This window comes from Leptolyngbya sp. Heron Island J, from assembly GCF_000482245.1.
GTDB lineage: Bacteria > Cyanobacteriota > Cyanobacteriia > Phormidesmidales > Phormidesmidaceae > Leptothoe.
Genome location: NZ_AWNH01000092.1, coordinates 1 through 44,854 on the forward strand (window position 1 = coordinate 1; position 44,854 = coordinate 44,854).

General features: G+C 45.0%; 32 protein-coding genes and 1 pseudogene. 22 read left to right on the plus strand and 11 right to left on the minus strand.

Annotation, left to right across the window (positions count from 1 at the left end; translation table 11 throughout):
- Window positions 1-104: 104 nt before the first annotated feature.
- Both N836_RS63995 and N836_RS64000 read left to right on the plus strand, forming a co-directional pair.
- Window positions 105-1,493 (plus strand): ISKra4 family transposase, encoded by a 1,389-nt coding sequence (locus N836_RS63995; protein ID WP_023071473.1) that lies wholly within the window; start codon window positions 105-107, stop codon window positions 1,491-1,493.
- A 76-nt stretch (window positions 1,494-1,569) separates the two neighbouring features.
- Window positions 1,570-2,763, plus strand: a complete 1,194-nt coding sequence (locus tag N836_RS64000) for a stalk domain-containing protein (protein WP_023075322.1) — start codon at window positions 1,570-1,572, stop codon at window positions 2,761-2,763.
- 266 nt (window positions 2,764-3,029) lie between these two features.
- On the opposite strand, the gene N836_RS73760 is transcribed toward N836_RS64000, so the two are convergent.
- Both N836_RS73760 and N836_RS64005 read right to left on the minus strand, forming a co-directional pair.
- Complete coding sequence (locus N836_RS73760) at window positions 3,030-5,561, minus strand: CBS domain-containing protein (RefSeq protein ID WP_023075323.1); 2,532 nt, start codon at window positions 5,559-5,561, stop codon at window positions 3,030-3,032.
- A gap of 802 nt (window positions 5,562-6,363) precedes the next feature.
- A complete protein-coding gene (locus N836_RS64005; protein ID WP_023075324.1) occupies window positions 6,364-7,326 on the minus strand; it encodes an aldo/keto reductase in 963 nt (320 codons plus the stop codon).
- A gap of 442 nt (window positions 7,327-7,768) precedes the next feature.
- Between N836_RS64005 and N836_RS64010 the strand changes: the two genes are divergently transcribed.
- The 3 genes from N836_RS64010 to N836_RS64020 are packed head-to-tail and all read left to right on the plus strand — an operon-like array spanning window position 7,769 to window position 10,236.
- Window positions 7,769-8,590 carry a hypothetical protein gene (locus tag N836_RS64010; RefSeq protein ID WP_031293818.1) on the plus strand — a complete coding sequence of 274 codons (822 nt, stop codon included), beginning with the start codon at window positions 7,769-7,771 and terminating at the stop codon, window positions 8,588-8,590.
- 34 nt (window positions 8,591-8,624) lie between these two features.
- Complete coding sequence (locus N836_RS64015; RefSeq protein WP_023075326.1) at window positions 8,625-9,158, plus strand: GNAT family N-acetyltransferase; 534 nt, start codon at window positions 8,625-8,627, stop codon at window positions 9,156-9,158.
- Between the two features lie 28 nt (window positions 9,159-9,186).
- Window positions 9,187-10,236: an AI-2E family transporter gene (locus N836_RS64020; RefSeq protein WP_023075327.1), complete on the plus strand. Its 1,050-nt coding sequence runs from the start codon at window positions 9,187-9,189 to the stop codon at window positions 10,234-10,236.
- A 44-nt stretch (window positions 10,237-10,280) separates the two neighbouring features.
- Here N836_RS64020 and N836_RS64025 read toward each other — a convergent pair whose 3' ends face one another.
- The gene (locus N836_RS64025) at window positions 10,281-10,517 is read right to left on the minus strand and encodes a hypothetical protein (RefSeq protein ID WP_023075328.1); all 237 of its coding nucleotides are present in this window, start codon (window positions 10,515-10,517) and stop codon (window positions 10,281-10,283) included.
- Window positions 10,518-10,557: 40 nt separating this feature from the next.
- Between N836_RS64025 and N836_RS64030 the strand changes: the two genes are divergently transcribed.
- Entirely contained in the window at window positions 10,558-11,610 is a 1,053-nt protein-coding gene (locus N836_RS64030; protein WP_235071155.1) for an Acg family FMN-binding oxidoreductase, read from the plus strand.
- 173 nt (window positions 11,611-11,783) lie between these two features.
- Here the strand turns inward: N836_RS64030 and N836_RS64035 are convergent, their stop codons facing one another.
- Complete coding sequence (locus N836_RS64035) at window positions 11,784-12,239, minus strand: pyridoxamine 5'-phosphate oxidase family protein (RefSeq protein ID WP_023075330.1); 456 nt, start codon at window positions 12,237-12,239, stop codon at window positions 11,784-11,786.
- A 306-nt stretch (window positions 12,240-12,545) separates the two neighbouring features.
- Here N836_RS64035 and N836_RS64040 point away from each other — a divergent pair, with 306 nt between their 5' ends.
- On the plus strand, window positions 12,546-13,511 hold the full coding sequence (locus N836_RS64040) for an NAD(P)-dependent alcohol dehydrogenase (RefSeq protein WP_023075331.1): 966 nt from the start codon (window positions 12,546-12,548) through the stop codon (window positions 13,509-13,511).
- Window positions 13,512-13,527: 16 nt separating this feature from the next.
- Window positions 13,528-14,514, plus strand: a complete 987-nt coding sequence (locus N836_RS64045) for an NAD(P)-dependent alcohol dehydrogenase (protein ID WP_023075332.1) — start codon at window positions 13,528-13,530, stop codon at window positions 14,512-14,514.
- Between the two features lie 255 nt (window positions 14,515-14,769).
- Here the strand turns inward: N836_RS64045 and N836_RS73765 are convergent, their stop codons facing one another.
- Window positions 14,770-17,010 carry a serine/threonine-protein kinase gene (locus tag N836_RS73765; protein ID WP_023075333.1) on the minus strand — a complete coding sequence of 747 codons (2,241 nt, stop codon included), beginning with the start codon at window positions 17,008-17,010 and terminating at the stop codon, window positions 14,770-14,772.
- Between the two features lie 686 nt (window positions 17,011-17,696).
- Between N836_RS73765 and N836_RS76100 the strand changes: the two genes are divergently transcribed.
- From N836_RS76100 to N836_RS64085, 10 genes are all read left to right on the plus strand, one after another.
- A complete protein-coding gene (locus N836_RS76100; RefSeq protein ID WP_152532247.1) occupies window positions 17,697-17,930 on the plus strand; it encodes a hypothetical protein in 234 nt (77 codons plus the stop codon).
- 103 nt (window positions 17,931-18,033) lie between these two features.
- On the plus strand, window positions 18,034-18,456 hold the full coding sequence (locus tag N836_RS0139150) for a GFA family protein (RefSeq protein ID WP_031293821.1): 423 nt from the start codon (window positions 18,034-18,036) through the stop codon (window positions 18,454-18,456).
- A gap of 178 nt (window positions 18,457-18,634) precedes the next feature.
- On the plus strand, window positions 18,635-19,303 hold the full coding sequence (locus N836_RS64050; protein WP_023075335.1) for a hypothetical protein: 669 nt from the start codon (window positions 18,635-18,637) through the stop codon (window positions 19,301-19,303).
- Between the two features lie 315 nt (window positions 19,304-19,618).
- Complete coding sequence (locus N836_RS64055) at window positions 19,619-20,323, plus strand: DUF4336 domain-containing protein (protein ID WP_023075336.1); 705 nt, start codon at window positions 19,619-19,621, stop codon at window positions 20,321-20,323.
- A gap of 307 nt (window positions 20,324-20,630) precedes the next feature.
- A complete protein-coding gene (locus N836_RS64060) occupies window positions 20,631-20,900 on the plus strand; it encodes a methyltransferase (protein WP_023075337.1) in 270 nt (89 codons plus the stop codon).
- Window positions 20,901-21,136: 236 nt separating this feature from the next.
- A complete protein-coding gene (gene bchD / locus N836_RS64065; RefSeq protein WP_023075338.1) occupies window positions 21,137-23,161 on the plus strand; it encodes a magnesium chelatase ATPase subunit D in 2,025 nt (674 codons plus the stop codon).
- Window positions 23,162-23,798: 637 nt separating this feature from the next.
- A complete protein-coding gene (gene psbU, locus N836_RS64070; RefSeq protein ID WP_023075339.1) occupies window positions 23,799-24,233 on the plus strand; it encodes a photosystem II complex extrinsic protein PsbU in 435 nt (144 codons plus the stop codon).
- Between the two features lie 213 nt (window positions 24,234-24,446).
- Complete coding sequence (locus N836_RS64075) at window positions 24,447-24,899, plus strand: DUF6335 family protein (protein WP_023075340.1); 453 nt, start codon at window positions 24,447-24,449, stop codon at window positions 24,897-24,899.
- 40 nt (window positions 24,900-24,939) lie between these two features.
- A complete protein-coding gene (locus tag N836_RS64080; RefSeq protein ID WP_023075341.1) occupies window positions 24,940-25,608 on the plus strand; it encodes a methyltransferase family protein in 669 nt (222 codons plus the stop codon).
- A 104-nt stretch (window positions 25,609-25,712) separates the two neighbouring features.
- Complete coding sequence (locus N836_RS64085; protein WP_023075342.1) at window positions 25,713-26,060, plus strand: hypothetical protein; 348 nt, start codon at window positions 25,713-25,715, stop codon at window positions 26,058-26,060.
- An 80-nt stretch (window positions 26,061-26,140) separates the two neighbouring features.
- On the opposite strand, the gene N836_RS64090 is transcribed toward N836_RS64085, so the two are convergent.
- From N836_RS64090 to N836_RS77955, 3 genes are all read right to left on the minus strand, one after another.
- Complete coding sequence (locus N836_RS64090) at window positions 26,141-28,204, minus strand: ShlB/FhaC/HecB family hemolysin secretion/activation protein (RefSeq protein ID WP_023075343.1); 2,064 nt, start codon at window positions 28,202-28,204, stop codon at window positions 26,141-26,143.
- Window positions 28,205-28,283: 79 nt separating this feature from the next.
- The gene (locus tag N836_RS0139155) at window positions 28,284-30,119 is read right to left on the minus strand and encodes a CHAT domain-containing protein (RefSeq protein ID WP_081716964.1); all 1,836 of its coding nucleotides are present in this window, start codon (window positions 30,117-30,119) and stop codon (window positions 28,284-28,286) included.
- A gap of 394 nt (window positions 30,120-30,513) precedes the next feature.
- Window positions 30,514-30,636 (minus strand): hypothetical protein, encoded by a 123-nt coding sequence (locus tag N836_RS77955; protein ID WP_268744330.1) that lies wholly within the window; start codon window positions 30,634-30,636, stop codon window positions 30,514-30,516.
- 136 nt (window positions 30,637-30,772) lie between these two features.
- Between N836_RS77955 and N836_RS64095 the strand changes: the two genes are divergently transcribed.
- From N836_RS64095 to N836_RS64105, 3 genes are all read left to right on the plus strand, one after another.
- On the plus strand, window positions 30,773-36,448 hold the full coding sequence (locus tag N836_RS64095; protein WP_152532248.1) for a hypothetical protein: 5,676 nt from the start codon (window positions 30,773-30,775) through the stop codon (window positions 36,446-36,448).
- Between the two features lie 52 nt (window positions 36,449-36,500).
- A complete protein-coding gene (locus N836_RS64100) occupies window positions 36,501-37,736 on the plus strand; it encodes a pentapeptide repeat-containing protein (protein WP_023075346.1) in 1,236 nt (411 codons plus the stop codon).
- Between the two features lie 572 nt (window positions 37,737-38,308).
- Entirely contained in the window at window positions 38,309-38,698 is a 390-nt protein-coding gene (locus N836_RS64105; RefSeq protein WP_023075347.1) for a hypothetical protein, read from the plus strand.
- 38 nt (window positions 38,699-38,736) lie between these two features.
- Here N836_RS64105 and N836_RS64110 read toward each other — a convergent pair whose 3' ends face one another.
- Together N836_RS64110 and N836_RS64115 are read right to left on the minus strand one after the other, a co-directional pair.
- The gene (locus tag N836_RS64110; RefSeq protein WP_023075348.1) at window positions 38,737-41,409 is read right to left on the minus strand and encodes a cation-translocating P-type ATPase; all 2,673 of its coding nucleotides are present in this window, start codon (window positions 41,407-41,409) and stop codon (window positions 38,737-38,739) included.
- Window positions 41,410-41,467: 58 nt separating this feature from the next.
- Complete coding sequence (locus N836_RS64115) at window positions 41,468-43,003, minus strand: phytoene desaturase family protein (RefSeq protein WP_031293828.1); 1,536 nt, start codon at window positions 43,001-43,003, stop codon at window positions 41,468-41,470.
- Between the two features lie 229 nt (window positions 43,004-43,232).
- On the opposite strand from N836_RS64115, the gene N836_RS64120 reads away from it, so the two are divergent.
- The gene (locus N836_RS64120) at window positions 43,233-43,646 is read left to right on the plus strand and encodes a hypothetical protein (protein WP_023075350.1); all 414 of its coding nucleotides are present in this window, start codon (window positions 43,233-43,235) and stop codon (window positions 43,644-43,646) included.
- A 195-nt stretch (window positions 43,647-43,841) separates the two neighbouring features.
- On the opposite strand, the pseudogene N836_RS78270 reads toward N836_RS64120, so the two are convergent.
- Window positions 43,842-44,770: pseudogene (locus tag N836_RS78270) on the minus strand (IS1595 family transposase).
- Between the last annotated feature and the right edge of the window lie 84 nt (window positions 44,771-44,854).

Below are 44,854 nucleotides of genomic sequence, written 5' to 3' on the forward strand. Positions count from 1 at the left end.
GGGCGCATCTGAAGGTTCGGGGAACCGGTAAACCCAATTTGCGAGAATAGAAGTAGAAAAAAGGCTGCCCGAACCTGGGCAAGCCCTCATAAAAACTCACTTCTATGTTAGCGTCTCCCTCAAAGGAGTGTCCTGACCCATTAGACTGGTCAGGTCTCTTCGACCGTCTTCAAAAGAGTCAAACCCTGGCCGCTATTGTCTTGTGTGCGTGGCACATCGGGCTATATGTTGCCCGTACCTTGGTAGAACAACAGCTGAACGACCGAGCTCAGGTCCCGACTGCGTGGGGAACCTGTTCTGTGTGTGGTCATCGCTTGCATAGTAAAGGCTTCGCCGCGCGTCAAATGTTAACGCTGGTTGGTCAAGTGCACTGGCGACGACGGGTGGGGCGATGCCCTCAAGGGTGCCGAGGCAGTCAATCGATTCCTTTCGATACGGCCTTGGGCATTGATGCGTATCAGCAAACATCCGTAGAGTTGGTGCGTCTGGGCTGCTTGCTAGCGGTCTTTGTTCCCTTTGAGTTAGCCACCTGGCTGTTATCCCAACTGAGTGGACTCCACGTCAGTGATGATAGTCTGTGGCAGTGGGTACAACACTATGGACAACAAGCCATGGGGCAGTGGACGCAGGAGGTTGAACGCTGGCAGCACGGTCACGCACCACCCCGTGAATCTTTGAGTGATGAGGTGGCGGCCATGCCGTTGTTAATTGCGGCAGATGGGGTCACTGTCCCCCTGCGACCACAGTCAGGAACACCCCGAGGAAAGACTCGCTGGCGTGAGGTCAAAGTCGCCCTGCTTGCTCGATTGAGTCATCGTCTCAATCGAAATGGTAAATCGGTCACTCGGTTGCAACAGCGGCGATTAGTAGCAGTGTTGGGAGATCTTGAGAGCCTCAAACCTCGCTTGCAATTAGAAGCTGTTCGACAAGGGATTGAAACTGCGCCTCACGTGGTTTGGTTGAGTGATGGGGCCAGGGGCTTTTGGCGATTGTTCGACACCTGCTTTGCTCACATGGCCACCGGCATTCTGGATTTTTATCATGCCGCTGCCCATCTCTGGCAAGCGGCTGAGGCTTATCATGATGGCAACCCAGCACGCACCCCACAGATGTGGTTCGAGCGACTGCGCCATCAGTTGCGCCATGGCTATGTACATCGCATTCTCGACGAGCTGCACTGGCTTATCCGCTCACCCAATACTGCCGCCTCAACAAAACCCATTCTGCAGAGAGTTCACAACTATTTCAAGACGCATCAAGCGCATGTTCAGTATCGTTTGTTTAAGCACCAGGGGCTACCGATAGGCTCTGGTATGGTTGAAAGTGCCTGTAAATGGCTGATTCAGCAACGGTTTAAAGGCGTGGGGATGCGCTGGAGTGAGCCGGGCCTCAATCATCTACTCGCGCTGAGAGTTGCTTGGGTCAATCAGCGATTTGACGCTCTCTTCGCTCAACACTCTTTGGCATTACCTTGCATCTCCCCGAACCGCTAGATGCGCCCTTGTTAATGATGAAGAGGTTGCAACTATTTCTTCTCGGCCAGATGAATTTGCAGGATATGTCCCAGTTATGCCTATTGTAGAGGCGTTGGGAGGAACATATATTTGGGATAAAGCGACTCAAACTGTTATTGTTGAACAACAAGATGAGATGGTCATAACGTTTAGAGTGGGGGATCTAAATGTTATCCGAAATGGATATCCACTTCGTATTCGTGAATCCCCCCAAATGATTGATGATCAGATTTGGGTGCCTGGATATAACTGGCTACCAGGGAGTGCTATATCTAGGATGTTTGATGTTGATTATGCCAACTGGGATCAGTCTGAGAAAGTATATCGAATCTATCGATTCCCTGAACCTGACCAGTTTCAGACCGATTTAGAAGATGCGGCTGTCGCAGCGGTGAAGCAGTATCTTCAGGCACAGCAAATTAAACTGACAAGATCTCCATCGGAATTGTCTCAATCACCACAGGACATTCTCATTGAGAGTGTACAGCAGCTTTCAGAGTCGGATACAGTTTACAATGGCTTGGTAAAGGTAGTTGTTAGCTTTTCAACAACCTATCAGCCTATACCTGAAGAGACTTGGTTGTTCAGCCAATCAGGAGAGAAACAATATGAGCATAGCTATTTCCTCCGATTTAGAGAAGGTGAGCCTCATCTTGAACTAATTTCAGAGCAATCAGATCGAACTGGACTCGGTGCTCCCATTCCGCTTTTAGATGAATCTGATTTTTCTCGAATTACCGACGATTGGGAAGAAGAGAATTTTTATTCCCTTCCCGCGCTATTGAAGATACTTGACCATATGGTTACAGAAGTAGACCGTCCAAGTTTTTCGGAACTATTGACTAGAGTCACTACACAGAACTTGTTTCATCTATCAGAATTGGATGACGAAGTGATATTTAGCTATTTTTCTGAGTCTGTTAAAAGTAGTCCAGAATGGGAGATATTTCTGGAGCTAGAGAACTCTAAAAATCCTACCTTTACAGTTCTGAGTGCATCTTCAATGGAAGACCAAATTACTGCAACTATTCTTGGCAACTGGACTGTAGATAGTGTAAACATGAGGCCTATTCTGTTTAATATTGAGTTATCTCAGAATAACAAGATTTGGAAAATTACTCACATGGAAAATATTCGTCAATATGAGAATATCTATAATCTAATGATGCTAGAGCCTCAGCTCTATGAAGAAATTGTTGAACAGTTTGTTTTTAGGAAAGAAACGGATATTTCTCCTTTCTACTTATAATCTCAGGCAATATGTGTCAGAGGCATGAGATTTATGGGGAGAGCGGGCTATACGCTCGGCAGCTAATCTAACTCGACAAGACGGGGAAGATTTTTTAGCACTTGCCCCGCAGGTACCGATTAAAACAGAAGTGCAGGCATTTCCATTAAAGCAAGCAATCGCAGCGAGCGGATATTAGATCTGCCTTTGGCTGTAATCACAAAACCTTGGATTGAAACAACATGACTCAAAGATATTCTCATTTTATCCGGAAGGTAGCTAGTTACTCATTCGGGAGTACGAAGTACCTTGTGTAAAGTGTTGAGCAAAGACTCGGTAGCATAGGGCTTGAGTAAAAACGACTCGACATCAGTGCTGAGGGTGTTGGCTAGATTACTATCCGAAGGCAAGCCACTAGTGGCAATAATCTTTACCTGAGGCTTCATTTTTTGTAAGGTTTTGATAGCAGTGGGGCCATTCATCTGGGGCATCATCATATCCATTAAGACCACTGCAATATCTTGTTGGTGTTCAGCAAAGGTAGCGATCGCATCAATCCCATCATAGGCTGTTAAGACTTCGTAATGATAGGTTTCTAACCATCGTTTAGTCACCTCACGAATAGGAGCTTCATCATCTACCACCAAGATTAACTCCCCTTGCCCCTGAGGTAAGTTCTCTTCAACAGTGGGTAACGTCTCAGACGCCTCAGACGCTGGCAGGTAAATCTGAAATCGACTACCTCGGTCAACTTCACTGTAAATCTTTAAAAATCCACCGTGGCTTTTAACAATGCTGATAGCGGTAGAGAGTCCCAATCCGGTACCTTGACCCAATTCTTTTGTTGTAAAAAAGGGATCAAAAATCTGATCGATGATGTTTGGTGAAATGCCGTCCCCGGTATCCTCTACGCTAATGATTAAGTAAGAGCCCACATTGGCCTCTAAGTTCACCCGAGCATAGTTGTCATCGGCATGAAAATTTTGGGCCACTACGGTCAGCTTTCCTCCATTGGGCATAGCATCCCGAGCGTTTACACAGAGGTTCATCAATACCTGATGAAGCTGGGTCGCATCTCCATAAATGGTCCAGAGGTTTGGCTCAAGTCGGCTATTAATGCTAATCGATTTAGGAAATGTTTGTTTGGCTATTTGTAGCACCTCTCGAATTAGATGCTTGATCTGTAGTGCGCCGCGTTCTCCTTCTAGACCCCGTGAGAACGAGAGCACCTGGCTGACCATATCAACCCCGCGCTGGGTACTCGATTGCAGCACCTCAATCAACTGCAGTGCCTGGGTATTATCTGGGCGAATGAGCATCGGTAATAGCTTGGCAACTCCTAAAATTGGTGTCAGGATGTTGTTTAAGTCGTGGGCGATGCCGCCTGCCAGGGTGCCAATGCTTTCTAGACGTTGGGCACGTAAGAACTGCCGCTCTAGCTGTTTTTTGTCGGTGATGTCTGTATTGACAACCAAGATTGACTGGGGATAGCCTGTATCCTCTTGCATGAGGGTCCAGCGGCTTGCGACTGTGATTTCTTGACCAGTTTTGGTCACCTGCTGGAGTTCTCCTTGCCACTGCCCTGTCTGCTTGAGTGTTGTTTGGATATCTTCAAATTCAGGCAGTGACTTACGATAGATTAGCTGATTAATGGTTTGTCCCAGGGCCTCGTCTACGGTCCACCCATATAAGCGTTCAGCGCCGCGATTCCAAAAGAGAATTTGTTGCTCAGGACCACGCACCATAATCGCATCAGTCGTTACATCCAGCAAAGCTGCTTGCGCCCGGATTGTTTGTTCGGCCTGTTGGCGCTCATGCTCCTTTGTGTCAAGTTCCTGTTCTAACTGGATAGTACAGTTCTGCAGCAGTCGGAGATTTTCTGTTTCTAACTCCGTCAGTTTATGTTGTAGCAGTTCTAAAATACCGTACATCTCCAATGGATCGAGTATCCTCAGAATATCTGTTTGAGTGATAACCCCCCGCAGCTCTCCCTGGTGGCTGGCTACTACCAAGCGTCGGACCAAGTGCGCCTGCATCTGCTGATGCACAGCCCAGAGTGAATCGTCTGGGTCCACCAGAAATAACGGGGTGCTCATGACTGCTTGCACCTCTAGTTGTTCTAGGTTGAATTCCATCATCCGAAACTGGACAATATCTCGCTCTGTAAGAATGCCAATCGGAAAGAGCTGCAAAGACTCTTTATCCTTATCCGAGGCCTGGCATGCTTCTGTAATCACAACGCAACTGGTCTGATGCTCGGCCATCAGCTGAGCTAGCTCCATCACAGAGCTGGTGGGTGGTGCATGAATGACTTGTGTGCTCATCACCTCCTGAACTGACCGGATTCTCAGCAAATCACTGGGTTCTAAGATTTCACGAATACTACGAAGCGTGACAATACCCAGGAGCTGGTCTTGTTCATCTAAAATCGGTAGATGACGAATCCGATGCTCACGAATCAGATTCAAGGCGACAAAAATGTCTTGATTGCCTGTTATTTTGAGCGAGATTACCGACTGGGTCATGACGTCGGCAATGGTTAGATCGTCCTGTATCCTCCCATTGGCGATTAGAGTGACCACATCTCGCTCGGTAAAGATACCTAATAATTGCCCATCCATCATGATGAGGACACAACTCGACTGTTTGGCCTTAGCCGCAGGAGGCTGCGTCTCCGTTGCCGGTTCACCAAAGTTGCAATGGTTAACCCAAGCCTGATTCATCAACCTGATGACCTCAGCAAGCGACGTAGATGGTTCGACAATCAGGGGCTCAGAATCAATTGCCTGTGACAGCATAAGGGGGGCGGGATTGCTCATTGGCTCAAGAAGAAGGTTTAAGAGGACTCGAGTCGATGGGGCTGAGCGGTTGAGTTAGCCTAGGGGCATCTCAGAGTTGCGTCATTGCAGATAAGGTCTACTCTGGTTAATGTCCTGCTTGGATCATAGGTAAGGGCATAGTAAGCTGAGGAAGCAGCACGTTTAGAGCATGTTTGGACGTTGAATCCTGGAGATGGATAACGTTTGCTCTAGCTAGAGTTTGTCTATATGCGTTGAAAAAATAAATTCACATGAATCCGGATTTACATAACTTATCTTAAGTAATCCTACATAGTTCAGAGGAAGAGTGTAAGGATATTAAGTTTTCTGAAAAATTAGATCCAATAAGGACAATTGAGTTCTAGTGAGTTGATTGGCAGAGTGAAATCACAACAGCTGCCTTCACCAAGGATGCTCTCGACTCAGATTTTGCCACCATGCTGCTCGATAATTTGGCAACAGATGGCAAGGCCCAGACCAGCTCCACCTTTTGGGCGAGTATCTGAGAAGTCTACGCTAATCGGTGCTAAGGATATAGCTGGTTTTAGCTTGATGCATTTGTGCGATCGCATCCTCAAGCGGTGTATCAGCCGTCACTGTTAGTGGTGCAGAGATAACAGTTCGGTCTGCTAATGGAGTTATATCTGGAGATAACGAAGCAGAGTACTACTCGCTATTTCCTAGGTTGTTGAAGATTAGATTGAGGGTGTTTCTTTTTTTGTATCGTTGGCTACTAGTGATTAAACCTAAGATGTTTAATCATGTCCTTGCTGATTCGAAACGGACTGACGAGGCTACTCTATTAGTTAGGTTCTTCATTCACACAATGCCCTGCGTTGTTGAGCTTTGCCAGCTGCTCGTCAGACAAGGTCAAGTCTAACGCTCCCAGATTCTCTTGCATATGTTCGGGGCGACCACCTGAGAAAACAGGTATCAGTGGTGGTTGACGATGCATCATCCAGGCCAGTACAACTTGATTTGCGGTGGCATTCAGTTCCTGGGTAACTTCCTGTAATGCCGTCATCCGGGCCTCCATGTCTGGCCCAGCATAGGTTTTGGGTATGGGGCGATCAGAGCGGACATAGGCTCCTCGTAGGAGTGGAGTATAGGGCAGCATACTTTTTCCCCGAGCATCACCATAACTCATCAGGTTTGCATTGATGAGGCGCTGATCGCCAAAGTCTGCACCGGGATTTGGGCGAAGGTAAGTAAATCGCTGTTCAATACAGGTAAATCCACTCCAACCTTGAGCAGATGCGATCGCATCTGCATCTGCCAAACGCCAAGCTCGATAATTGCTTGCTCCGACAAATCGAACCTTACCAGCTTTCACCAATGTGTGAAATGCCTCAAGCGTTTCCTCCAGAGGTGTGTGCGGGTCATCTTTGTGAGCATAGTAGAGATCCAGATGGTCGATGCCTAATCGCTTCAGACTATTGTCGCATTCAGAAATAATGGTTGATGCTGCTAGACCATCAGGCACTTCTCCATAACCAAATCCAACTTTACTGGCAATGAAGAGATCATTTCGGTTGCCTCGTTCTCGCAGCCAGCGCCCAACCACAATTTCGCTTTCGCCACCCTTACCCTGGGCACTCCATTGATTGTAACTGTTGCCCGTGTCAATAAACATGCCCCCAGCTTCCCGGTATAGATCCATCAGCTGGGCCGATTGTTCATAAGTGTTAAGGGTGCCAAATCGCAGCGTTCCCAAGCATAAACAACTAACTTCAATTTCTGTCTGGCTTAACTGAACTTTTTTCATGGTAATTCCCAAAACTACAGATTGATTACGGTGTAAGCAATGGAAACAAGATATTACTCTGAGAATTCTTGTCTCTGATACAGCCTGTTGTTCTGATAAGCTCCTAAGGATAAAAGATATAGATTAGAACAATGTTGTAGTGACCTTTACTGTTAAGTTGTTTTTTTATTTGTCTAAATCCTTTTAGCTGTGCAAAGACAACCAACTATAGGAGAGCCTCACTGAGCATAGTGGTGATTTCCATCTTTTAAGACTAGAGAATAACTATGAGGATTTTGTGAATTACCTGGAACACACCCTCACAAGTTTCTCAAATTATTGTCTTAGGTTTACTATGAAGGCGCATGGTTGAAATTGGTAAATTAACGTTGTTTAGTAAGCAAAATGCACAGGTCTCCAGGGTTGATTTGGGCATGATTGAACTAGATCCCTGTGATTATGCATGCAGAGTGCAAATATTTACCCTAACGTCATGCCGGATAACCTGAAATCTACCCCTCAATCTCGACGACGACAGGCAAAGCCGACATCACGCCCTCGTGCCCTAACTAGCGATGCCGTTGGGGCTTTAATCACGGGTTTGGTGTTAGCGCTTCCCCTAGGGGGCATTGGATTACTGCGAACCTTGTTTTACGGGTTTGTCATTATGGTTCATGAGTTGGGCCATGCGATCGCATATTGGCTGTTTGGCTACCCTGCCGTTCCCAGCGTGAATTTACTCTTTGGCGGCGGCATTACTCTGGCAATGGGGCGTATTTGGCTGCTTGTCTGGCTGATTTTGGCTGGGCTGACCTATTTAATCTATCGCTATCGGCATTCGTCCAATGCCCTGAGTTGGCTGCTGGGCCTCACAGCGAGCTACAGTCTGGTTGCGTTCTCGCCCTGGCATAGTCGAATAATCTCTTATATGGGTCATGGAGCCGAGAATCTGACGATTGTTTTATGTCTGTATTTTGCGATGGGCGGTTATTTTTGCAAACTGGGAGGGGAACGGGCTATCTACGCCATGCTGGGATTTTTTACCTGGTTTGTCGACCTCCAATTTGCCTGGCAGATTATGCATGATGCTGCGATGCGTGCAAACTACGTCAACGGCATTGGCGGCATGCTGGACAATGATTTTGTCACGCTGGCCAGTAGTTTAGGTATGGGTTTGGATGCGATCGCAACCTTTTTCTTATTCACTTCTCTAATTTGTCCTGTGGTTGCCTTTCTTCTCTACCGCTATGAACAACATTGGCAACAAGCCTTGAGAGGATTTTAGACAATAGCGAACTCCATAACCTTGAGGGGTAACGATGATGAATATACGAGAGGCGTTGGCCTCAGAATTAGCGGATGTATTGATGGTCGAACAACTGGCATTTGGTCAGGATGATGAGGCTAAGCTAGTGGAGGCATTACTCGAAGATCCCAGCGCCAAACCGATAGTATCCCTACTTGCTTTTAAGAAAAATCAAGCTGTAGGCCATATTTTGTTTACCAAAGTTTATATAGCAGAAAGCGAAAACGCAGCCTCACTTTTAGCACCGTTGGCCATTGTGCCGGAGGCGCAGAAACAAGGAATTGGTGGCCGACTGATTGACCATGGATTACAAAAACTATCGCAGGCAGGCGTTGAGCTAGTCTTTGTGCTGGGTTATCCCAAGTATTATTCACGATTTGGGTTTAAGCCAGCCGGTGCTCTCGGCTTTGAGGCTCCCTATCCAATCCCAGAGCAAAATGCCGATGCCTGGATGGTTCAAGCACTACAGCCAAATATAATTGGTTCTGTCAGGGGTAAGGTCGTTTGCGCAGAGGTGCTCAATCAGCCCGAATATTGGCGAGAATAGTGAAACCTTCCTTAGCTAGAATTATGCTGTGAAATTCCAAGATTTAGTTTCCTTTCTTTGTCTGGTGATTGCCCTCGTTATCCTGTGGCAGTTTCGCCAGATATTATTACTAATCTTTACGGCGGTTGTACTAGCGATTGTCCTGAACAGTCTAGTCAGACCTCTGGTGAGGAAGTTGAGCATTCCCAGAAGTTTGGCCGTGCTGATGGTGCTCGGACTGATGGTACTGGGTGGCACTTTGTTGATGGTTCTGGTTGTTCCTCAATTTGTTAATCAATTTGAGCAATTACTCCAAACTGTTCCTGAAGGCTTTGAAGAGTTGGGGATTTGGATTGAGACCCTTAGGGAAAATTTTCCAGACTGGCTGCCAAATCAAGAGCTGGAAATACCTGATGTTTCGAATCAGATTCAGCAAGTTATCGCGTTTGCACTTGCCTTTTTCTCTAATTCCTTTGTAATTCTCTTGCGGCTAATATTTGTCATTGCACTCACAGTGATGATGTTGGCTGAACCATTGTCCTACCGCAGGTTAGCCTTACGATTGTTTCCCTCCTTTTACAGACGACGAGCCGATGAAATTCTGGCAAGATGTGAAATTGTCCTACTCTGCTGGGTCGGTGGCGTATCCCTTAATTCGTTGTTCGTAGCGAGCCTATGCGGTCTTGGACTTTTTGTTTTAAAGATAGAATTTACCTTTACCCATGCGATTTTAGCTGGCATTTTTAACTTTGTGCCTAATATTGGACCGCTGCTGAGTGTCGTGTTTCCTCTATCGGTTGCCCTGCTCGATTCCGTTGGTAAAGCCGTTGCAGTAATTATTCTCTACGTTATTGTTCAGAATTTAGAAAGCTATTGGTTTAGCCCTGTGGTAATGATGCAGCAGGTTTCACTTTTACCTGCAGCCACTTTAATTGCTCAAATCTTCTTTGCCACCTTCTTTGGTCTGCTGGGGCTAATTTTGGCCCTTCCCCTGGCAGTGGTGACAAAAACTTGGCTAGAAGAAGCCTGGATTAAAGATATTTTGGACAAATCTGAGCATAAAACTAGAAGTGATGCTGATGCGAAGCATGGAGATTAGAATAGAGCACATGGGTGAGCCATAATTACATTAGATTCCCATGACTAAAGTTCTGCTGAATGAACGCTGGCAATATGGAGCGATCGCAATATTATCTTAGGGCATACTACAAACGCCGCAAAGTCAAACATATCGAGAAATTCCATTGGCTGTATTGACTTCTCCAAAAACACTCCTCTCACATTGTCTGCTCCATCGAATTTTATCTTTATAACTTCCTCATAAGCCATCTTTAGCATGTAAGCATAGCTGGCGAAATATGCTGTGGAGAAGTATTTCATGTTATGTCGACGGCAGTTTACCCAATTATCAGCAGCAGCAATGGCCAGTTCCGTTGTGGCATCGTCTTGCTCTACAGATAACAACAGCTATGGGGATGCTGTTAGCCAGATCTGGCGGCATACTAACATCCCTCCAGCCAATGAAATGGCATTACAGCGCGAACTAGTGCGCTATGCCACCCTTGCAGCTTCCGGTCACAATACTCAATGTTGGAAATTTCAACTTGAGGACCGGCTGATCTCAATCCTGCCAGACTTAGAACGACGCACTCCGGTCGTTGATCCAGACGATCATCATTTGTATGCCAGCCTTGGTTGTGCTACAGAGAATCTTGTGCAAGCGGCCAAGGCCAATGGATTAGAAAGCACTGTTGATCTAGGTGCAGGTGAATCAATCAAGATTCACCTGGAACCGGCCCAGGCGGTCTCCTCTCCTCTCTTTGAAGCCATTCCCAATCGTCAATCGACTCGCACAGACTATGACGGTCAACCACTGAGCAATGAGGAACTAAAGCAGCTAGAACAAACTGCTACTGGAACGGGTGTCAATCTCATGCTGCTGACCGATAAACAAGCGATGGAGAAGGTTTTAGCGTACGTGATTGAGGGCAATACTCTACAAATTAACGATCCTGCATTTGTGAAAGAGCTAAAAACCTGGGTGCGATTTAACGAGAAAGAAGCTGTGTGCAAAGGCGATGGACTTTTCACCAAAAGCTCTGGGAATCCCACCCTGCCTCAATGGTTAGGCAATCGGCTTTTTGGCATGCTTCTTTCTGCGGAAAGTGAAAATGAGAAATATACCCATCAACTTCGTAGTTCAGCTGGGATTGCTATCTTTGTCTCTGATCAAGAGACTCAAGCCCACTGGATAGAAGCAGGGCGCTGCTATCAGCGTTTTGCCTTGCAGGCAGAAGCTTTAGATATTCGTACTGCTTTCTTAAATCAGCCTGTTGAAGTAGCGTCCCTACGCCCTCAGTTTGCCACCTCCCTCGGAATTAGTGATTACCGGCCTGATTTAGTGGTGCGGTTTGGTCGTGGCCCTAAGATGCCGCGTTCTCTACGACGTCCGGTTGGGGCTGTAATTGTTTGAGTTCATTGAGAAAACTGGAGGCAGCATTATGGATCGCCAATCTACTGCAAAGACTTCCAAAGTTAAGGCAACCTCGTTTATCTGGGAGTATGCTACTGGCATGTTAGCTATTTGTATTCCCTGAGTTGTTATGACCAAAAGTAGAATGTCGGACTCGTTGTGAACTTGACTAGCTATTTCACAGAAACTAATTCCGTATGTCCAAAGCCTTTTGCGTAGTTGAGCACCGAAATTACCTGGGGTGTGATCTCAACAAAGGCAGCTTTGCTCATGTCTTCAGTAGCCGTTACCCACTCATGCATCTGAGGAAATTTTGCTTCAAGACAGGTAGCTGCTTTTGCAATCTCATCTGGTTCAGATAAAACTGCTGCTGTACCCCCCATGGAAAGTCCCTTGATTTGCTCCCAGTCTTCACACTCGCGATCAACTGTCAGAGAGATCTTATTGCAACGTTGGATATTGTGCACTTTCTGGCATGCGTGCCCAGTCATGAAATAGAGATTGAAACCATCATTAGCGTAAGCAACTGTAGTTGCTTGGGGATACCCATCTTCTCGAACCGTTGCTAATGATAAGAAATAGTGGCTTGCCAAAATATCTAGAATGAACTGTTCAGTCTGTTTATCCATGGTTGTTGTTCCTTTAAGTCACTGCTAACCACACTTAGCCTAAACAAAAAACATGACGAATCTATGAGGATAGTTGTTCTTAATACTTCAAGCCTCCGACTGCTTCACAAGTTCCTCAAGTTCTTTTTCTAATCTTAAGCGGGAGGCTCGTTCTGATCAGAGATTACATGGCCTTTAAAGACACTCGATTGTCAAACAATTGATATTTTTGGAGCCAAGCTTGGTGCTTTCTCAAGGGGTGATCAGTTAACCACTGAAGACTTTGAAATGCTAGTCATAGCTGAGACGTGAATTTGGAGAAATCCTATGAAAGCGATTGTATATACCAAGTATGGCTCGCCGGATGTTCTGCAGTTAAAAGAGGTTCAAAAACCGACTCCCAAAGACGACGAAGTCCTGGTTAAAATCCATGCGGCGGCCGCCAATCCATTGGATTGGCATTTTATGAGAGCCTCACCGTTTATTATCCGTTCTATCTCCGGGCTGCTAAAACCAAACCCCCAAAATAGGATGCTCGGAGCAGATATTGCCGGGCAGGTTGAAGCGGTTGGCCCAAACGTTAAGCAGTTTAAGGTAGGCGATCAGGTGTACGGAGAGATCTCCAGGGGAGGCTTTGCTGAGTATGGGGGTGTGACTGAAGATAAATTAGTGCTGAAACCGGCCAAACTATCTTTTGAGCAAGTAGCTGCCGTCCCGGTTGCAGGCCTTACCGCTTTGCAGTGTTTGCGCGATCAGGGGCAGATCCAGCCAGGACAAAAGGTTTTGATCAATGGTGCATCGGGTGGTGTAGGCACGTTTGCCGTACAGATTGCTAAGTATTTTGAGGCAGTTGTGACCGGGGTGTGTAGCACACAGAATGTGGACATGGTGCGATCGCTTGGTGCAGGCCAGGTCATTGACTACACCCGTGAAGATTTTACCCAAAGCGGGCAGCTGTATGATCTGATTTTAGATAATGTCGGCAATCGTTCGATTTCAGATATTAAGCGTATAGTGAGCCCTAATGGCACCTATCTCTTAAATGCCTATGCTCCAGCTTTGATGTTGCAATTGATGCTGCAACCAGGGAAATCAAAGGCTGGAGGGCAGACAATACGCAACACGGATATTACCAAAGCAAACCAGAGTGACCTGGAGTTTTTGACAGCGCTGCTTGCAGCCGACAAGGTTGTACCTGTTATCGATAGAGTTTACCCCTTAAGTGAGGTTGCAGACGCCATCAGGTATTTAGAAACAGGGCATGCCCGAGGAAAAGTTGTCATAGCTTTGTAAGCTTGGAGCCGTTTGCATGAAAGCGATTGTATACACTCAATATGGATCACCGGATGTGCTCCGGCTAAAGGATGTAGAGAAGCCCACTCCCAGGGATGATGAAGTGCTGATTAGAGTTCGTGCGACGACAGTCAATCGAACAGACTGTGCAACCATTCGAGCAAAACCATTTTTTATGAGAATGGTTACTGGACTCTTCAAGCCCAAAAAACAAATTCCCGGAACTGAATTTGCTGGGGATATTGAAGCGGTTGGCAAAGGTGTCTCGTCTCTAAAAATAGGCGATAAAGTTTTTGGGTTTGATGACCAGGGGGCAGGCTCCCATGCCCAATATATGACCATCAAAGAAGATAAAGTCGTAATAATGCCTGACAAGATATCCTATGGGCAGGCGGCAGCCAGTTCTGAAGGCGCGCACTATGCTTATAACTTTATCAATAAGGTAGATCTTAAGGCAGGACAACATGTCCTCGTGAATGGAGCCACAGGTGCAATTGGTTCGGCTACCGTTCAACTGCTCAAAGATTTTGATGTGACTATTACTGCGGTGTGCGCCACGAAAAATATTGAGTTAGTAAAATCGCTAGGGGCCAATAAAGTCATCAATTACACAAAAGATGATTTCACCAAGGATGAACAAAACTATGACTTTGTTTTTGATATGGTTGGCAAAAGTTCATTTTTTAAGTGCAAACATATCCTCAAACCAGGAGGGGTTTATCTTTCTTCAGACTTAGGCTATATGTGGCAAAATCTTTTCTTGCCGCTGATAACGCCTCTGCTCCAACCTCTGATTAGCCACAAAAAAGCTGTATTTCCAACACCTACAGATATCAGAGGAAGTTTAGGATTAATCAAACGTCTTATTGAGCAAAATAAATTCAAAGCAGTGATTGATAGAGAATTTCCGCTAGAACACATCGTCGAGGCCTATAAGTATGTTGAGAAAGGACACAAAATAGGAAATGTCATTATAACGGTAGAGCATAACGACAAGATCTAACCAGTCGTTTGACCCTCTAGGATGGTCGCCGCTAATGTGCCTATCCTAGAGGGTCTGGAGAAACGCACCATGTCAGGTGGTCACTTCGCCCCAGCTTAATTCGACCATGCCGGTGTTCGAAGAGTATTCAGGGAATACAGCTCAGCAGCTGGTTTGTGTCTATGTCCTAATTCGGTAGCAAGACACATGACATAATACTCTTCGAACACCCTGTAGTGGCAGTAGCTATTACCCTGGCTAAGAAGCTATCGCTGACTAATCTGGCTCTCGAGCAGTGACATTTAATCTGTAGCTTCCCGACTGATCAGTGCTTACTCTATTGTAAGAGGCTGCATAGATTGTGTACTCACCAGTTTTTCTGAGGCGGCGGGTGATCAGGGAATTATGATTATCTAAACTATCATCATCAAAAGTGACTCTACGCATATCTGGATCAAAGAGAATCAGATATGTATCAAAGTCATCACTCTCCATTGTGATTTTTACCCGTTGATCTCTATAACCTTGGAAAGTATGTTTCGCGTAAGATCTACCAGCTCCTCTATGCCTAATTACAGGTGAGTTGCCAGACAGACTTCCTGCTAAACCAGATAATGGAGTCTCACACTCTCTGACCTGCTGTTCCAATCTTCCTCCTAGTGTTCTCCAGGCTTCTGAGTAGGGACTGTTTTTGAGTGTTTCAACATAGCCCCTGGCCGTTCGACACCGACCATTTCCAAGTGCATTTCTAGCACTTTCTTCAGCACGATTCATCTCATTTTCATGCTGCTTGTACACTGGGATCAATTCTTCAGCCTCTTCATAGGCAGAAACTTCTTCAGGAATTAGACTGAGCATTCTTAATCCTTCTTCTGCTCCTGGAGTATTTTTAGCATTGGAGTAAATTTGTTTACCCATTTGTAACATTTCATCCCCCCATCGCTCCAATTGCTCCACTATCTTGGGATAAGCAGATGTATCCTCAGGAACAGCGTTGAGAATACGAATAGCTTCGTATAGCTTCCCACTATTGATCTCCTGCTTAAATTCACTAAAGTACTTGTTTGATACTTTCACAATTTCTTCGGACCAGTTGTCTATTTTCTGACGAGCTTCCTCAAGAATGGCTGCATCTACTGACTGGCCTGCAACTTGCATGCCAACAATTCCTTGAGCGGTCTCAATGGCCTTTACATATTGAGTGGGAGGGTCAGCAAACTGTTGGGCCTTACCCAGCAGGCATCTAGCTTCAAGATTCAATGCAGTCAATGCCTGTTCAGAAGACTGTGGTACCGCCAACTGATTTGACAGTGTAATACAATCATCAAATAAGCCCTCTTTCAGATAATTTTCCATCTGAATCAGTGTCTGATGCTGCTGTGCAAGCGCTAGTTGTCGGTTGCATTCAGCACCGAGGGTTGACGCAGCGATCGCATAGTCAGAAGATGGTGGCCCAGGAAATTGATTTGACAACGCAATACAATCATCAAATGCTTGCTGTGCAGAATGATTTTCCATTTTCTCAAGCACATCCCGCTGTTCTGCAAGTGCGAATTGATGCCTGGCTACCACAAACCCACCAACGCTAATACCAGCTATGACAGGAATCAACACTAACATCCATAGCCGTTTAGCAAGAGGTGCTCGGATTTTATCCGTCCACCTTTTCGGGACTGTGGGTACTAGAACCGTAGATTCTTTAGGTGCTTGAGCAATATCGGGTATTTGGTTTAAGGCTTCTAACGTTTGAGCTGCAGACTGATAACGCTCCTTGTAGTCAGAACGCACCATTTTGTTCAAGACAGTGGCCAGACCATCACTGACACGAATATTTCTAAGACAGGTAATGTTCCCATTAACGTCTTTGGGCAAGTACTGGGGCTCAACCCCCGTGAGCGCTTGCATCGCTGTAATGCCAAGGGCATAAATATCACTGGCAAAGTGCATTCCAGACGCTTGCTCCGGAGCCATATATCCTGGTGTTCCGGGTACCGAAATAGGTTGGTTCGGCACTTGAACCAACTTAATGGCATCAAAATCTGTTAAAACAAGCTTTCTATCCTGAGATCGTCGAATAATGCTATTAGGTTTGATATCACCATGGATGACCTGATGCTCATGGACAAATTGTAGAATGCCTAATACTTCTTTCAAGAAATTTATGACATCAATCTCTGACCAAGGTAAATGTCCCGGTGCAATTTCACCTTTGTCTAAAGATTCTCCCGTAACAAATCCTTGAACCAGATAAAAAGCTCCATGGTCTTCAAAGTAATCAATGAGCTGCGGAATTTGATCATGGGTTCCCAATATCCCTAATAGTTCTGCTTCTCGCTTAAAGTAGACTCCGACCTGTTTTAGAGAAGCCGGGTCAGAACTGCTAGAAACTATTTTCTTGACTACACACTGCGGACGACTGGGACGATGGGTATCTCTAGCAATATAAGTACTAACAGCACCCATAGGACCCAGATTGTGCAGAATTTCGTAGCGATCGCACAATTTGGAAATTAACATTTGACACCTCCTTAAGAGCATGTCTACCTATCATCAGGATATGAGCATATATGCTGAGAGAATCTATTTCTTATGTGTTATTTAAAAAAAGTTATCTCTTCTACTTGGCCTGCGATAAGGAGGTATCAATTACTTTTGACCTATACTTCACCCAAAAACACTACCAAGATAATAAGTGTTCATAGCACCTAATAATTTTAAGAAGTGAACCAGTTTTAAGTTCTAAATTTTGGTACGCATGAGCCCATGGCCTTGGGGCTTTATGTTGAATTAGGCTCACAACTTAAAACTTAAAACTTGAAACTTAAAAGTCAAAATTGAGCACTTATTGAACTTTGAGTCTTAAACTGCTCATAACATCCTCATTTTTTGGTTCCAAAATTAAAGAAGAAGGACTGATAGTCTGAGGGTATACTCCCAATCTAACGATGACTATCCTCTGTGCTCAAGTATCCTGAAAAAGGATAGTTTGCAATCTCTTCGCCTGGGGTCAGACGAAAATAAGGAGTGCTCAATGGCCAACACAGATTTGTCTCCATACCAATTGCGAAGGATGGCTATTGGACGACCGCTGGCGGCAGTGTTCCTCCTTGGAGTAAGGTTGTTCCTGCCAGCAGGAACAACCCTCTACTGAGAAGCCTAGGTCTTCATGGTGGTCTTATTCATTTGAGTAATGGGGGATAGCCATGGATAGCAACGATCATGCAAACTTCCGGCGCAAGATAGTCGGTGAACGCGTGACGCTGATTCTGCCATTCAATGTTGTGTTCGTCGGGCAGGTGAAAGGACCTGTCGATCCGTCAGCAGTGGCGACGACGCTGGAGCGATTGAGGTCACGCCACGTGTCCGCGCTCAAATCGAGGACGATAGCACTGGCACGTTTACAAGCCAGCATGTTTCTCCAATACAGATCCACGTAGAACCTCGTAAGAGTGAAGATCAGTGGCTGTAATGGATACCCTACTGGGTACCGCTGAGTTCAACGTTATGTGGAAAAGCAAAGTTCATAAATAGGAGAGCAATATGTCAGAAGCAGTCAGTAAAAACGGAAGTTGCCTATGTGGTGCTGTAAGTTTCACGACGAGTAACTTCAGTAAAAAGGTATACGCATGCCATTGCGGTATGTGTAGAAAATGGGGTGGAGGGCCATTTATGGAAGTAGACTGTGGCACGAACATTTCATTCAAAGGAGAAGAGAATATTACAGTGTATAACTCGTCGGACTGGGCAGAACGTGGCTTCTGCAATAAATGCGGAAGTCATCTGTTTTACCGATTAAAAGAGAACAATCAGCACCAGGTTCCAGTTGGGCTTTTTGATGATCAAAAGCTTTTTGTGTTCGAAAGCCAAGTTTTCATTGACAAAAAACCTTCGTTTTACAGCTTTGCAAATCAAACCAAGGCTTTGACCGAAGCTGAAATCTTTGAAATGTATGCTCCATCATAAAAATACCCACACAATAAACCTATACAGTCGGACAAACCCCTCACTACGCTCGTGGTTTGTTGCTGACGCAGGGGACTGCATCCATAAATGATGAAGGAGCTACAGATTGCTAAAACTAACGCTTGTTACTTGGATACTTAATTATTTTTGTGCTATGTGGATATGAGAGAGGCTCGACATGAAACACTTTCCAATAGCATTTGTCATTACAGGAAGCTTGATTAGCGCCATTAGTTTGGCATCGTGTTCAAATGCTATCCCCTCAGATAGTAGCAACAATGACCTGGCTCAAGCATATGATTGCCAGACCATGGTTGTTGACGACCCAGATGGTTTTGTGAATATTCGCACTAGCGCTCAGGTTAGCAAGAACAACTTGGTAATGAGCCTATTGAATGGTACTGAGATTAACGCTGTTTATCAGCAAAGTGATTGGATACAAATTGATGCGCCTGTTCAAGGCTGGGTTGCGCGTGACCGTACAGCGATTTGCTGTGCGTCTTATAGTCATCATCTTATGGCCAGCAAAGTGCAGGTTATCCGTGAGCTAGGTCAGCGAGCGACCAGCGAAGATTCTCAGGCTGCCGAGAGTCTGTTTAAACTCTGGGTCGATGGGGCCTTTGCCGAAGCTCAGGCTGTTGCATTGGCAAGGTGGGCTGGCGAAAATCCCCAATTTCTGATTTCAGTGCTTGGCCCCCAAGATCAAGCCTTGCGCCAGGAAATTCTGGAAATTCTGGACTACGGCTTCGGTGAGGAAATGCCCCAAGCACGTCAGAATTTTGAGGTAGCTCTTGATCAGCTACCTGTGAATCATCCGATTGTTCAGGAATGGTTTGATCGCAAGTAGCACTCAAGTGAACCTGGGGAAGGCTGAAAAGTTGAGAATTCAATGTCTTAAATGGTTGAGGGATGTAGAGCTTTGCTCTTCTCGCAGGGTGGGCTCGACATCTTGAGCTATTCTTCGACTTGTGTGTACACGGTAGCCCGCATAGGGAGATGAGGTAGAAATATTTCCCTTCCCTGATAGCCGATGTAGGATTTTGCAGGGCGTATGTTGTGTTTCGGCCAATACGCGACATACGCCCTACGCGTTTCTCCAAATTGATAGCGCTGCCTATCGTAACGAAAGTGAATGTTTCGTACTACAAGAGGATCTAGAGCAATGCCGTTGACCGAATTTGTTCCGGGACAGATTTGGGTGCAGGAGTACCCCATTCACTTTGCGGGCTGCGACTTCAATGCCCGCATGGCCGTGATTAAGATCTCGGACACAAAACTTATGCTCCATTCGCCTTGTGAGATTGACTCGGTGACGAAGGAAGCTATATCCGCGCTAGGTGAAGTTGCGTGCATTGTTGCTCCAGGCTCCTATCACCATATTTATATCTCGTCTGCACAAGCTGCCTTTCCTAACGCAGATACCTATATCTGCCCTGGCGTCGAGATAAAACGTCCCGAAATAGACTTTGATTGGTTTCTTGGGGACAGACCTGCTGAACTGTGGCAGGGAACTCTCGATCAGGTGCTCGTCAGAGGTAACAAGTTCATTTGGGAAGTAGCCTTTTTTCATAGGCCAAGTAAGACTCTACTGTTAGTTGATCTCATTGAGAACTTTACTGACCAGACCCCTAACGTAAACTGGCTATTGAAGCTATGGTGGAAGGTGGTCTTTCACATGTGGGATAACCCAAAACCAGCGCCAGAGTACCAGATGGGATGGAAAGATAAGGTAGCTGCACGTAAGTCGCTACAGAAAATCCTTAAGTGGAACTTCAAGCAGATCATCTTGTCCCATGGGGACTTGATCGAGACAGATGCGAAAGCAACGGCTGTTCGAGCATGGAGCGCTCTCCTAGGCGGAGCATAAGCAAGCATCCGGCGGATATGCAGTTTCCCTGGTCTGAACTCGTTGAGTCAGACCAATCCAACAACCCCAAGAGCACTTCCGATGGTTGCGCACAGGGCAGTTCAGCATGTTCATAAATTCTTGAAGCAAGAGATCGCAGTCTAACAACGCCTATGCCCATCGACCGCTGAGAAGTTATCTATTAGAATTCAAAGGTTATCTTCGGATTTTGTTAGCTTTTTTGATCGTTTTGTCTGAGTTCGTTAATATAGTTTCTATATTCAACGCTTAAGCATCACAGGACTCTGGCGGGGAGCAATTGAATATCATGGCAGACTGGTTCGCGGATGAGGCATTCTGGGAGACTTTTTATCCAATCCTTTTTCCAAAGGAGCGTTTCGAGAACGCCGGAGAAGAAGTCGCTAAGATCCTCTCGCTCGTTAAATTCAAAGGCAATTCTGTTTTAGATCTTGCTTGTGGTCCAGGGCGGCATTCGGTGAGCCTGGCGTTGAAGGGTTTCAACAAGTTGGTTTTAAGGAGGTCCGCATCTTTGGGGACCTTGATGGTAATGAATATGGCCCAGAGGCAAAGCGGCTGATAGCAGTCGCTACGAAGTAACTCATTGTGATTGAGTTAGCAGATGCCCTCGGCGATGTCTCTTCTAGGAATCCCCACAGAAACCTCAAAGTCAGCTGTTTAAATAAGCATGGGTAGCTAGTATTCGATGGCAAAAATTTGGCAGCTATTTCATCCACCCATCCACCCATCCACATTTGATAGTGGGCAAACTTACGCCACAGAGTACTAGTGAAGTGTCTGTTTGGATTACCTGAAATGTCTTCTGCGTTGGCTGATCCCCATCACACGAACATACAAGCCTTTCCGCTGACGGCGATTGTCAATCAGGAGATGATTAAACTGGCGCTTCTATTGATAGCGGTTGATCCTGGGTTGGGTGGAGTGATTATTGCCGGTCGTCGAGGGACTGCTAAATCAGTGATGGCTCGAGCCCTGCATGCGCTGCTACCGCCCATGGAAGTCATTAAAGGGACCTGTTGCAACTGCGATCCGGCTGCTCCATTAGAGTGGGATGATGAGACTCGATACAGGTATGGAGGAGCTCCGAAATCGGTAGCTCAGGATGATCACACAATTGATAGGCATATGATTCCGCCCCCTTTTATTCAGGTGCCGTTGGGGGTGACAGAAGACCGACTGCTGGGCTCAGTGGATGTGAGTCAGTCCATTACGCAAGGAGACTCTGTTTTTCAACCTGGTTTGTTGGCCGAAGCTCATCGAGGGGTGCTTTATGTCGATGAGATTAATTTGCTCGATGAGCATATCACTAATCTGCTGATTGCTATTTTGACTGAGGGTGTCAACAACATTGAGCGGGAAGGCATTAGTTTTCAGCATCCCTGCAGGCCGATTTTTATCGCTACCTACAACCCTGAAGAAGGGGATCTGCGTACCCATTTGTTAGATCGGTTTGCGATCGCACTCTCCGCCGATGCCACCCTAGACATTCATGAGCGCATCGAAGTGGTCGAGCGCACCCAGCAGTATGCTGACAACCCTCAACAATTTCTGCAGCAGTATGCCGACGAGATTGACGAGATTAAAACTCAGATTGTTCTAGCGCGGGAGTGGCTCAAAACGGTAACGATTCAACCAGAACAAATTAACTACCTTGTTAATGAAGCCATTCGTGGTGATGTGGAAGGTCATCGGGCTGAGTTGTTTGCTGTACGCATTGCCAAAGCCCATGCTGCTCTCAACGGTCGCTTAACCGTCAATGCTGAAGACCTACGCTGCGCTGTCGAACTCGCCATTGTGCCCCGAGCTGCGATGATCGAAGTGCGGTCCCCGGAGCAGTCACCACCACCGCCACCGTCACCAGAAGACGCACCTCAGCCGGAAGACTCAACTAACCAGGAACAAGCTGAACCAGAAACCCTCGAAATTCCAGAGGAATTTGTCTTTGACCCGGAAGGTGTCATTCTCGACCCATCCGTGCTTGATTTTACTCAAAGCGCAAAACGGCGGGGCAAAGCCGGCAGTCGTAGTCTGATCTTCTCCCAAGATCGAGGCCGGTACGTCAAGCCGATGTTTCCCAAGGGCGAGATTAAGCGCATTGCTGTTGATGCCACCCTACGAGCGGCGGCTCCCTACCAAATTCGACGTCGTCGTCGCCAACCGGGCCGCCGCGTGATTGTTGAAGAAGACGATATTCGCATCAAGCGATTGGCACGTAAAGCTGGTGCTCTAGTGATTTTTGTAGTCGATGCCTCGGGCTCCATGGCGTTAAATCGGATGCGAGCCGCGAAGGGAGCCGCCCTACAGATTTTGACAGAAGCTTACCGCCATCGTGATCAAGTAGCGCTGATCCAATTTCGGGGGGAACAAGCTGAGGTGCTGTTACCTCCCACCCGTTCGATCACCGCTGCCCGCAAACGCCTGGAACATTTACCCTGTGGTGGTGGCTCGCCACTAGCCCATGGACTTGCTCAAGCGATTCGTGTGGGCACAAATGCATTGCAGACCAAGGACATCGGTCAGGTAGTGATAGTTTTAATTACCGATGGTCGAGCTAACATTTCGCTGACACATTCACTGCGAGAATCCCTATGGCAGGAGGAAACGCCTGACCTCAAAACAGAACTCTTGAAAATCGCTGCCAGGATTCGATCGTTAGACATACGATTGCTGGTGATCGACACCGAGCGTAAATATATCTCTACTGGATTAGTGGAAGACTTAGCCAGACGGGCAGGAGGAAACTATTATCGATTGCCTAAGGCAAATGAGGAGGCAATTGCAAGAATGACCCAATCAGCCCTACATCAGGTAATCCAATAAACTAAGAAGAGAAAAACGCTTTAAGCCGGATACAGTTCAAAGCCTTGGGTTTGCCCTCCGAAAATCCTCTAGTTGTGGATATAAACCAGGTTTAAACGAGAAAATTGACGAACCGATCAAACATTGACCTGATCCGTCCGTCAATAATCGCCTATTAACTTGTCCAAGGTTTCCTCCTTCCAAACCATTCTAGGGCTTACAGAGTCTGTAGTTTATCTTAGCTCCTCACATAGCCGTCTCTTCCTGAGAGCTTGGTTTGACCTTACCTTCTCACTAAGGTATTTCACTTATCCTATGGTGGAGGAAGATCATCTACATCCTCCATTACTATGATAACAAATATGTTAATAAACGATGATCATTTATTAACGTTTTATTTCTCCTGTGAGTTTTATTTAGAAAGGCTTTTAGAGGTTGGTATAGGCTCAAAATAACAGATTATAAGGTAATTTTCTCTCACTATCACTCACTCACTAACGAATCGTTACGCATAGGCTAGCCTACACTCAGTCTTGCTTCAATTAAAGTAGTCTGAACTCTATCTGTTGGACCGTGTGTTAGGTCTTGGTGCTCACAAATTCCTCACATTATCTTTTTACCATTGGTGCTAGATGTCTAAAAAGAGGGAGATAAGATAGTGAGACGTTTTTTAACCCTGCTAATAGGGGTAAGTTTATTAATTAGCTGTTGGTTTGGATTAGGACTGGGACAACCAGCCATAGCTGCAAGATTAACCCATACAAGCTTAAATCAGCTAAATAATTCATATACTGTAGCGGCAATACTTCGTAACCCAGTCGATGAAAAATTAGGTGAAATCGGCTCCAAGATTGATCTCAACAACTCAAATGTTTTGGCCTTTAAACGCTATCGAGGCATGTATCCAACACTGGCTCGAAAAGTTATTAAAAATGCTCCCTTCGATACCGTGGAGGATGTCCTTAATATTAAAGGCTTGAGCAACCGTGAACTGGATATCCTCAACGCCAATTTAGACAATTTTGTAGTGACTCCACCTGAGCCGGCGTTAATTGAGGGTGGCGATCGCATTAATCCTGGTGTTTATAAGTGAGCCGAACCAACGCTTTCTGGCTGACAACAGCGTCATAGCCAGAGAGATATTCACTAGCGTCAGAGGCTGATGCCATACCTATCTCGATAACAGTCAGTGGCAATTGCTCACAGGATGTAAAGAATAGCCAACTCAGCAGCTTTAGTAAAGCGTGAAATATAATTGAGACAGGTGTGAGCTTGTGCTGCTTGAAACCTGGCGGAGGTAAGTGCTATGCCCTATGATGATGATCAACTGCCTAGCAAGGCAACAAATTTACCAGAAGACTGGGATCTGGATGCCTCAGTGCCGCCAGAAGAGTCTACTCAATCTACCTCAAAGAGGATTGAAACAGACTACATATCCGTTGAGGAACTAACAGACCGAGACACTGGTTTTGGCAGCCTATTACACCAGCTGCGAGCTCGGTCTGCTGAGGGTACAGCCCTTACAGGCGGTGATATGGATACCGACCAGTATCAATCACAGGTTAGTGGCGAAGAGGCTGTCGGTGGTACAGCATCTACCCCTGAGCAAAATGTGGTGGAAGATTTGGCAGTGGCCGAAGGTATTCAAACACCTGATGAGCATCCACTCCGCACCCTGCGAATAATGCAAGCACGTGACGCTCATCGCTGGGAGCTAGAACCAGAATCCTCTGAAGATTACGAAGAGCACGGTCTTTAGTAACCAAATTCTTCAGTACTGTTGCGATCTCAGAGGGCCTATGAGATTAAAAAGAATCGCACGTCTGGTCATTAGTTTGCTCTACATCAGTCTCCTATTCTGGCTAGCGGGACGCTGGGACTGGTGGAGAGGATGGGCCTTTATTGGCCTCCTTATCCTTGGTTGCATTAGTAGCGTCCCCTATCTATGGCGCAAAAATCCTGAGATGATGAAGAGACGGGGGGAGTTTGGCAAAGGGACAAAAACCTGGGACATTGTTGTCCTGGTACCTTTTGGCCTCACATTTTTAACTACACCAGTGGTAGCAGCGCTTGATGCTCAATATCAATGGTCACAGATGTCACCCTGGCTATGGTTCTTGGGTGCAGGCTTATATGGCTTCTTTGTGGCGTTTATCACCTGGGCGATGGCAGTTAATCCTCACTTTGAAAAAACAGTGAGAATACAGCGCGATCGCAACCACCAAGTGATTTCGTCTGGACCCTACGGCATCGTCCGTCACCCTGGTTATACCGCTATAATACTAGGGTTGGTACTGGCGACCCCAGTACTCCTAGGCTCTTGGTGGGCCTTTATTCCAGCCATTTTATCCACAGTTTGTTTGATCATACGCACAGCGTTAGAAGATCGCACATTGCAAAAAGAACTCTCGGGGTATCAAGCCTATACTCGCAGCGTTCATTATCGACTGCTGCCTGGCCTGTGGTGATGCGCGGCAGCTTCCTCATAATTTCCTCTCAGTGTTTGTGTATACTTTGTGAATATGGAGCAGTTTAACCTCTAATGGGATGACTTTTCGTGAGTTCTAGTACTATGGGTCACAAATCTACTGAAAAGAATTCAAAAGTTAAGGCAACCTCGTCTATCTGGGAGTATGCTACTGGCATGTTAGCCATTTGTATTCCCTTAGTGGCCATTACCGAAAGTGGCATCTTGTTACCTTTTCTGGTAGCGCTTAGTGCGGCCGGGGGAACGGCAGCCATATGGGTTTCACCTGATAAACCTAAGCAAGAAGAGATTGAATTGATTCAGACTGTGAAGGCGCTAGAGGAACGCGTGATAAATCTGGAGACAATTTATGTCAGTTTGCCAGATGTTGAAAAGACTTTACCATTACCAGGAGCCTCAGAGTGCTCATCCCATAGTACTTCACAGGATTAGTGTTAAGTTATTGTTTTCTGTAGAGATGATGGTTATAAATAGGGAGATGGGACTGATGCTGTACTAGCTACTCAAAAGGTTTATCTAAAGATGTGATGGTATCCAACACTAAAGTGAAACCTTTGATCTCGAAAATCACTATCTATTTCTGTGCCACTACTAAGCGGTATACCATAATCTAAGCGAACTCTTAAGTTTTTATCTTCTAACAGATCTGCCTGCAATCCCAGTCCGAGACTAGCAATGAAGTTTGGGTCAGGTATTTGATTAGGATTATTTCCATTATTCCAAACCCATCCAGCATCAAAGAATGGAATAACTTGTAGATCTAACCAATCTTTTTCACCATCAATGAAAACTCTTATTCTGTCTTCAATAGCTAGTATTAAACCGTTATCACCGGAACGAAAGTTCTGCCGGTAACCTCTAACAGAGTTATTACCCCCTACCACAAATTGATTAACTGGCAGCAAGCTATTAGGAGTGAGCTGAATGATTCCACGTGCAAAGAGCCTATGGTTTTCGGAAAGTGGCTTTAACCATTGTGCTTGTCCAACCCAGGAAAAAAACTCACTATCAGGTATCGAAGATGAGTTGTTAGTAGCATCAAATAATCTCGTACCCAAATTAAACTGAGAACGTAATAGAAATAGGTTTTTATCCCCACGCTGGATATATTCTTGTCCAAAGAAGAAAGTTGATGTTCGACTAATACCAGAATCATCTGGACCAATTCCTATGGGGAACGGTGTTGTTCTATCAACAAATGTTTGACTTTCTTCTCGGACAAATCCAAATTCGAGATTGAATTCATTATAGACCTTACGCAAAATTGGATAACGATAGGCAAGTGTGTAACGTTCTGTCTCAGAACGAAATCCCTCTTCTTGGAAGTTACCGCGTACTATGTCATTACGATCACGGGTGACACCTAGTGTTATCCTAGAGAGATTTCGACCGATAGGGGGAGACTCATATAGACCTGATAGAGAGAATGAAATGTCGTCTAAAAACTCACTAAATCCAGAATCAAATTCTGATCTTTCAGTATTTCCAGCCGGAATATAACGACCCTCTAAAGTGAAGCGTGAACCATCTCCGAGATTGTAGTTTGTTTCCCAATCAATCCCAGTTTCTCCTAAACTTGGAGGTGAATCATTATTTACATCAATCTTAGCATCCCAATTAATCTCTCGTAATTCGATCTCTAGAATGCTAGCAGCTTGATCAGCCGTATCAGTAGCTTGAAGAGTTGCAACTACAGATTTATTCTCAAAACGCGGATCGAGAGACATTAATCTTACATGGTCTTCTAACTTAGATAGATTTATTGGTCTGATTGGCGTGCCTTCTTGACCAACATCACCTGTAGTATTTCTGAGTAGAGCTCGAACATACCTCCCTAGATTCGTTCGTTCTTTATAAGACTCATCTTCAGGAAATTCGGATGAGTCCTGGCTTCTAACTCTAATATCTTGAATGTAGCCTTCAAGGACAGGGATGATTAGTGTATTGCCCTCAACTCGCAAAGGCTGTGCTCTAGAGGTGACATAGCCACGATTCAAATACTGTAATGTAACGGCATCTTGAATACCCTTTCGTATTGCGGATGAAACCGTTTGACCTAAGTAGGGAATAACAATTGCATCTATCTCCGCTCGAAACTCTATGTCCCTATCAGCAAGAGTCTCACTAATTTGCTCTTCATCTGAGCAACAATTTTCTACACGATACTCCAATATTAAGTAATCTTCAAGATCGTCTTCACTACCTGATTCGTCAAAATCATCTACTGACAAGAGAATCACATTACTATTAGGTTCATTAACAAAGGGTATAGTCTCATCAATATAATTACTAGCATCTACCTCTAAAATTGCATCTGCTAATACTGAAGTGTCCTCATTACTCTCTACGAGAGAAGAACCAACGGCTACTAAATGTTCAGAGAGTAGCGAAAAATCTGTATCAGCTTGAATAACTAATTTATCTTCAACACTATTTGTTCCTGCTTGAACACCAATAAAACTACCAATGACTATGATGATTTTCAAAGATGCAGCCAAGACTAAAGTGGGTCTCAGAAAAAATGGACAGCGCACCCAACTTTGCTTAGAGGAAGAAATTGAAATGGATTTGCTCATGGATATATTCCTGAACACCTATAAGTTAGTTACACAGGGCTGCACTGCAATGGATATGGGTTTTGTGAACAGCTTCGGTCTACCAAGGACTACCTACCAAAGTAAATGCAGACCAAGAATACGGATGGCTTAATTGCTTAATAATTACATCTTCATTTCCACTCAATTTATTATCAATTTCAAGAATGCCCTGTAACTCTGTCTCCGTAAGAGATTGAGAGCCATCAGCTTCGATTAGTAATCTATCATTGTTATTCAATGCTGTTCTAATAATGATTCTGAGTTCCCGTAGATTTTGCTTGAGTCTTTCTTCGCTCAGCATTGCTAATTGTGTTTTTTGTACAGCTTCAGCTTTGCTTCCAGTCTCAGGTGATCTTAAGTTTCTGTAGAACTCCATCATATAGACGAGGGTACTTAAATCGCCTACATACCAAAGACTGGCAAGGGTAGATTTAACTTCAGCTTGCAAAGATAAGCCTGCAAAACCTAACTCGGCACTTTCATCACCCAAAGCAGTTCGGCAAGCACTTAAGACCAGCAAATCTACAGGAGGGTTATTCCAATTAAGTGTTTCTATCTGAAAAGGGTTTAGTGGGAGAGTTGTATCCCACAACTGAATATTTGAGTCACTCGCCACGCCAGGGTTAAAGTTAGCATGGGTAGCAAGGTGAATAATTTGGAAAGGATGCTCACGCCGATCCTGACGCAAGTTAGCTAAAGTAGCATTACTATTTGCTCTGAAACGACTTCTTTGTCGAGCACGCCTTTCACTGGAATGGCTCAACGTGTCTCCCCCACTCCATACGCTTTGAATAAGCTTTAGCTCTAAAGGAACAGCGCTTAAAGGAGCATACTCTTCTGAATTCCTAAATTCAGATATTCCCATAGCTAAAACATCAGCATTAGATAAGTCACTGGGACGCAGATCCAACGCACTAAACCTAGGAATAACGCTTAACTGGTATTGTTCTGTCAAGTACTCACCATCCTCTTCATCGTAGAGAGCAGCAAGAGGAATAAGCCTTAATCCATTTTCCATAGAAAATAGAAGAGTATTTACATCAGGGTACTTCGCCCTAAGCTCCCTCCTTATAGGAGCAATTAATAGTTTATACAGCTGTTTTGAAGCTTCTAAATAATTACTACTTTCAGGATTTTGAACCTCTCTCCAAAAGAGCTCGACCTGCTCAATGACCTCACTACGACTCACATCCCGAGTATCAGATTCTGATTCTACTTGGTCCCTAGTACCTGATGTTTGAGGTGGACTACCCTCCTCAGGATAAAAGTCTTCATCTGAATTTGATGCCAGAGGTTCAGTTGCCACAGTGCTTTGAAGCTTGATAGGCGGCCCATCAGCGGTCTCGACCCTAATAAAAACCCTTTCGCCCTGGGAAGATAGATAAACCACAGCTGGTTTAATACTTGGCACCTGCCTATGCATAGCGTAGAGCGCGTAACGGATATTTTCAGGATCTACAACCTTCCGAGTAAATGACTGACCAAAGTATTGGTCAAACTCTTCGCCTCGTTGGGCTTCAAGATCCTGTATCCCAAAATCCAACTCTATATCAGGAGGTCGTACAAATGTCGATAATGGGGGTGGGGCAATAAGTGTAGTAGCAGTGTCAGCAAGCAACAGCTCATCATCAACTCTAAAATCAGGCAATGTGTTTCCAATGCCGAGACTAGAAATATTATTAAACGCTGTAGAGTTAGCTACGGCATTACGGCTGGGAATATCAGCAGTAGCAACCGATTTTGACATAAAAGCATGTGCAGAAGTAAGTCCGAGCATGCCTACGGATGATTGCTTCAAAAATGCACTAGTGTCAAGAAATACTAACAAAATAGCGATAGCTAATGCTTTGACAACAGTTTTTCTGACCTTCTGACTCCCTATTCTTCTTACCATAGAACTTACCTGTCAAGCTTTGAAAACACTTAAAATTTAGCAAGTCAAGTGGAATAAGCTGAGCCACCAAAAGCCTTTTACCACAAGCGACTCAGATTATATCTTTGATTTCTTTAAGAAAATGCTACAGACCTACTTCACATGGTTGACTGCTCTTCTTCCTTAACAGAAAATTGATCTGGTATAAACCTATCAAAAAAAATATGTGTTTCATAGGTCTGTATTGTGTTTTTTAAGGATCTAAGCAACAGCATGCATGCTTCGGTGGTGAAGTATCCATGCCTTTATGGTGAATTAGGCTGTTGCTCTTTCTTCTACATATAGAGTTATTTCTATGAATAACTCATTTTTACGATAGAGGTATATAGTAAGGCGGATTTAGTAGCTTAAGAGTTTAGTCAATAAACGTTTCTTTCAGTTGCTGTAGCTCAAACACTATGAAGTATCGAATTTCTCGAAAGTCTCTAGTGCGGTTGATGTGGAGTGCAGGAATCATATCTTTATCCTTGACTGACATAGCTTTTGCGATCGCACTAAATCAACCTTTAAGCTATCGACAACAGTTAGCTCAGGCCAGTAGTTGTCCTCAGGTTGGACAGATTATTGAGAACAGCAATAGTATTGATGAATGCTCGGACTATGAGTTACGGAGGTTGCTTGACGAGCTAGCAGAGGTAGTAGACGAACCTGATGCGAATCAAGTTCAAGTTCAAGTTCAAGTTCAAGCGTTGCAACGTCTGAGGGTAATTGTTAATCAGTCTGAATCTGTGGTTGTAAATACTGCATTGCCAGAGCTATTGGGGTATGCTCAGCTGCATCTTCAGACTACTCCTGAGATACCAGCAATGATTCAAGCCAAATCTGCTGCAATTGGCTTGCTTAGTTCGATAGTAGTTCGACATATTTCTCATAATAGCGATGTACCTAACTTCTCGATAATTGAAGGTATTCTAGAAAATCAGACGCTACTTTCTACAGATATCCTGGATATTAAAGATATTTCTGAGGTTCGTGATCAGCTACAGTCATCAAATCTCGACGAAGTTGCTTTGTTTCAGGCGCAGGTAGGTATCCATTTAGCGGCTCTAAAGGCGATTCAAGATATTGGTTATGCTATACAAACTCAGATTAGCCAGACAAATGAAACAGCTGCACTGTCACCATCAGGTTTAATATCGCAAAGCCTGGCTGACACCTTTGGCCCTACTTTAAGAAATGCTTTAACTAAAGATATCGATATAGATACCACAGAATCTCCTGCTAGGAAGCTTTTAGTTGATATTCAGATAGCGACAGTTGAAGCTTTAGCAGCCATTACTTTTGTAGAGCATGATATCAATGGTGATGAAACCATAGATAACATAGTCCTTCTAAACAGCATTGCCGCAGGTGGCATTCTGAGGGGAAATTCAGACGGTAAAGATGAATTTATTTCTAAACCCAGTGCGGTTCGGGCAGCTGCGATCTCATCTTTAGAAAGATTGGGTGCATTACCTGGTCCTTTTCATGACGGGGTTGTGAAAATATTACAGAGTATTGCTGATAAGACATTAGACAATATTGCTGAGCTGCGTAGAAATACAGAGACACCACAAAATATTATTGAGCTGCGTGTGGAAGCCGAAACACTAATTGGAACCACTGCAGTTAATATTTTTAGCCGACTTGAATCACAACGTGCTCAGCAGTTGGGCCAAAACGTGGATGCAGGTGTCCAAGATGCTGTTATCGCAGGGAATGAACCTCGTAACATCAGTTCTATAAGGAGTTCCGAGCCTAATGCCTACGAACAGTACTTTGATAATAGACGGCACTCTGAAGATGTTTTTAGGATTCTCAATCCAGCTTTTGCTGCTGAGGAAGGACAGGAGCTGAGACAGTCGGCAGAAGTTGCCTTTCAGCAGTTCTATGGGAGTGATATAAACAGATTATTACAGGCTATTGATGAAATTCGTGGTCGTGCTGATCGTACTCAGTCAAATAATGAAGCTAATGAACGTACTGAGATAGAAGAGCCATCTGATCGAGATGAAGCTGTCCGGTTAGCAGCTGTAAGGGCTTTAGGCGGTGTGAGTTATCGGCGTTTTGTTCCCTATTCAGAGGATGGCAAAGATTCCGAAAAACTTCAAAATGAGCTTAAAGTCTCGAAAAATCTTGAGGCTCTGCAACAAATAGCTCGTTTTTTAGGGGAAAGTCTTAGGTCCTCTGATACAGATATTCGACATCGGGCTACCTATGCGTTGGGGCAGCTGGCATCCTTCTGGCCCGATGTTTTGATAGAGCACTATGACGACAGTATCTATGGTGCAAGAAAAGAGGGCGAAAATACGGTGCTAGATTCACTGTTTCTAGGACTCAATGATCGCGGTATAGAATCAGATAGGGAGACAACTGAAAAGATAATTGCAACCGTTGCCCACACCCTTAGCCGCTATGGCATAGCTCTTGAACAAAATCAGAGGAAGTATGAGCTGTTACAAAAGCTGGCAGATTCACAAGTTATTCGATCTGATAGTAACTTTGCGAAACAGGGCAGCAAATTCTTATATGAGTCTTCTAAGATGCAGCTCTCGACTCTCAAATCCTGTCTTAAAGCTGTTATTGCGCCAGGTAAAAGTATCCTGGAAAATTCTCAGATAGCTCCAGAATGGTACACCAGGGTTGAAGGACTGGACAATGATTGCTCAGCTCAGGAAATAGCTTCTAATTACCAGATGACTCTGGTGCCAACTCTTAAGCAGGAAGATATTGATAACAGAGCAGCGGTAGCTGCTGCTTTTGCATTAGGACAAATTGGTATCAGTGATGGGCAACCTTTACCAAGCAGCGATGAAACTCAGAAAGCAGAATGTAAGGTAGTTGAAGACCTGCTGTGGGTTATGCAGCTTCGTGATCTGATGGCATGGGGAGGAACACCCCCAGAACGATCGTTTCCACGGACTGACAGTGTGCGCGATAGTATTGCTAGCTATGTAATAGCCCAAATTGATGCTAGAGAGCATGGGCTTATTGCAAAATTATTGGATGCTGTGACTGTAGATGCAGATTCTGTGGATGTTCCTGAAAAAGCTATAGAGCGTTGTTCAGAAGAGGATACGGAGACTCAATATATATCCGACTACGGGACTCGGGCAGCTATTATCAGTGCTTTGGACCAAATTGGGTTGGAAGGAACATCGTTGGAATCTTTTGTTAGAAGAACAAGACGATTGCTAGCTCGCGATGAAGATCCAACTAATGCGGTACAAGCAGCTGTTACAAGTGTTGTTGAAGGCAGTAACAGAAAAGCTGATATTCAATTTCAAGATCTAATACAAAAGCTACAGGAGCTTAATGCTAAACAGGCAGCGGGTGGTTCTGAGGAACTTAACATCAATGGGCAACGAGAACTGATGAATTTAAGCCGCTTCGCGCGAGAAAGGCTTAATGATTCAGGTTCTGAAGGTGCAACCTTATACGCTGCTGCTCAAGAATTGGATGAGGCAAATTACTTACTATCCCTACCTTACGATTCACTGTTAGCTTGTGCTGGGGCTAATTACACCCTGGCAGCAATCGGCATTGGTAGTGATTTAGCCGTAAAGCAGCGGATGGAACACATTTATGTGTACCCTAAGCCCTACGACTATATTTGTGCATCCAACCTAGCGGCAACGGCACCTCAACCACCGGTGGGAGATGAACCCTCTCTAGTAAATCAGCTATTTTTAATGAAGCGTGGTGCTATTGCTGCATTGGGGCAAATTGATCCTGACTATGACAGGCTTCCTGAAGTAGTAAATTGTCTAGCTGAGCTGGCAGGTAATCGAAATAATCTGACTCCAGGGGCAGAGTGCCCTATGAGGTTTGAAACATCTGTCTCCTTTGATGCAGAAAATAGAAGGGAAGATTGGTGTCTTACTCCTTCTCAAATGGAACTTTTTCAGGGGCAGCAGGAAGAGCAATTTCAGTACTACAGATTTTTTGATTCCCTTGAGTATGGTTTAACTGATAACCACCAGGACCGTTTACCAGAACAAGGATGTCCGCCTGAAGCTTTGCTTAATGAAGCTAGGTTACCTGAAAGACTACCTAATGCGGATCAGATACCTGCTGCATATCAAGCAGAAGGCTGGGGATTAAATGCATCACAGTATAACGGTTTGAGAAATGGTTTAAAGGAACATGCTATTGAAGCTCTAGGGCAAATAGCCACCCGAGAACCGGAGCAAGATGCCCTTTGTACTCTGGCGTTACAAGATTCTGCATACTGCAATGGTAAGCCACCCTTGACTGATTCATCTGGGCGTTTACATACGCTCAGGTTAAATCAGATAGAGGAAGTTGCCCTGGAGCTTAATGCTTCGGATGATGATGCTAAGCAGCAAAAGCTAGAAAACATTGTGAGTGGGTTATTGCTACCAGTGTTGGCAATGAATAACGAAAATGACAAAGCCTTACGGAATCAGGCTTTAGATATCTTGTCTCGGCTCGATCCTAAAGTTTTTGCCGATTTAGATCCTTCAGTCAGGGTGAAGTTCCTGCAAAATTTAGGATTTACCGAAAATCATATGATTTCAGGAAGTATTGCTGAAGAATGTGTTTTAGGTAGTTCTGATAGTGACCTACTTCAGCAAGAGACACTTTGTATTGGACTCACCAATCTTTTAGGTGGTCTTGCGTTAAATTCATTAGATAACAACGATCAAATCGTTGACCAGGCAACTAAAGTATTACAAAACGATTTGGTAACCAATGAGCAGAGTGCCATTATTCGTGCCAGTGCGATTAACGCAATCAACCAAGTTGATCAAAATAACATCAAGACACAGATACAGCTATTGTCCCGACTGAACGAAGATGACTCAGACGAGCCTCGCGTTGTCGATCAAGTCATCCAAGCTTTTCTCCGCTCTGAGCCTGATACTACGATTCCTACACTAACAACATTGTTACGCGGGAACGATAATGAGGCATGGCAAGCCGCTTCTGCCATCAGGCTACTAGGACAATACACCTCTATTGCTATCGCTGAAATTGAGGCAATCAAGCGAGAGGGACAATCGCCTGATTTCGATGCTTCTGCATATTATTCGTGGCAAGCCGCTTTGAATAGTGAAGGCTTGATTTTAGCCTTATTGGATCGTTTGGATGATGAACGAGGGCTTAATGCTGACTTGAGTAGGCAAATTCTGTATGCCTTAGGAGAGATACGTACTGACAACAGTGAGGTGCACAGCAAATTGCTAGAAATTTTGGATGATGATAGATCTGATACATCCAGTCGTGCTGTTGCAGCCTATGCTTTGGGTAAAATTGGCAATCAGCATCCGGAGGTGGGTGAGTTAGTCTTGCCCTTGCTATATCGAATAGTGCTTGAGGAAACTGCTACAATCTCTAGCGATTTGAACTCCAATGAGCGAAAAAATCTCAGAGAACTAAGAGCAGCAGCAGCCTATGCGATTGCGCAGATGGGGTCTTACGCCTACAGCACTCAATTTGGAATTATTCCTCAGGAAGTGCTTGACTCACTTTTGATTACATATAATGACGCCCTTAATGAAGACTCTGAAATACTCAGAGCTATCATATTGTATTCGTTAGGCAGTTTAGGTTTTGAAGATAACCGAATTGCTGAACTATATGCTGCGAGTTTACAGTCAGATCAGCCTTACAATATTCGGGTTATTGCTGCGACGTATGCTCGTGAGTTACTAAGTCAGGTACGAGAGAGTAATGGCAGCAACGTGGATGAAAATGTGCTACCAGATTTAAGTCAAAATCAAGGAACCGATACGTTTTCTAACGAGTATGATTCTAGATATCCTAGTTGGAATCAAAATTTGATCGACGCTTTAATTGAAGCTACCAAATCACCTGAAATTACTGTGCGACAAAATGCTGTGATGGCCCTAGGCAATCGTCCAAACTTTAACTCCCCCGAATTAAATGCGAGCTATCGAACAAGGATTCTTGATGCTTTAGGTGACGTTTTCTGGAACGAGCGGGAATATCCATCGGTTCGATTGCGAGCTGGGGTGTCAATCAAAAAGCTTTCAGGTGGTATATCAACAAATGCTTTTAATACTACTTTTCAAGATTTACAAGCATTAGAAGAACTCAGAACTGGTTCTAGTTTCACTCAATCTCAAGTTAGGAGTCCTGAACAAGCTCTATTTTCTGCTAGAAGTGCGTCACTAATTTCAGTATTAGATTCCAGTTTAGATACTAGTGTTTTGCTCGTAATTCTAGATGCAATTCGTACCGAAACACCTAGAGCTTTGGAAGGAGCAACGGTAATTACTAGCAGCGGTTGTAATTTATGGTGCCAGATATTCAAAAGATTATAATTCTTGTACAGAAACAAGATGCATAAAACACAGAAAAGAACTTAAAAGCTGTATGAATAACGAAAAGTACAACAAAAGCGACTATAGAGCTCATGTTTTCGAAGATAATGAAGACATGAAACAATACAACTTTGTGAAAGCAGATTTACGTGGAGTTGATTTAAGTAATAGAGATTTAACTGCGGTGAATTTTTCAGCTGCCAACCTCGGTGGAACAAAGTTCGTAGGCTCTATTCTCAATGGAGCGAATTTCAGTGATACTACGGGAAGCCTTCCAGATAAATGGAAAGTTTATATCCGAATAGTTTTTTTAACGTTGTCTTTTTCTGCTGGTCTAATTATTTGTTATTCATTATCACTAATATTGGTAGTTATAGCTCCACCTGAAGATTTAGGTAAAGGACTTGAGGGTATTTTTAGTAATTTTAGTGGATACCCCGTTTGGATGGGTGTGTCTTGCATGATTGCTCTATTTGTATCAATATTTATAGAGTACTCTTTAGGAGTAGGAATCACACTTATAGCAATTATTGTAATCGTTACAATAATTGCTATAGTTATTATGTCTCTACCCATTCAGGATCAAACCATTGCTGGTGCTGCTTCGATACTATTGACCGGTTTTTTGGGTACAATTTCTGGTTTATTAGCAAGAGCCCAATCTGTTTCCTTGAAAGAGATTTCTAGAAAAGTGGTTGCTAAGGGTAGTTTGTCTAATAGGTTGATAACTAGGATAGATTGGACAGCTTGTTTCCTGGGTATTGCTGCTGGTGTGGCCTCAGTAGGACATGAACGAGTCTTTTCTGGCATACTCGCGTTCATTTTGATATTGCTATCAGGATATATCGGAAGTAAATCCTCCCAGGGAAATTCCAAATATTCAGTGTTCTATCTCAGTTCACTTAAACTTGTAAGAATTGGCAATATAACTGATTTTAGAAATGCTCATCTAGATGGTGCTAAATTTAATGGAACAAAACTTAAATTACAATATATTGATATAGGAGAAAGAACAAGTGAATCTGAACAAAAAATGCTATCCACATTCTTTGATGGAAACGAAATTGAGATAGCTAAAGGTGCTGCTGAGATGTCAGAAGTTTCTGGATACAATAGGACAGATTTAATGTTTCAATTTATGAAGGTGGGAGTTGAGCTTATGTCTAAGCGGGCTAGAGAAGATAATGTTGTCTATCATCAGGAAATCCATGTTGGACCAGGTGGTTCAGCAAATGTTTCGAGTCATAATGAAGGGGAGCAGAATATAGCTCAAAATGGTCAAGTGTAGAACTTCAGATTATTTAAGGTATATTGCTCTTATCTGATTGTGTTGTCACTTGATGCAAGCCCATTATTATGTTGAGATTCTGAGTCTGTTGTGGACTAAGAGTCAAATGTAGCTAAGAGGGATGATAGTAAAAAATCTCGATCACCTTTTCGTTGAAAAGTTAAAATTTTTGATATATGGGGGTAAACTAAATCGTGCCCTTGTTGTTTCACAGCAGACCTGTTATGTTCGGAAGTTCAAATTAGCATTTAGTTGTACATTCTTGTTTATCCGTATTTTTGTTGAAGCTTCTATTAGGTATTATAGATGTAATGCAATTTTTGAATAGCAAATGATACAAACCATTTCGTAAAAAGATTTATATAAATTAGTTATTAGTGCTGTTTGAGTGCATTTCGAAAATGTTGGTAGAGAGAGAATGCTGAGGCATCTATTTAGAGTCATTAATCTGGCAATCAAGTGAGAGATGTCATAGAATATAGGTCTCAAACTTATATTTATGGTTCTATCTCATTACCAGTCTAATATATGGGCTTTAGATTTTAGCTTTTGACAAACAGGAAGTGAATTTTATGTCTGAGAAAAATAATCAAGATGATATTCGCCAAGAAATTCATATTCAACAAGGTGGTTCAGCAAATGTTTCAATAAACAACTATGGAGAACAGAATATTAAACAAAAATTTCCAACTGAAAAACAGCCTTTAGCAAAAGCAGCCGAGGAAATTCAGAACTTGCTTATTCAACTGGAAAAGACAAATCCAAGCGCGACTCTTGCTCAGAAAAAAGCATTTGTGGATATTGCAATTCCCCCAACAATTAAACAACGAGCGAAGAGTGCTCTTCAAGCAGGAATTCAGTCTAGTATTGAAGAGTTTTTAGATAATCCTTATGTAAATGTAGGTATGGCGATTATAGAAGGATGGAGAGAAGAACAACAAAATAACTCAGCGGATTGCTGATATTGTTCTCGTGTGCAACTAGACTTGTTTTTTTGAAATTAAAAGATCTTCTTCGGTCTTTGAAACTGGCTGAGTTTATGCAATTCAATGGGTGCCAGCACTGTCAAACTTAAAAGAATCAATATACCCCAGGTTTCAAGGCTAACAGGCTCAACAGCCAGTATGCTCTGCCCTAGGGGCACATACATCATCAACACATGGACTAGAAACGCGATAATCGTGCCAAGCAGCAGAATAGGACTCCGTAAGGGAGATAATTGAAATATCGACTTACTTTCTGAGCGACAATTACCAATATGTACTATCTCAAACAACACCATTAACAACAGCAGGGTGTTGCGGGCTGCAGAAACAGGCTGTCCTGCCATAAGCATCCAATTATAGATGATAAAGCCAACCACACCCATTACCATTGCGCCGAGCAGAGTGCGTTCAATCATCAGGCGGTTAAAGATAGGTTCACGGGGAGACCTGGGACGGCGGCGCAGAATACCATTTTCTCCTGGTTCAAAGGCCAGTGCCACATCTTGAATGCCATTGGTGACTAAATTGAGCCACAGCAGCTGCACTGGCAACAGCGGTAACGGTAGACTGGTCGCAACGGCCAGACTTAGCAAAATAATCTCAGCTGCCCCCGTTGAGACCAACAGGTATATCACCTTGCGGATGTTGTCGTAGGCAATCCGCCCTTCTTCTATCCCGGCCACAATCGTGGTGAAATTGTCGTTACTAATCACCAGTTCTGCGGCTTCACGGGCGACATCGGTACCGGCTTTGCCCATGGCCACGCCGATATTAGCAGCCCGGAGGGCAGGCGCATCGTTGATGCCATCACCAGTGACCGCTACAAAATGTCCGCAGGCTGTGGCGGCATTCACCAACTGCAGCTTTTGATGGGGGGCGATACGGGCAAACACACAGGTGGTTTGAATCAGCTGTTGTATCTCTTGAGGAGATTGGTCTACTAATGTTTGCCCGGTAACTACCTGGCTGGCGGTAGTGGCCAGATTCAAATCTCGAGCAATAGCTAAGGCGGTTGCTGGATGATCGCCTGTAATCATCCAAACGGCGATGCCAGCGGTATGGCAGCATGCGATCGCATCTTTTACCCCAGGTCTGAGAGGGTCGATCATACCGACAAATCCGAGCAGTTTTAGCTGAGATGGCTCTGGCGGTACCTGGCTAGAATCAAGACTGTCGGGAACTATGCCCGTGGCCAAGGCCAGCACCCGATAGCCCTGCTCAGCCATCTGCTGAGAAAAACGCCAGGGAGATGGCCCAGGTAACACCTCACACATAGTATGCAGCCGTTCAGGTGCCCCTTTAACCATCACATGTATCTGCTCTTCAATGGCATGGTAAGTAGCGGAAAATTGATGTTCCGGTTCAAACGGAATTTCATTGACCTGGGGATACAAGTTCAAAGTAGGCTCCCGGCTCCAGCCTAATTTATAGGCCATGGTCAGTAGGGCAATATCTGTAGGATCGCCCCGCCAGGCCCACTGGTCGGCGCTATGGTGCAAATCAGCTTCATTGCATAACACAGCTGTCCGGGCAATGCGATCCAAAGCCACATGATCCGGTGTGATCATCTTTCCCTGGAATAATACGTGTCCGACGGGCGTAAATCCTTCGCCTGTGACCTCAAAGACATCACCATTGGGAAGGCAAATTTGGCGTACCGTCAATTCATTACAGGTAAGTGTCCCTGTTTTATCACTAGCAATCAGGGTGCAGCTGCCCAGACCTTCAACGGCGGGTAATCGTCGCACAATTACCCCCCGCTTTGCCATGCGTCGAGTGGTGACGGCCAAGGCCACGGTTAGAGCAACGGGCAGTCCTTCTGGAATAGCGGACACCGCCAGGGCAACACTAAACAAGAACATTTCAACCAGTTTGTACCCGTGTTTCAGAATGCCTAACAAGGCAATGCCCACCGCAGCTATCACCACCGATAGGGCCACAACCTGACTAAACTGTTCCATGCGCTTGAGCAATGGGGGTTTGCCGCCAGCCGTGGCCATCATGTCTAGTGCTAACTGACCAACGGCGGTGGCGGTGGCGGTAGCAACAACAATGCCGCGACCGCGACCGCGAACAACCATGGACCCTGCATACACCATGTTAAGACGATCGGCTAAGGGGATAGACTCCTCTCCAATCCAACCGGCATTTTTGAGAATAGTCAGCGATTCTCCCGTTAGTAACGATTCATCTACTTCCAGGTTGTGGGTGTGAATCAGACGGATATCAGCGGGGATACGATTTCCAGACTCTAACCACACCACATCACCAGGCACCACATCATCAGCGTCGATCTCACACACTTCTCCATCTCGCATGACCGCCGCACGAATTTTCAACAGCTGCTGTAAGGCCCGGCTACTTTGTTCTGCTCGCCATTCCTGATAGCCTCCAATGACCGCATTGAGCATGAGAACGGCCATGATAAATCCGGCATCTTTAAGATCACCAATGGCTACCGAACCCAGTGCGGCGATGGCTAGGATATAGATTAAGGGACTGCGAAACTGCCGTAACAGCAGCTGCCAATAGCTGGGTCCAGGCTGTTGGGGAAGATGATTAGCACCCACCTGCTGCAATCGCCACTGGGCATCCAATTGGGTGAGACCATGGGGTGTGGATTGGAGACTGTTGAAAACAGTTTTGGACGAGCTGGCATGCCAGGGGGTGGAACGGAGGGGTTGCATTACGATCGCACAGACAACGAATAAGCTTAGGGTATCAACGACTCAACGGATTTGTTTATCAGCCTGCTCTGCTGGTTTCAGGCATCATCACCTGAAATGCTTGGCGATCTTCATGGCAAATTTGCTGAATAATATTACGTCCCGACATCGCGACGACAGGAACGCTGCCCCCCGGCTCAACCCATTGGCCAATGCGGTAAAAGCGATGGAGTCCGGGTAGTGTTTTGCGGAGACCTGTGATGAGTAACGGCAGCGTCTGTTTGTTGAGTAACCAGCCACAGCTAGAGCCTTGCCAGTTGCCCGTATAACGCTCATAGCTGAGGGGGGTAGCTACGTCCACAAACTCAATATCTGCCTTAATGCCAGGATAAAACTGTTCTAACTGATCAATTAGAATGCCAGATTCCTGAATTTCCTCTGCATTATAAATAGAGCGACCATAAAGGCGCTGCCAGTATTGATAAGACGTCGTTAGCATAATAATCACTACAGATTTTTCTGGCGGTGACAAGGATGGATCAAAACAATAATGTTTAACGCCAATTTCGTAACGATGTTCTCCGGCAACAACAACGGGTTTATCTAATAAATAGGTAGTCCAATGGGGGTGATGCGAGAAGTCGCGATTTACCCCGAGGGATATCTGTAACTGAGAATAAACCGGTAGATGCCCGTTATACCTGTGTTTAATACAGGGTGATGTGTACTTGCCTCCCAATAGATCGAAGACAGTACTACGGCCATCACAGGCAGCAATGACTCGATTGGCAAAGTACTCATCGTTGTTATACAGTCGCACACCAATGGCGCGATCGCGCTGCACCAAAATGCGTTCTACCTGGGCATTGTAGTGAATGGTTCCTCCCAGAGACCGGTAGCGTTGCTCAATGGCCCGAGCAAACGCCAATGACCCACCTACAGGAAACCCCGCATTTTTGTTATGCATGGAGGCCAGCAGCGACATCCCCACCATGACCGGAATGCTAGGCCAGGCAAACATCTGAGGAATTGCTCGACGCAAAAAGGGATCTTGGAATCGATGGGCAAACTCTTGGGCAGAAAGCAATCCCCATCGTGCCATCGGCCCCAGAAATGGTAATACTTTGAGCCCCAGACGCGTCCAATCCATAGGCCCCATGAGCGCCTTGGGCTGTTGCAGCAGCAAGGATAAATCAAAGTCAGTCAAGGCTCGAACGCCGACACAAAATGCATGAATCAGTTTTCGATCCCTGGGAGAAAGATCCATGAGATGGGCTTCTAGCCGATCAGGATCGCTATAAACAATCAGCGTTTTGCCATTAGAGGCCGTCAGCCGCATCAGCTCATCATGATGCACAAAGCGGCGTGTTTGAATGACACCCAGCTCCTGCCATAGCGAGTAAAAGGGCTGGTCTGGCCCACTGCCAAATAAATAGTGAATACAGCCATCAAAGGTATATCCTCTACGCTCCCACGCCGTACAGAGACCACCGGGCTGATTATGGAGTTCAAAGATTTCCGTGCGATAACCATTCATCTGGGCGTAGCAGCCCGCAGCTAACCCGGCAATGCCTGCGCCAATGATGATAATGTCGGTGCCAGCCTCTGTCATCATTGCCTGTCTGTGCTGTGGGTACTCATACATTCCCCATAATTTTTTTTTAGTCTAGGGTTAACCATGTTAAGAATCTTTAGCTTAAGGGACTAAGGCAGAATGGTACTCAGTATTCGTAAAAGATAACAAACCACACTTTAAGATAACGGTGATTGTGGGTTCTCACCGGCGGCGATGGGAGCCACTCATTAGTCTTGGAGCACACATTAAGACCAAGGTCTGGGAGCCGATGCACCAACAACTCCAGGAACCCTTAGTAGATGCGGTGTTGCTGTTGGGGGTGATGATTTTGGTGTTGCCCAGACTGTTGTTGCCCAGACTGTTGTTGCCACCTCAACCGTCTCAGCTAACCCCAATGGTTGCAGAGTTTGGATTAGTGGCTTTACGAATCAGTGTTATCCATCATCAGCTTTCTCAGCACTATGCCGTTATTACATTAGATCAATACGAGCGCTTAACCCCTGGCATGCATCTATCCGCTGTGGAAAGTATTGTTGGCACTGGATCAGAGATAAAAACACAACAGTTTCCTCATGGTGCGATCGCGATCACCTATGAATGGATTAACCCCGATGGGTCCAGACTGATTGCCACATTTCAAGCTATGAAACTAACCGGCAAAGCCCAGGCTGGCCTGAAGTAAGCGTAATCGTCCCATAATCGTTGGCTTCGACTTCGCTCAGCCAGCGTCCCCTGAGCGGAGTCGAAGGGGACGCTTATAAGTAGCTAGTTGCATCAGGGCTTAGAATTTTATCAGATCCCAAAAAATAGCTGAAGATTCGTTCCATGGAACGACTGTACGTCTAAAAAATAAAGGCTCAATCGGCGTTTCAGGGAGTTAGACGAGCAATGTACTCAATAGACTACCCAGCAAGGCTTTCCCCCTTTTTCTGGCATTATGCACAAACTCAAAGAACCCCAAATATATCGGCAATTTCTCTTGTGAGATACCTCGATGAGGTCTCAACCATGACCGCAGCAATGACCAGAAGCCTTCCATCGTATTGACATGGACTTCACAGAAACCATCGCCATCGTCATCTCGGGCATATTCTCCGGCACTGTGGCAAACACTTTTGTGAGTATATCCCCAACTCTCTAGACGAGCATAGATATCATACTCGTCGGTATAGATGAGGGTGCCAGGTTTCACGATGGACTGAATGATTGGCTTAATAGTTTGTTGTTGAACATTTGACAGCATTTTAATCACCACCTCTCCGCCTCGCTGAATCATCCCGAAGATCGGCGGTTTCTCCGTTTCGAGCGTACCGTGCCCCCGAAACCCTTTGAGTTTCCGCCTGCGCCCCTTGCGCCCTTTTTTTTGACCTTCTCTGGCTGCCCCTTATGGCCTGCTGTCACATACACTTCATCAAACTCCACCGTCCCTGATAACTGGACTTCTGGTCGCTTGTCGGCCACCGCTTGACGTAATTCACTCGTCATCTGATGCACATCATCTTTGTGCAGACTCAACTCTTCGGCAATTTGTTGGTTCGAGACATTGAGTCCCATCAGATATAAGCACGCCATCCAGGTCTGTAACGGTTGATGACGACCCGCAAAGAGGGTGTCGGTTAAGTCATCAAAGTGACGACCACACTCCCCACAGATATAGCGTTGCCGCGCTGAATAGGTGTCATGCTTCCCTCGTTTAGTAATGCTTTTCGAGCCACAATCAATACAGCAAACGCCCTCAGGCCAACGCATTGTGCGAATAGTCTCGTAGCATTTGTCCTCATCGATTAACTTAGAAAGCGTTAGCATAGGTAGGCTGGCAGGAGGATTCATTCCATGACACTACCCTGCTCATCTTAAAGTTAGCAACCTCCCTGAAACAGCTATTGAGCC

Coding starts and splice junctions, on each gene's coding strand:
- N836_RS63995 (WP_023071473.1), top strand. CDS start 105: ATGTTAGCGTCTCCCTCAAAGGAGTGTCCTGACCCATTAGACTGGTCA.
- N836_RS64000 (WP_023075322.1), top strand. CDS start 1,570: ATGCCTATTGTAGAGGCGTTGGGAGGAACATATATTTGGGATAAAGCG.
- N836_RS73760 (WP_023075323.1), bottom strand. CDS start 5,561: ATGAGCAATCCCGCCCCCCTTATGCTGTCACAGGCAATTGATTCTGAG.
- N836_RS64005 (WP_023075324.1), bottom strand. CDS start 7,326: ATGAAAAAAGTTCAGTTAAGCCAGACAGAAATTGAAGTTAGTTGTTTA.
- N836_RS64010 (WP_031293818.1), top strand. CDS start 7,769: ATGCAGAGTGCAAATATTTACCCTAACGTCATGCCGGATAACCTGAAA.
- N836_RS64015 (WP_023075326.1), top strand. CDS start 8,625: ATGATGAATATACGAGAGGCGTTGGCCTCAGAATTAGCGGATGTATTG.
- N836_RS64025 (WP_023075328.1), bottom strand. CDS start 10,517: ATGAAATACTTCTCCACAGCATATTTCGCCAGCTATGCTTACATGCTA.
- N836_RS64030 (WP_235071155.1), top strand. CDS start 10,558: ATGGCCAGTTCCGTTGTGGCATCGTCTTGCTCTACAGATAACAACAGC.
- N836_RS64035 (WP_023075330.1), bottom strand. CDS start 12,239: ATGGATAAACAGACTGAACAGTTCATTCTAGATATTTTGGCAAGCCAC.
- N836_RS64040 (WP_023075331.1), top strand. CDS start 12,546: ATGAAAGCGATTGTATATACCAAGTATGGCTCGCCGGATGTTCTGCAG.
- N836_RS64045 (WP_023075332.1), top strand. CDS start 13,528: ATGAAAGCGATTGTATACACTCAATATGGATCACCGGATGTGCTCCGG.
- N836_RS73765 (WP_023075333.1), bottom strand. CDS start 17,010: ATGTTAATTTCCAAATTGTGCGATCGCTACGAAATTCTGCACAATCTG.
- N836_RS76100 (WP_152532247.1), top strand. CDS start 17,697: ATGGATAGCAACGATCATGCAAACTTCCGGCGCAAGATAGTCGGTGAA.
- N836_RS0139150 (WP_031293821.1), top strand. CDS start 18,034: ATGTCAGAAGCAGTCAGTAAAAACGGAAGTTGCCTATGTGGTGCTGTA.
- N836_RS64050 (WP_023075335.1), top strand. CDS start 18,635: ATGAAACACTTTCCAATAGCATTTGTCATTACAGGAAGCTTGATTAGC.
- N836_RS64055 (WP_023075336.1), top strand. CDS start 19,619: ATGCCGTTGACCGAATTTGTTCCGGGACAGATTTGGGTGCAGGAGTAC.
- N836_RS64060 (WP_023075337.1), top strand. CDS start 20,631: ATGGCAGACTGGTTCGCGGATGAGGCATTCTGGGAGACTTTTTATCCA.
- bchD (WP_023075338.1), top strand. CDS start 21,137: ATGTCTTCTGCGTTGGCTGATCCCCATCACACGAACATACAAGCCTTT.
- N836_RS64075 (WP_023075340.1), top strand. CDS start 24,447: ATGCCCTATGATGATGATCAACTGCCTAGCAAGGCAACAAATTTACCA.
- N836_RS64080 (WP_023075341.1), top strand. CDS start 24,940: ATGAGATTAAAAAGAATCGCACGTCTGGTCATTAGTTTGCTCTACATC.
- N836_RS64085 (WP_023075342.1), top strand. CDS start 25,713: ATGGGTCACAAATCTACTGAAAAGAATTCAAAAGTTAAGGCAACCTCG.
- N836_RS64090 (WP_023075343.1), bottom strand. CDS start 28,204: ATGAGCAAATCCATTTCAATTTCTTCCTCTAAGCAAAGTTGGGTGCGC.
- N836_RS0139155 (WP_081716964.1), bottom strand. CDS start 30,119: ATGGTAAGAAGAATAGGGAGTCAGAAGGTCAGAAAAACTGTTGTCAAA.
- N836_RS77955 (WP_268744330.1), bottom strand. CDS start 30,636: ATGTCAGTCAAGGATAAAGATATGATTCCTGCACTCCACATCAACCGC.
- N836_RS64100 (WP_023075346.1), top strand. CDS start 36,501: ATGAATAACGAAAAGTACAACAAAAGCGACTATAGAGCTCATGTTTTC.
- N836_RS64105 (WP_023075347.1), top strand. CDS start 38,309: ATGTCTGAGAAAAATAATCAAGATGATATTCGCCAAGAAATTCATATT.
- N836_RS64110 (WP_023075348.1), bottom strand. CDS start 41,409: ATGCAACCCCTCCGTTCCACCCCCTGGCATGCCAGCTCGTCCAAAACT.
- N836_RS64115 (WP_031293828.1), bottom strand. CDS start 43,003: ATGATGACAGAGGCTGGCACCGACATTATCATCATTGGCGCAGGCATT.
- N836_RS64120 (WP_023075350.1), top strand. CDS start 43,233: ATGCACCAACAACTCCAGGAACCCTTAGTAGATGCGGTGTTGCTGTTG.